Source organism: Antribacter gilvus, from assembly GCF_003946865.1.
In the GTDB taxonomy this organism is placed as follows: domain Bacteria; phylum Actinomycetota; class Actinomycetes; order Actinomycetales; family Cellulomonadaceae; genus Antribacter; species Antribacter gilvus.
On record NZ_QXTH01000003.1, the window covers coordinates 286,599 to 344,269 of the forward strand.

Annotated in this window: 47 protein-coding genes (2 of these 47 cut by a window edge); 34 read left to right on the forward strand and 13 right to left on the reverse strand. The window is 72.7% G+C overall.

Annotation, left to right across the window (positions count from 1 at the left end; translation table 11 throughout):
* On the forward strand, positions 1-367 hold the end of the coding sequence (gene dapF / locus D1350_RS07070; protein ID WP_125775266.1) for a diaminopimelate epimerase. Its footprint begins 611 nt before the window's first position; 367 of the gene's 978 nt are visible here — the last part of the coding sequence; its start codon lies beyond the left edge, outside the window; it ends in the stop codon at positions 365-367.
* Positions 368-374: 7 nt separating this feature from the next.
* Here the strand turns inward: dapF and D1350_RS07075 are convergent, their stop codons facing one another.
* Positions 375-788 carry a DUF4143 domain-containing protein gene (locus D1350_RS07075; RefSeq protein ID WP_240643935.1) on the reverse strand — a complete coding sequence of 138 codons (414 nt, stop codon included), beginning with the start codon at positions 786-788 and terminating at the stop codon, positions 375-377.
* Positions 789-889: 101 nt separating this feature from the next.
* Here D1350_RS07075 and D1350_RS07080 point away from each other — a divergent pair, with 101 nt between their 5' ends.
* Positions 890-1,711: a TMEM164 family acyltransferase gene (locus D1350_RS07080; protein WP_125775268.1), complete on the forward strand. Its 822-nt coding sequence runs from the start codon at positions 890-892 to the stop codon at positions 1,709-1,711.
* Here the strand turns inward: D1350_RS07080 and D1350_RS07085 are convergent.
* Positions 1,695-2,243, reverse strand: a complete 549-nt coding sequence (locus D1350_RS07085) for a class I SAM-dependent methyltransferase (RefSeq protein ID WP_240643951.1) — start codon at positions 2,241-2,243, stop codon at positions 1,695-1,697. The genes D1350_RS07080 and D1350_RS07085 overlap by 17 nt on opposite strands.
* A 220-nt stretch (positions 2,244-2,463) precedes the next feature.
* Here D1350_RS07085 and hflX point away from each other — a divergent pair, with 220 nt between their 5' ends.
* The 3 genes from hflX (at position 2,464) to D1350_RS07100 (ending at position 7,298) form a co-directional block, all read left to right on the forward strand.
* Positions 2,464-3,999 (forward strand): GTPase HflX, encoded by a 1,536-nt coding sequence (gene hflX, locus D1350_RS07090; protein WP_125775270.1) that lies wholly within the window; start codon positions 2,464-2,466, stop codon positions 3,997-3,999.
* A gap of 114 nt (positions 4,000-4,113) precedes the next feature.
* Positions 4,114-6,270 carry an ATP-dependent DNA helicase gene (locus D1350_RS07095; RefSeq protein WP_125775271.1) on the forward strand — a complete coding sequence of 719 codons (2,157 nt, stop codon included), beginning with the start codon at positions 4,114-4,116 and terminating at the stop codon, positions 6,268-6,270.
* Between the two features lie 47 nt (positions 6,271-6,317).
* Positions 6,318-7,298, forward strand: coding sequence for an L-lactate dehydrogenase (locus D1350_RS07100; RefSeq protein ID WP_125775272.1), 981 nt, complete (start codon positions 6,318-6,320; stop codon positions 7,296-7,298).
* Positions 7,299-7,354: 56 nt separating this feature from the next.
* Here D1350_RS07100 and lexA read toward each other — a convergent pair whose 3' ends face one another.
* On the reverse strand, positions 7,355-8,161 hold the full coding sequence (gene lexA, locus D1350_RS07105) for a transcriptional repressor LexA (protein WP_125775273.1): 807 nt from the start codon (positions 8,159-8,161) through the stop codon (positions 7,355-7,357).
* Between the two features lie 256 nt (positions 8,162-8,417).
* On the opposite strand from lexA, the gene D1350_RS07110 reads away from it, so the two are divergent.
* The 4 genes from D1350_RS07110 to D1350_RS07125 all read left to right on the forward strand — a co-directional run bounded on the left by D1350_RS07110 (position 8,418) and on the right by D1350_RS07125 (position 12,505).
* A complete protein-coding gene (locus D1350_RS07110) occupies positions 8,418-8,957 on the forward strand; it encodes a LysM peptidoglycan-binding domain-containing protein (RefSeq protein ID WP_125775274.1) in 540 nt (179 codons plus the stop codon).
* A gap of 127 nt (positions 8,958-9,084) precedes the next feature.
* Positions 9,085-9,588: a transcriptional regulator NrdR gene (nrdR, locus tag D1350_RS07115; protein ID WP_125775275.1), complete on the forward strand. Its 504-nt coding sequence runs from the start codon at positions 9,085-9,087 to the stop codon at positions 9,586-9,588.
* Positions 9,589-9,709: 121 nt separating this feature from the next.
* Entirely contained in the window at positions 9,710-9,952 is a 243-nt protein-coding gene (locus D1350_RS24825) for a DUF5302 family protein (protein ID WP_125775276.1), read from the forward strand.
* 213 nt (positions 9,953-10,165) lie between these two features.
* Positions 10,166-12,505 (forward strand): LPXTG cell wall anchor domain-containing protein, encoded by a 2,340-nt coding sequence (locus D1350_RS07125; protein WP_125775277.1) that lies wholly within the window; start codon positions 10,166-10,168, stop codon positions 12,503-12,505.
* Between the two features lie 106 nt (positions 12,506-12,611).
* Here the strand turns inward: D1350_RS07125 and serA are convergent, their stop codons facing one another.
* Complete coding sequence (gene serA / locus D1350_RS07130; protein ID WP_125775278.1) at positions 12,612-13,853, reverse strand: phosphoglycerate dehydrogenase; 1,242 nt, start codon at positions 13,851-13,853, stop codon at positions 12,612-12,614.
* Positions 13,854-13,930: 77 nt separating this feature from the next.
* Positions 13,931-16,252 carry a HelD family protein gene (locus D1350_RS07135; RefSeq protein ID WP_125775279.1) on the reverse strand — a complete coding sequence of 774 codons (2,322 nt, stop codon included), beginning with the start codon at positions 16,250-16,252 and terminating at the stop codon, positions 13,931-13,933.
* Between the two features lie 145 nt (positions 16,253-16,397).
* On the opposite strand from D1350_RS07135, the gene D1350_RS07140 reads away from it, so the two are divergent.
* The 5 genes from D1350_RS07140 to D1350_RS07160 all read left to right on the forward strand — a co-directional run bounded on the left by D1350_RS07140 (position 16,398) and on the right by D1350_RS07160 (position 21,466).
* Positions 16,398-17,756, forward strand: coding sequence for a PP2C family protein-serine/threonine phosphatase (locus tag D1350_RS07140; protein ID WP_240643936.1), 1,359 nt, complete (start codon positions 16,398-16,400; stop codon positions 17,754-17,756).
* Positions 17,753-19,453, forward strand: a complete 1,701-nt coding sequence (locus D1350_RS07145) for a sensor histidine kinase (RefSeq protein WP_240643937.1) — start codon at positions 17,753-17,755, stop codon at positions 19,451-19,453. The genes D1350_RS07140 and D1350_RS07145 overlap by 4 nt, the downstream gene beginning before the upstream one ends.
* A gap of 39 nt (positions 19,454-19,492) precedes the next feature.
* Positions 19,493-19,933, forward strand: a complete 441-nt coding sequence (locus tag D1350_RS07150) for a response regulator (RefSeq protein WP_125775280.1) — start codon at positions 19,493-19,495, stop codon at positions 19,931-19,933.
* A gap of 207 nt (positions 19,934-20,140) precedes the next feature.
* On the forward strand, positions 20,141-21,070 hold the full coding sequence (locus D1350_RS07155; RefSeq protein WP_125775281.1) for a PAC2 family protein: 930 nt from the start codon (positions 20,141-20,143) through the stop codon (positions 21,068-21,070).
* A gap of 192 nt (positions 21,071-21,262) precedes the next feature.
* The gene (locus tag D1350_RS07160) at positions 21,263-21,466 is read left to right on the forward strand and encodes a cold-shock protein (RefSeq protein WP_125775282.1); all 204 of its coding nucleotides are present in this window, start codon (positions 21,263-21,265) and stop codon (positions 21,464-21,466) included.
* A gap of 54 nt (positions 21,467-21,520) precedes the next feature.
* Here D1350_RS07160 and D1350_RS07165 read toward each other — a convergent pair whose 3' ends face one another.
* Positions 21,521-22,507, reverse strand: coding sequence for a spermidine synthase (locus D1350_RS07165; protein ID WP_125775283.1), 987 nt, complete (start codon positions 22,505-22,507; stop codon positions 21,521-21,523).
* A 90-nt stretch (positions 22,508-22,597) separates the two neighbouring features.
* On the opposite strand from D1350_RS07165, the gene D1350_RS07170 reads away from it, so the two are divergent.
* The 3 genes from D1350_RS07170 (at position 22,598) to D1350_RS07180 (ending at position 24,879) form a co-directional block, all read left to right on the forward strand.
* The gene (locus D1350_RS07170) at positions 22,598-23,080 is read left to right on the forward strand and encodes an SAV_6107 family HEPN domain-containing protein (RefSeq protein WP_164545060.1); all 483 of its coding nucleotides are present in this window, start codon (positions 22,598-22,600) and stop codon (positions 23,078-23,080) included.
* 7 nt (positions 23,081-23,087) lie between these two features.
* Positions 23,088-24,311 carry a DNA polymerase IV gene (dinB, locus tag D1350_RS07175; RefSeq protein WP_125775284.1) on the forward strand — a complete coding sequence of 408 codons (1,224 nt, stop codon included), beginning with the start codon at positions 23,088-23,090 and terminating at the stop codon, positions 24,309-24,311.
* A 139-nt stretch (positions 24,312-24,450) separates the two neighbouring features.
* Positions 24,451-24,879 carry a DUF3040 domain-containing protein gene (locus D1350_RS07180; RefSeq protein ID WP_125775285.1) on the forward strand — a complete coding sequence of 143 codons (429 nt, stop codon included), beginning with the start codon at positions 24,451-24,453 and terminating at the stop codon, positions 24,877-24,879.
* Positions 24,880-24,963: 84 nt separating this feature from the next.
* Here D1350_RS07180 and D1350_RS07185 read toward each other — a convergent pair whose 3' ends face one another.
* Genes D1350_RS07185 through D1350_RS07195 form a run of 3 tightly spaced genes read right to left on the reverse strand, consistent with a single transcriptional unit; the run spans position 24,964 to position 29,671 of the window.
* Entirely contained in the window at positions 24,964-27,285 is a 2,322-nt protein-coding gene (locus D1350_RS07185) for a transglutaminase TgpA family protein (RefSeq protein ID WP_125775286.1), read from the reverse strand.
* Positions 27,282-28,604 (reverse strand): DUF58 domain-containing protein, encoded by a 1,323-nt coding sequence (locus D1350_RS07190; RefSeq protein WP_125775287.1) that lies wholly within the window; start codon positions 28,602-28,604, stop codon positions 27,282-27,284. The genes D1350_RS07185 and D1350_RS07190 overlap by 4 nt, the downstream gene beginning before the upstream one ends.
* A 5-nt stretch (positions 28,605-28,609) precedes the next feature.
* Positions 28,610-29,671 (reverse strand): AAA family ATPase, encoded by a 1,062-nt coding sequence (locus D1350_RS07195; protein WP_125775288.1) that lies wholly within the window; start codon positions 29,669-29,671, stop codon positions 28,610-28,612.
* Between the two features lie 477 nt (positions 29,672-30,148).
* On the opposite strand from D1350_RS07195, the gene D1350_RS07200 reads away from it, so the two are divergent.
* The 6 genes from D1350_RS07200 to ftsL all read left to right on the forward strand — a co-directional run bounded on the left by D1350_RS07200 (position 30,149) and on the right by ftsL (position 36,542).
* Complete coding sequence (locus tag D1350_RS07200; protein WP_125775289.1) at positions 30,149-30,403, forward strand: hypothetical protein; 255 nt, start codon at positions 30,149-30,151, stop codon at positions 30,401-30,403.
* Positions 30,403-31,182: a TfoX/Sxy family protein gene (locus D1350_RS24340; RefSeq protein WP_240643939.1), complete on the forward strand. Its 780-nt coding sequence runs from the start codon at positions 30,403-30,405 to the stop codon at positions 31,180-31,182. The genes D1350_RS07200 and D1350_RS24340 overlap by 1 nt, the downstream gene beginning before the upstream one ends.
* A 155-nt stretch (positions 31,183-31,337) precedes the next feature.
* Positions 31,338-34,094, forward strand: a complete 2,757-nt coding sequence (locus D1350_RS07210) for a cellulose binding domain-containing protein (protein WP_125775290.1) — start codon at positions 31,338-31,340, stop codon at positions 34,092-34,094.
* Between the two features lie 430 nt (positions 34,095-34,524).
* Positions 34,525-34,959 (forward strand): division/cell wall cluster transcriptional repressor MraZ, encoded by a 435-nt coding sequence (gene mraZ / locus D1350_RS07215; RefSeq protein ID WP_125775410.1) that lies wholly within the window; start codon positions 34,525-34,527, stop codon positions 34,957-34,959.
* 144 nt (positions 34,960-35,103) lie between these two features.
* The gene (rsmH, locus tag D1350_RS07220) at positions 35,104-36,102 is read left to right on the forward strand and encodes a 16S rRNA (cytosine(1402)-N(4))-methyltransferase RsmH (RefSeq protein WP_125775291.1); all 999 of its coding nucleotides are present in this window, start codon (positions 35,104-35,106) and stop codon (positions 36,100-36,102) included.
* Positions 36,099-36,542, forward strand: coding sequence for a cell division protein FtsL (ftsL, locus tag D1350_RS07225; RefSeq protein WP_125775292.1), 444 nt, complete (start codon positions 36,099-36,101; stop codon positions 36,540-36,542). The genes rsmH and ftsL overlap by 4 nt, the downstream gene beginning before the upstream one ends.
* Before the next feature lie 22 nt (positions 36,543-36,564).
* Here ftsL and D1350_RS07230 read toward each other — a convergent pair whose 3' ends face one another.
* A complete protein-coding gene (locus tag D1350_RS07230; protein ID WP_125775293.1) occupies positions 36,565-36,933 on the reverse strand; it encodes a hypothetical protein in 369 nt (122 codons plus the stop codon).
* Between the two features lie 130 nt (positions 36,934-37,063).
* Here D1350_RS07230 and D1350_RS07235 point away from each other — a divergent pair, with 130 nt between their 5' ends.
* On the forward strand, positions 37,064-38,896 hold the full coding sequence (locus D1350_RS07235) for a peptidoglycan D,D-transpeptidase FtsI family protein (protein WP_125775294.1): 1,833 nt from the start codon (positions 37,064-37,066) through the stop codon (positions 38,894-38,896).
* 25 nt (positions 38,897-38,921) lie between these two features.
* Here the strand turns inward: D1350_RS07235 and D1350_RS07240 are convergent, their stop codons facing one another.
* On the reverse strand, positions 38,922-39,599 hold the full coding sequence (locus D1350_RS07240) for a TetR/AcrR family transcriptional regulator (protein ID WP_125775295.1): 678 nt from the start codon (positions 39,597-39,599) through the stop codon (positions 38,922-38,924).
* A gap of 98 nt (positions 39,600-39,697) precedes the next feature.
* Between D1350_RS07240 and D1350_RS07245 the strand changes: the two genes are divergently transcribed.
* From D1350_RS07245 to D1350_RS07270, 6 genes are all read left to right on the forward strand, one after another.
* A complete protein-coding gene (locus tag D1350_RS07245; protein WP_125775296.1) occupies positions 39,698-42,262 on the forward strand; it encodes a beta-d-glucosidase in 2,565 nt (854 codons plus the stop codon).
* A gap of 126 nt (positions 42,263-42,388) precedes the next feature.
* Positions 42,389-44,059, forward strand: a complete 1,671-nt coding sequence (locus tag D1350_RS07250) for an ABC transporter substrate-binding protein (protein WP_164545061.1) — start codon at positions 42,389-42,391, stop codon at positions 44,057-44,059.
* A gap of 4 nt (positions 44,060-44,063) precedes the next feature.
* Positions 44,064-45,248, forward strand: a complete 1,185-nt coding sequence (locus D1350_RS07255) for an ABC transporter ATP-binding protein (RefSeq protein ID WP_240643940.1) — start codon at positions 44,064-44,066, stop codon at positions 45,246-45,248.
* Positions 45,245-46,225: an ABC transporter permease gene (locus tag D1350_RS07260; RefSeq protein WP_125775297.1), complete on the forward strand. Its 981-nt coding sequence runs from the start codon at positions 45,245-45,247 to the stop codon at positions 46,223-46,225. The genes D1350_RS07255 and D1350_RS07260 overlap by 4 nt, the downstream gene beginning before the upstream one ends.
* Position 46,226: 1 nt before the next feature.
* Positions 46,227-47,282 carry an ABC transporter permease gene (locus D1350_RS07265; RefSeq protein ID WP_125775298.1) on the forward strand — a complete coding sequence of 352 codons (1,056 nt, stop codon included), beginning with the start codon at positions 46,227-46,229 and terminating at the stop codon, positions 47,280-47,282.
* Positions 47,279-48,358 carry an ABC transporter ATP-binding protein gene (locus D1350_RS07270; protein ID WP_206074450.1) on the forward strand — a complete coding sequence of 360 codons (1,080 nt, stop codon included), beginning with the start codon at positions 47,279-47,281 and terminating at the stop codon, positions 48,356-48,358. Before D1350_RS07265 ends, D1350_RS07270 begins: the two co-directional genes overlap by 4 nt.
* A 74-nt stretch (positions 48,359-48,432) precedes the next feature.
* Here the strand turns inward: D1350_RS07270 and D1350_RS07275 are convergent, their stop codons facing one another.
* Both D1350_RS07275 and D1350_RS07280 read right to left on the reverse strand, forming a co-directional pair.
* A complete protein-coding gene (locus D1350_RS07275; protein ID WP_125775299.1) occupies positions 48,433-49,641 on the reverse strand; it encodes a S8 family peptidase in 1,209 nt (402 codons plus the stop codon).
* 113 nt (positions 49,642-49,754) lie between these two features.
* Positions 49,755-52,010: a S8 family peptidase gene (locus tag D1350_RS07280; protein ID WP_240643941.1), complete on the reverse strand. Its 2,256-nt coding sequence runs from the start codon at positions 52,008-52,010 to the stop codon at positions 49,755-49,757.
* A 258-nt stretch (positions 52,011-52,268) separates the two neighbouring features.
* On the opposite strand from D1350_RS07280, the gene D1350_RS07285 reads away from it, so the two are divergent.
* The 4 genes in view from D1350_RS07285 to murD are tightly spaced (each overlapping or abutting the next) and all read left to right on the forward strand, a layout consistent with a single transcriptional unit that may run on beyond the window.
* The gene (locus D1350_RS07285; RefSeq protein WP_125775301.1) at positions 52,269-53,858 is read left to right on the forward strand and encodes a UDP-N-acetylmuramoyl-L-alanyl-D-glutamate--2,6-diaminopimelate ligase; all 1,590 of its coding nucleotides are present in this window, start codon (positions 52,269-52,271) and stop codon (positions 53,856-53,858) included.
* The gene (locus tag D1350_RS07290) at positions 53,855-55,327 is read left to right on the forward strand and encodes a UDP-N-acetylmuramoyl-tripeptide--D-alanyl-D-alanine ligase (RefSeq protein WP_125775302.1); all 1,473 of its coding nucleotides are present in this window, start codon (positions 53,855-53,857) and stop codon (positions 55,325-55,327) included. The genes D1350_RS07285 and D1350_RS07290 overlap by 4 nt, the downstream gene beginning before the upstream one ends.
* Positions 55,324-56,406, forward strand: a complete 1,083-nt coding sequence (gene mraY, locus D1350_RS07295; protein ID WP_125775303.1) for a phospho-N-acetylmuramoyl-pentapeptide-transferase — start codon at positions 55,324-55,326, stop codon at positions 56,404-56,406. The genes D1350_RS07290 and mraY overlap by 4 nt, the downstream gene beginning before the upstream one ends.
* Positions 56,403-57,671: the 5' portion of a UDP-N-acetylmuramoyl-L-alanine--D-glutamate ligase gene (gene murD, locus D1350_RS07300; RefSeq protein ID WP_125775304.1), read on the forward strand. The gene runs 198 nt beyond the window's last position; 1,269 of the gene's 1,467 nt are visible here — the first part of the coding sequence; its start codon is at positions 56,403-56,405; the stop codon falls past the right edge of the window. The genes mraY and murD overlap by 4 nt, the downstream gene beginning before the upstream one ends.

Below are 57,671 nucleotides of genomic sequence, written 5' to 3' on the forward strand. Positions count from 1 at the left end.
GAGCGTCGGCGAGCTCGAGGCCCTCGACCTCGGACGCGCGCCCGAGGTGGCGCCCGTGCCGCCCAACGGCACCAACGTCGAGCTCGTCGTCCCGCTCGGGGAGCAGCGACTGCCCGACGGCAGCACCGTGGGCCGCGTCCGCATGCGCGTGCACGAGCGCGGCGTCGGCGAGACCCCGTCGTGCGGCACGGGAGCGTGCGCGGCGGCGCTCGCGGTCCGGACGTGGCTGGCGGCGTCCGGCGAGGTGCCCGACACCTGGATCGTCGAGGTGCCGGGCGGGCAGGTGCGCGTGCGCCTCCTGCCGGGCGGCAACGTGGAGCTGGCCGGCCCGGCCGAGCTGGTCCACGCGGGCGAGATCTCCCTCTGACGGGGTCTCACGGCCCGAGCAGAGCCAGCGGGACGACTGCGACGCCGTCAGCTCGCCGGTAGGCGCGCTCGCCCGTGGTGACGATGACCTTGTCCGCGAGGTTCTCGCCGATCTGGTCCTGGAGCCAGTTGAGATGACTGGCGTCCTTGTCGCTCACTGAGCTCGCCAGCTTGATCTCTAGCGCGATGTCACGACGGTCCTCGCCCTCGACGATGAGGTCGATCTCGCGGGCTGTGTCCTGCAAGCGAAGGTGTCCGACGCGTGCGTCCGCGGCGTCGGCACAGACGCGCACGCTCTGCGCGACGAGCGACTCGAACAGTGCGCCGAGCCAGGTACCGTGCGAGGCGCGCGTACCGCCGCTGTTGAACATTTGCCGGGCATCGTACTGAACATCTCCCGGCATTTGTGTCGAGCGTTCCACCGAATACCGATCGAACATCCCAGCGGGGCCTCGCGCGGCGGGCAGTATGCTTCCGGCCGCCGGGTCTCACCGGTGCACCTGCGAGCCTCCTGCGAGCCCCCATGACCGCCTTGCTGACGACGACGTCCGCCAGTTTCCTTCCCGTCACGCCGTTGAACGGTGTGTGGACGGGGTTCGTCGTGGCGATGGTGCTGCTGGCCGTGATGCTGCACCTGCTGCTGCGGCACCGGCCCGCCGTCGTGCGACGACGTGCGCTGCTCGGGATGGCGCTCGCGAACGCCTGCTTCTCGCTGACGTTCCACGTGGCGTACCTGACCGACCCGGCCGTCCACTTCCCGCTGTTCCAGAACCTGCCGCTGCACCTGTGCACCATCGTGTCGGTGTTCCTGCTGCCCCTGGCCGTGCGGTTCGACTGGCGGCCCCTGCGGGCGGTCGTGTTCTTCCCGGGCGCGGTCGCGGGGGCCCTCGCGCTCATCTCCTGCGCGCCGATGTACTGGGGCCACCCGCTCCTGTCGCTGAAGACGTTCTTCTTCGTGGCGCACGCGCTCAACGCGGTGCTCCCTGCGCTGCTCGCCTCGCTCGGCCTCTACCGGCCCACGGTGCGCGACGCCGTCCTGTCGCTCGGCTACACGATCGTGCTCGCGCTGTGCGTGCTCCCCGTGACGATCGCGCTGCGCACCTGGGTGGACCCGGGCGCCAACTACTTCTACGTCTTCGATCCCGAGGGCGCGGCGATCCTCGTGCTGTTCCACGACCTCATCGGGATCCCCCTGGTCTACGAGCTGCCCGTGCTGCTGGTGGTGCTGCCCGTCCTCCTGCTCCAGGTGGCGGTCTACCGCGGCGGGCAGCGCCTGGCGGCGCGCCGGTACGCAACGGGACCAGCGGGCAGGGCGGACCTGCCGGGGCTCACGCGCCGCGCGTGACGCGCAGCACCCGGAACCCCTTCGACGACGCCTCGCGCTCGACCCGGAGGCCGAGCGTCTCGGTGATCCAGCGGGCCAGGGAGTCAGAGCCGAGGTTCTTCTGCACCACGAGCCAGCCCTCGGCGTCGTCGGCCAGACGGGGGAGCCAGCGCTCCAGGAGGGCGTGGAGCGCCTCCTTGCCGACGCGGATCGGGGGGTTGGACCAGAGGCCGGCGAACGTCACGTCGTCGGGCACGTCGTCCGGCAGGGCTGCGCGGACGTTGCTCACGCCGAGCCGCTCCGCGTTGCGTCGCACCAGGTCCAGGGCCCGCTCGTTGACGTCGACGGCCCAGACCGTGGCGCCCGGCGACTCGAGCGCCATCGTCAGCGCGAGCGGCCCCCAGCCGCAGCCGAGGTCCAGCAGGTCGCCGGTCCCGGGCGCGGCGGGCAGCTCCTCGAGCAGGACCCGCGTGCCCTTGTCGATCCCGCCGGGGGAGAACACGCCCGACGCCACCTCGACCTCCACGTCGCGACCGGCGAGGTGGACCTCCAGCGTGCGGAGCTCGGCCGCCGAGGCGGGCTGCGCGGTGAAGTAGTGGTCAGCGGTCTCTGGGCTTCCGCCGACCTCGGGCTGCCCGCTTCCTCGCGGAAGGCGATTGTCAGGTTCCGTCACCGGACGATCCTACGGCGGTCCGGGAAAGGCATGGCCCCGGGACTTCCTGCCGTGGGATCCTTGTTGTACGAAGCATTACCCCCTGGATGGAAGGCAGTACATGACCCACACCCCGACGAACCCCGGCGCGCCGCTCGGCGAAGAGCCGCACGACGACCTGCGCGACGCCCAGGCGATCGCCAACGACGTGGTGGCCCGGGTGCTCGCTCGGGCGGGGACGGCTCGGACGGACGGCGAGACCGTCCACATGGAGCACGACGGCGAGCAGCTGGACCTCGAGGAGCGCGTGGCCCTGCGCCGCGTGGCCGGCCTGTCGACCGAGCTCCAGGACGTCACCGAGGTCGAGTACCGCCAGCTGCGCCTCGAGCGCGTGGTGCTCGTCGGCGTCTACGCCGGCGGCGAGGCCTTCGCGCAGGACGCTGAGATCTCCCTCCGTGAGCTCGCGGCGCTCGCGGAGACCGCGGGCTCCCTGGTGCTCGACGGACTCCTGCAGCGCCGTCAGAAGCCCGATCCCAGCACCTACCTCGGCTCCGGCAAGGCGGCCGAGCTGGGTCAGCTGGTCCTCGCGGTCGGCGCCGACACCGTCGTGGTCGACGGCGAGCTCGCGCCCTCCCAGCGTCGCGCGCTGGAGGACGTGATCAAGGTCAAGGTCGTGGACCGCACGGCGCTGATCCTGGACATCTTCGCGCAGCACGCCAAGTCACGTGAGGGCAAGGCGCAGGTCGAGCTCGCCCAGCTCGAGTACCTGCTGCCGCGCCTCCGCGGCTGGGGCGAGTCCATGTCCCGCCAGGCCGGTGGCCAGGTGGGTGGCGCGGGCGCAGGTATGGGTTCGCGCGGACCTGGTGAGACCAAGATCGAGCTGGACCGCCGTCGTATCCGCAACCGCATGGCGAAGCTGCGCCGCGAGATCACCGCGATGAAGCCCGCGCGCGAGACCAAGCGGCTGTCCCGCAAGCGCAACGCGATCCCCGCCGTGACGATCGCCGGTTACACCAACGCCGGCAAGTCGTCGCTGCTCAACGCGCTGACGGACGCCGGGGTGCTCGTGGAGAACGCCCTGTTCGCCACGCTGGACCCCACCGTGCGACGCACCCAGACCGAGGACGGCCGGGTCTACACCCTGGCCGACACCGTCGGGTTCGTGCGGCACCTGCCGCACCAGCTCGTCGAGGCGTTCCGCTCCACGCTCGAGGAGGTCGGCGACGCCGACCTGCTCCTGCACGTGGTGGACGCCTCCCACCCGGACCCGGAGAGCCAGATCGCTGCCGTCCGGGAGGTCCTGTCGGAGATCCCGGGCATCGCTGACGTGACCGAGGTCATCGTCCTGAACAAGGCGGACGTGGCCGACCCTGCCGTCGTGGGGCGCATCCAGCGCCGCGAGAAGCGCACGGTCGTGGTCAGCGCACACACCGGGGAGGGCATCGCGGAGCTCCGCGGCGTCATCTCCGACGCGCTGCCCCGGCCGTCCGTCGACGTGGACGTCGTGGTGCCGTACTCGCGCGGCGACCTGGTGCACCGTGTGCACCAGTCGGGCGAGATCGACCACGAGGAGCACGTCTCCGCGGGCACCGTTCTGCGGGGCCGGGTGGACGCCCAGCTCGCCGCCGAGCTGGAGCGCGTAGCGGTTCGCGCCTGACCCTCCACGCTGTGGGTACGCAGATGGTCGTCTCTCCGCTCGGAGGGGCGACCATCTGCGTACCCACAGCAAGGGTCGGGGCGGGGTGTCGGTGGGCGACCGTAGGATCGACGAGTGACAAGCCTCGACGACCTCCAGGACTCTCCCGCCGCAGCGCCGGCCCCCGGCGCGGGCGACGTCCCGGACGTCGCGACGCTGCTCGGGCTGGCGGTCGGCGAGCTCGGCGGCAGCCTGCGTGACGGCCAGCGCGAGATGGCGGAGGCGGTGGGGGAGGCCGTCGACACGTCCACGCACCTGCTGGTCCAGGCGGGTACGGGCACCGGAAAGTCGCTCGGCTACCTCGTTCCCGCCGTGCGGCACGCCGTGGCCGCGGAGAGCCGCGTCATCGTGTCCACGGCCACGCTCGCCCTCCAGCGCCAGGTCATCACCCGAGACCTGCCGCTCGTCGCGCGGGCGGTCGCCCCACGCCTGCCGCGGGAGCCGCGCATCGCGCTCCTGAAGGGCTGGCACAACTACCTGTGCGTCCACAAGGTGGGCGGCGGCTATCCCGTGGACGAGCCCACGCTCTTCGACCTCCCGGGCGGCGAGGAGCACCCCCCGGTGCCCGAGACGGGAGGGGGCGGCGGCCCGGCGGGCTCGGGCGGTACCGGCGGCAAGCGCCGGGGCAAGCGGGACGACGGCGCCACGCTGGCCGACCACGTGCGTCGCCTCCACGAGTGGGCCGGCGAGTCCGACTCGGGCGACCGGGACGACCTCGTGCCGGGCGTCCCCGACCGTGCCTGGCGCCAGGTCTCGGTGACGGCGCTCGAGTGCCTGGGCCAGCGGTGCCCCATGCTCGCCGAGTGCTTCCCCGAGCGGGCGCGCGCCGCGGCCCGCGAGGCGGACGTGGTGGTGACGAACCACGCGATGCTCGGGATCGCGGTCTCGGGCAGCCCGAACGTGCTGCCGGAGCACGACGTCGTGATCGTGGACGAGGCCCACGAGCTGGTGGACCGGGTCACGGCCGCCGCCACCGTGGAGCTCTCCGTGGCGTCCGTGGAGCACGCCGCCCGCCTCGCGCGGCGGCACGGGGGAGCGGAGACGACAGCCCTCGACGCGGCGGCGCAGGCCCTCGGCACGCTCCTCGTGACGGCGCCCACGGAACGGTTCCCCGACGGTCTGCCCCAGGCCCTGCACGCCGCGGTGGCCGGGCTCCGGGACGCGGCCCGCGAGGTGCTGACCCGGCTCAAGCCCGAGGCGGCAGGCCCGGGGAAGGGGGGCGGGGCGTCGTCGGGCAACCAGGGCGACCCGGGGCTGAAGATGGCGCAGGGCGCCATGCTGGCGCTGTTCGAGACGGCGGAACGGATGGCCGCCGAGGACACGAGCCACGACGTGCTGTGGTGCTCCCGGCCCGATGCCGCGTGGGGCGGGTTCGCGGACGGCGTCACCCGGCTGCACGCGGCGCCCTTGCACGTCGCGGGGCTGATCCGCACCCACCTGCTGGGCGAGTCCACGGGGGTGTTCACGTCGGCCACGCTGGCGCTCGGCGGCACGTTCGAGCCGGTGGCCGGCTCCCTCGGCCTCGGCAAGGCCACCCTGGGCGACGGCGAGGCGCCGCCGGACGCGCCGAGGTGGAAGGGCCTGGACGTGGGGAGCCCGTTCGACTACCCGCGGCAGGGCATCCTCTACATCGCCCGGCACCTCCCCGCGCCGGGGCGCGAGCCCACCACCGAGGCGCAGCTCGACGAGATCGCCGAGCTGATCGGCGCCGCGGGCGGGCGCACGCTCGGCCTGTTCTCCTCCCGCCGGGCGGCGACGGCCGCCGCGGAGGCGATGCGCGAGCGGCTCGACGTGCCCGTGCTGTGCCAGGGCGACGACCAGCTGCCCACGCTCGTCCGCGAGTTCGCCGAGGACCCGGCCACGTGCCTGTTCGGGACGCTGTCCCTGTGGCAGGGGGTCGATGTCCCCGGGCCGTCGTGCCAGCTCGTGCTCATCGACCGCATCCCGTTCCCGAGGCCCGACGACCCGGTGAAGGCCGCCCGCGCACGGGCCGTCGAGCAGGCGGGCGGCAACGGGTTCATGGCGGTCTCCGCGGCGCATGCCGCGCTCCTCCTCGCGCAGGGTGCGGGGCGGCTCGTCCGCACCACCAGCGACCGCGGCGTGGTCGCCGTGCTGGACCCGCGGCTGGCGACCGCCCGGTACGCCTCGTTCCTCACCCGGTCCATGCCCGGGTTCTGGCCCACCAACGACCCTGCGCTGGTCCGCGCTGCACTCGCCCGGCTCGACACCTAGCCTGAACATGTCCGGGCTCGACGCCCGGCCCGTCGGAGGAGGAAACCTTGAACGCTGCCGTCCCAGGAACGACCGGATCCGGTCGCACCACCAAGCTGGCGGTCGTCGGGGCGGGTGCGGTGGGCTCCACGCTCGCGTACGCGGCGCTCGCCCGCGGGTCGGCGCGCACCATCGCGCTGCTGGACGTCAACAAGGCCAAGGTCGAGGCGGAGGTTCTCGACCTCCGGCAGGGCCTGATGTTCACCCCCCAGGCCGAGGTGATCGGGTCCGACGACGTGGCGGTGTGCGAGGGCGCCGACGTGGTGGTGGTGACCGCCGGGGCGAAGCAGAAGCCCGGCCAGACGCGGCTCGACCTGGCGGAGGCGACCATCGAGCTGACGGGCAAGATCCTGCCCGGGATCGTGGAGGTGGCCCCGGACGCCGTCTACCTGATGGTCACCAACCCGGTCGACGTGGTGACGTACGCGGCTCTCAAGATCTCCGGGCTGCCCCGCGACCGGGTCTTCGGCTCGGGGACGGTGCTCGACTCGTCACGGCTGCGAGTGGTCCTCGCCGAGCGCTGCGGCGTCGCCGTCGGGAACGTCCACGCCTACATCGCGGGCGAGCACGGCGACTCCGAGATCGCGCTCTGGAGCTCGGCGACCATCGCCGGCGTGCCGCTGCTGGAGTGGGCGCCCTTCTCGGGAGCGCCGCCCCTCGACGCTCAGGCGCGGGAGGACGTGCACAAGGACGTCGTCGACTCCGCCTACAAGATCATCGCGGGCAAGGGAGCCACCAACTACGCCGTCGGGCTCGCGGCCACCCGGATCATCGAGGCGGTGCTCAACGACGAGCACCGGGTGATGCCGGTGTCGTCGCTGCTGGACGACTACTACGGCATCAGCGACGTGTGCCTCTCGGTCCCGTCCCTCGTGGACCGGCGGGGCGTCACCGAGAACGTGCGGGTGCCGCTCTCGGACGAGGAGATCGCGGGGCTGCGGGCGTCGGCCGACAGCATGCGCGCGGTGCAGAAGCGGTTCGGGCTCTGACGCGAGAAGCGCCGAGACAGTGCGTCCGTCGCACTGGCTCGGCGCTCCTCGTCAGGTCAGAGGCTGCGCAGGACCGCCACGACGCGGCCCAGCACCTGGGCGTCGTCGCCCGCGATGGGGTTGTACGCCGCGTTGCGGGGCAGGAGCCACACGTGGCCGTCGGCCTTCTTGAACGTCTTCACGGTGGCCTCGCCGTCGATCATGGCGGCCACCACCTCGCCGTTCTCAGCCACCGGCTGACGCCGGACCACGACCCAGTCGCCGTCGCAGATGGCGGCCTCGATCATCGAGTCGCCCGCCACCTTCAGGAGGAACAGCTCGCCGTCGCCCACAAGCTGCCGGGGGAGCGGGAACACGTCCTCGACCAGCTGCTCGGCCAGGATGGGTCCACCGGCCGCGATCCGGCCGACGAGCGGCACGTAGGACGGGGACGGCAGACGCTCGTCGTCGCCCGTCGAGGCGGCACCCCAGTGCGGCTCCGCCGGCGCCGTCGGGCCGGCCGCTGTGGCAGAGGCTGAGCTGCCCGGCTCGACGACCTCCATCGCGCGCGGCCGGTTCGGGTCGCGGCGGAGGACGCCCTTGCGCTCGAGCGCCATGAGCTGGTGCTTGACGCTCGACGGGCTGGCCAGGCCCACGGCCTCGCCGATCTCGCGCATGGTGGGCGGGTAGCCCCGGGTCTCGACCGAGTGCCGGATGGTCTCGAGCACGCGCCGCTGTCGCGGCGTCAGCCGGTCGGCCGCCGAGCCGAGCTCGCGCACCTCGGCGAGCCCCTCCGCGGCAGAGGCCTTCCTGTCGAGCGTGGCGACACTGCTCAGGGCAGTGTCCACGGCCGTGCCGCCGTCGTTGCCGTCGCGTCCGGTCATGACTGAACCCCTCCTGCCCGCGCTGCGCCCGTGTGACGCCGCACCGAATGTGATGCCACAAGCCTGTGGTGCCACCTGCCGCAATCCGACATATGTCACCTCGTTGCGACTCCCACTCTAGGTCACACTCCCCAATCCATCAAACGAATGTTCGAGCGTGTCTCGACACCGGGTGGTCGTCGTGCTACACAATGGTACGAGCGTTCGACGAACAAGCGTTCTACGCACGTCAGTTCGATCCACGATGGAGGAAGTCATGGGGGCGACGACCATGAGCCCGGCCCGGAGCACCGCGAGGGTACGTCCGCACCGGACCGAGCGGCACCTGTACCTCGTCACGCCGGCACCGGAGGTGCGGCGGCACGTGCCCGCCCCGCCCGCCGCTGTGGCGGCGAGGCCTGTGGCTGCGCCGGCCGGTCGGGCTCCGGCCAGGCCTGCGCCTGCGCCGCCCGCAGCTGCCCCGCCCGCGCCCGCGCCGCAGGGCCTCGCGGCGCGACTCGGGCTCGACGGCCTGCGACTGACGCGCCGTGGCCGGGCCGTCCTCGTGGTCCTCGTGGCCCTGGTCCTGGCTCCGGCTGCCACCTGGGGTGCCACGGCCGTGGCCAGCTCCTCGGGACCCGGCGTCGAGGTGCGGGTGCACGTTGTCCAGCCCGGGGAGTCGCTCTGGGACTTCGCCACGCCGCTCACCGCTCCGGGGGAGGACGTCCGCTCGGCCGTCGCGCGGATCAAGGACCTGAACGACCTCGACGACGCCACGCTCCGCGTCGGCCAGGTGCTTCTCCTGCCCGTGGAATGAGTCACACGATCCGCGGCGACCAGCCGATATGTTGCGCCGATGTTGCACCGGGGTGGTTTGCCCGCTTACGGTCAAGGCGCGACCGAGGTGTTCCCGGTCGATGACCCGACCACGCAGGAGTGAAGCGATGCACTGTCCGTTCTGCCGCCATGCGGACTCCCGCGTGGTGGACTCGCGGACCGCGGACGACGGCGCGTCCATCCGCCGCCGGCGACAGTGCCCCAGCTGCAACCGCCGGTTCACCACCATCGAGACCGCCAGCCTGTCGGTGGTCAAGCGTTCAGGGGCGACAGAGCCCTTCAGCCGCGACAAGATCGTGGCGGGCGTGCGCAAGGCTTGCCAAGGCCGGCCGGTGAGCGAGGACGACCTCGCCCTGCTCGCCCAGCGGGTCGAGGAGACGCTGCGCAGCAACGGCAGCGCCGAGATCGACGCGTACGAGATCGGGCTGGCGATCCTGGGACCGCTGCGTGAGCTCGACGTCGTCGCATACCTGCGGTTCGCGAGCGTGTATCAGGCGTTCGACTCCCTGGAGGACTTCGAGAGCGCGATCACGTCGCTCCGCGCCGAGCGGGAGGCACGCACCGGCGAGTCCGGCGCCGCGCAGGAGAACGTGCCGGCGGGGACGGCCTGAGCATCGGATCGTAGCCGTGGAGGTCTCCTGATATTCGTTGGCGCGCACGCGCGCCGTGGGGCACGCTGGTCAGCGGACGGGCCCACGCCGAGGGACCCCCGGAGTTGAGGAGGTGTTCGGCATGACGTCAGTCGACGGAGCTGCCGGCGAGGACAGGGCGGCCGGTACGGCTGCCGAGGATGCGGCCGCGGAAGGCCGCCCCACCACGCCGAGCGAGGACATGAAGGCCAAGTTCAAGGCGGCACTCGACCGCAAGAACTCGGCGAGCCACCGCACGTCGGACGGCGACGCGAACACGGGATCCGTGCACGCGTCGGAGACGGCCGGCCCGGTGCAGAAGATGTTCCGCCGCAAGTCCGGCTGAGTCTTCGGTACGGAGGCCGCCGACCTGGTGAACGACCGGGTCGGCGGCCTTTGTCGTGCCGCCAGGAGGCTGTCGCGCACGGTCGGGGCCACCGCGGGTCGCCAGCGTCGGGCGCGGAGGAGAAACATCCACCTGGGGCGATCCTTGACCTTTCTGGGGCATTTAGGTGATTCTGGTGAGGTTTGCACCGCCGGTGGAGCAGGGGGAGCACGAATGGACAGGACTGGCCGGGACAGGTCGTTCGCGCGGAACCGCCGTCAGGAGCGGATCCGATGGCTGGTCGGCCTCGCCACGGGACTCGCGCTCACTGCCGTCGTGCTGCCGGTACCGCTGGACGAGGCGCAGGGCGCGCCACGCTTCAACGTGCAGTGCGACGACCTCATCGACGGGATCGAGGGCATCGCGGGGGACGACGAGCTGCCGGGCCACAAAGAGTTCCCGGCCAGCCAGAAGATCCCCGACTACGAGTACCAGAACGTGGCCGAGGACCTGCGCGAGACGAAGCTGCCCACGCAGGCGGAGCTCGACGCGCTGGAGGGCGACTACAAGCTGTTCACGCCGGGTACCGAGGACCACATGCTCCGCCGCTGGAAGGTCTACGAAGGCGACTGGGACTGGGACAGATGGCGCAACACGTACATCCCGAACATGTCCAACGACGCTCGGGGCGACGGTTTCCACCGCAACGTCGGCCGCAAGCTCAAGCTCGGCGGACCGGACTGGACGTGTGAGGACACCAAGCTCTGGGACGAGGAGAAGCTCGATACCGAGCGCCGCTACGACTCGGTGAACCGGAAGAAGAAGCTCGCCTTCGAGCTGAAGTCGGGCGGCTCGCCGCTCAAGCTCGAGCAGCTCCAGGCCGACCGGGCCCTGATGAGCTCGGGCAAGGGCTGGAAGGTGTACTACGTCTTCAGCCAGGCTCCTGCACCAGGGCAGGTCAGGCTGATGACCTCCTATGGCATCAAGTACGTCGTTCTGGAGTCCACGGCGGTGCTGAAGAACCCGCCGAAGGACCCGGACAACAAGTCGATGAGCCCCGACGCGAAGCGGCCCACGGGAGGATCGGCGAAGGACGTGGCGGCCCGTTCCGGCCGGTCCCCGGCAGAGGCGCGTGAGGCCCAGCGCCTGGCGGAGGACTTCGCCAGGGACCACCGCCGTCAGGGCTTCGGACCCCAACGACCCGGTGGCATCGACTGGACCTCGCTGGAGCTGCGGTACGTCTCCGACGACCCGCAGACCAAGGACTTCGGATACGCCTTCTCGGCCGCAGAGCTGCCCGACGAGGGTGAGGGCGAGCCGTCGTTCGGCGGCGAGGCGGCGCTCGACCTCTCCTCCGACGCGCTGTTCACCTGGTTGGCGCTGGACCCGAACCAGTTCTGGGTGAACCTCAACCCGGACACGCCGGAGACCATCATCGACGCGGAGCTCGCGACGACCGACGCGGGGCGGGTCCTGCTCGAGGCGGACCTGCGGTTCAAGGAGACGCAGAACCGCTACATGGACCCGGAGACGGAGCACGGACGGGCGTTCTGGGACGGGATGGAGCGCACGGACGAGGGCCTGCTCTGTCACGGGTCGTACCGGATGTGGGTCGAGCCCAAGCCGGCCACGGTCCGTGAGGACGGTGACCAGGTGTACATCCTGGACGCGCCGCTGGCAGCCAAGTACGAGCCGTTCGAGATCGACTGGCGCCCGCCGGGCGAAGACCTGTGCGCGAGCGCGCCCCAGGACATCGTGGACCGCAACACCCAGCGGATCGCCGACACGTTCGCGCCCCTGCTCGAGCAGGCGGTGAACACCGGTCCGGAGTACGCGGACCTGCGTCGCATCTACACCTCGCGGGTCGCTGCGCAGTGGCTCAGGGAGCGTGATGCTGAGCGGCCTGGTGCCTTCCACGACGTGATCGGCTCGGGAGACGTCTCGCGATGGCCTGCCCGGACGGCCTGGGACCCGCAGGACATCTTCGACACGTACCTGGAGCAGATGAGCACGCCGCTGTTCCGGTACGAGTGGACGCACGGGGAGATGGAGTACTGGCTGGACATCGTGGGAGGCATCACGCTCCCGGACACGCCGCGAGACCCGATGCCGCCGGAGCAGTTCGCCACCGAGCACCCGACGCTACCGGCGACCGTGCGGTCCTCGGTGCACGACGCCGTACGCGTGCCGCTGGCCGCTCAGACGGGTGACGCGATCGGCACGTTCGCCGAACCGGTTGAGAGCATGGCCTGGCTCGGCGGAGGTCCGGTCGTGCAGCTGCCCGATCCCGAGCCGACAGACCCGCCGGACCCTCAGCCCACCGACCCGCCCGGCCCGGAGCCGACGCCCCCGCCCCAGGGTCCGGGGCCGGGCGCCCCGCCCGGCGGCGACCAGCCGCGGCCGGCTGACGGTCCGCAGGCGCCGGCGGCAGACCGGCCGCGGGTGGTGGCAGCGTCGGGGCCACTTCCCGACACCGGGTTCTCCGACCAGTGGATCGCCCCCACCGCGCTGGCGCTCGTCCTGGCAGGCCTGGGCCTCATCGTGCTCCGGCACCGGTGGCCGCGGCGGGAGTGACCGCTGCCCCGTGACCGCCCCTGGGTCCCATCGCTGTGGGTACGTGAACGGCCGCCCCTCCGTCAGGAGAGGCGGCCGTTCGCGTACCCACAGCAAAGCGGAGGGGTCAGGCGGGGACCGCCGGGCCCTGCGGAAGCTCCTCGTGCTCGAGGTCGTCGAGCAGCCTCAGGCGGATGGTCGTCTCCATGCGGCCCAGCTTCTTGGACGCACCACGCTCCGTCACCGCGGAGATGTCCGTGACGACGTAGCCGATCTCGCCGCGCGTGGCGAGCAGCTGACCCTCGATGTTGGCGCCGTGGTCGGCGAGGATGCGGTTCACCTCGGCGAGCACCCCCGGCACGTTGCGGTGCAGGAGGGCGACGCGGCCCACGCCGGAGGGCGCGAGCTGCAGGTTCGGCACGTTGACGCTGAGCTCGGTGGAGCCGCTCGTCGTGTAGTCGCGCACCTTGCCCGCCACGAACCGGCCGATCGACTCCTGCGCCTCCTCGGTGGAGCCACCGATGTGCGGCGTGAGGATCACGTTCGGGAGGCCGCGCAGGTCGGACTCGAAGGCGTCGCCCTTGGTCTTGGGCTCGTGGGGGAACACGTCGACGGCTGCTCCGGCGATGTGGCCGCTGATGATCGACTCGCGCAGCGCCGCGTAGTCGACGACGAACCCGCGGGACAGGTTGAGGAAGATCGAGCCCTCGCGCATGCGGGCGAACTGCTTGGCGCCGAACATGCCGGCGTTGCCGGACCGGCCGTCCACGTGGAGCGTCACCACGTCGGCGGTCTCGAGCAGCTCCTCGAGCGTGTCCATGCGGTGGGCGTTGCTGAGCGCGAGCTTCTCGGCGGTGTCGTAGAAGACCACGCGCATGCCGAGGTTCTCCGCGACGATCGACAGCTGGGTGCCGATGTTGCCGTAGCCCACGATGCCCAGCGTGCGGCCGCGCACCTCGTGCGCGCCGTTCGCCGACTTGTCCCACACGCCATCGTGCAGCATGCGGTCCTTCTCGGTCATCCGTCGGGTCAGGGCGATGATCTCCGCGAGGGCGAGCTCGACGACCGACCGCGTGTTCTGGAACGGTGCGTTGAACACGACGACGCCTCGGGCCGCGGCGGCCTGCAGGTCGATCTGGTTCGTGCCGATGCAGAACGCGCCGATGGCCTCCAGCTGCGGAGCCGCCCGGAGGACACGCTCGGTGACGTTGGTCTTGGACCGGATGCCGAGGATGGACACGCCTTCCAGCGCCTCGATCAGCTCGGACTCGTCGAGAGCACCCTTGCGGGTCTCGACCTCGAACCCTGCGGACTGCAGGATCGAGACGGCGAGAGGATGGACGTTCTCGAGGAGGAGGGCGCGCTGCACGAGCACCATGGTGCGCCCCCGCCGGAGGATGTGACAAACGCGTTACGCCGTCCGTCCGCCTGCTGGGACGGCGGGGCTCACACTTCGGCCGAAAACCCCTCCGGCAGATCTCTCGCGTGCGTGACCACGAGCCGTTGCGTGGGCCTCGTCATCGCCACGTAGAGGTCGGACGTCCCGCCCGGCCCCTCGGCGATCTCAGCGGGCTCCACGAGGACGACGGCGTCGTACTCCAGGCCCTTGGTCTCCCGAGGGGTCACCACCGTGACCTGAGCGTCCTCGGGACGCTGGCGGGCGAGGCGGGCTGCCTCGTCGGCGCCGAGGGCGGCGGGCAGGGCCTCGGCGAGGGCGGCGGCCAGGCCGGCCGCCCGGTGCTCGACCGCGACGACGGCCACGCGTCCCGCCTCGGTGCCCACGAACTCCTTGGCGAGGCTGACCGCCTCGGTGACCACGGCGTCGTCGGGCACCGCGCGGAGGCCCTTGCGCCCCGAGCCGCCGGGGCCGGACGTCCCGCCCGGGCCGGACGTCCCGCCCGGACCGGACCGGACCACCGTGAGGGAACCCGGCACGTCGCGGGCCGCGCGCAGCCGCGACACCGGCAGTCCCGCTGCGGTCGCGACGCGCTGCGCCGTGTCGGCGATGGTCGCGGGCGTGCGGTACGAGATCGTGAGCTCGGCGAGACGCCAGCCGCCGCTGCGGAGGACCGGGTCGAGCTGGGCCGGCCACGAGCGGGCGCCCGCAGCCGACGACGTCTGCGCCACGTCGCCCACGATGGTGAGCGACCGCGTGGGTACGCGCCGCACGAGCATGTGCCAGGCCATCGGCGACAGCTCCTGCGCCTCGTCGACCACGACGTGGCCGTAGGTCCAGGCGCGGTCCGCCGCGGCGCGCTCGGCGGTGGTCAGGCTGGGGCCCGTCGCCGCGAAGCGGGAGGCGAGGGTCTCGGCGTCGACCAGGCCGCCGCCCGCCCCGCTGTTCTCCAGCACCGTCCGGGCGTAGTCGAGCTCCGCGGCGCGCTCGGCGTCCCGGGCGCGGGCCTCCGCCAGCGCGATCGAGTCGTCCTCGCCGAGGAGCTCGGCGGCCTCGTCGAGGATCGGGACGTCGGACTCCGTCCACGGCGACCCCGCCTCGCGGCGGAGCAGCTCGCGGTCGCGGCGGGACATCTCCGGCGCCGCCTCGGCGAGGCGGTGCGGCTTGGCGAACAGGTCGCCGACCAGCTTCTCGGGCGTGATCGGGAACCAGGCCAGGTTGAGGGCGACCCGGATGTCGCGGTGCGACCGGAGGTCCTCCATCACAGAGGCCCGGTCCTCCGCGGCCAGCTGCTCGCCCAGCATGTCGCGGTACTGGTTCGCGAGGCGGCCCAGCATGTCGCGCACGAAGGTGGCACGAGCCGCGTTGTGCGGCTTGTGGGCGCGGCGGGCGTGCCCGATGGCGTCGCGCACGTCACGCCGTCGGACCACGAAGTCGTGGCCCTCGACACGGACCGTGAGGTCCCGCTCCGGGACGCGCTCGCGGGCGCGGACGGCGCGGCGGACGATGTCGCGCCACACCAGCCGGCCCTTGATCTCCGCCACGCGTCCCTCGTCCACGCCGGTGGCGCGGATCCCGGGCAGCAGGTCGCCCACGGTGGAGGAGACCACCCCGGTCTCGCCGAGCGAGGGCAGCACCTGGTCGATGTACCGCAGGAACGAGCTGGACGGACCCACGAGCAGCACGCCGGAGCGCTCCAGCAGACGGCGGTGCGCGTACAGGAGATAGGCGGCGCGATGGAGGGCCACGGCGGTCTTGCCCGTGCCGGGGCCACCCTGGACGACGAGCGCGCCCGACAGCTCCGACCGGATGATGCGGTCCTGCTCCGCCTGGATGGTCGCCACGATGTCGGACATCCGGCCGGTGCGGCCCGTCGCCATCGCCGCCAGCAGCGCACCCTCGCCCGAGAGCGTGGTGGCGTCGACGTCGGCGGACAGGTCGAGGACCTCGTCCTCCACACCCGTGACGGAGCGACCCTTGGTGACCAGGTGACGCCGGCGGTGCACCCCGTGCGGGTGCAGCGCCGTTGCCCGGTAGAACGCCTCGGCCGCCGGTGCGCGCCAGTCCGTCAGAAGAGACCGGTGCTCCGCGTCGGTGAGACCGATACGGCCCACGTACCGGGTGCCGCCCTCCGCCAGGTCCAGGCGACCGAAGGCCAACCGGTCCTCCACGGCGTCCAGCTGAGCCGCCCGGTCCTCGTAGTGCGTCGCGAACGCGTCGCGCTCGCTGCGGTTCTGCGGCGTCCCCACGGCACCCGTGAGCCGGACCTCCCGAAGCCGTCCGCGTGTGGTGCCCCGTAGCTCGTCGAGGCGGGCGTAGAGCACGTCTACGACGGCCTGCTCGCGCTCCAGCTCGTCCCGAATGCTCGTCACGCGCACCTCCGTACTGTTCGACGATCGTCCCCTGGTGGCGACCATCGCTTCCGGCCTGACGACCGGCCGTCCATTATTGCCCATCGGCGCCGGACCGTGCGCCGACCGACCCACCGGCGCGGGCGCACTGACAGGTGGTCCGGTCGTGGATAGGATCGCCGCCATGGTGAGCGGCGGGGCAACCCCTGCGAGGTCCGACGACGGCCTCGGACCCACGCACGACGCGCCGCTCGGCGAGCCCCTGACGATCCTGCTCGTCGAGGACGACGACGCGGACGCGCTGCTTGTGGCAGAGCTGCTCAAGGACGCCGAGGTCGAGGCCGACCTGCACCGGGTACGCAGCCTCGACGAGGCGCTCGCGGTCCTGTCGCTCGTCCAGGTCGACTGCCTCCTGCTCGACCTCGGGCTCCCCGACGCCGAGGGCCTCGGCGCCGTCGAGCGGGTCGCCGCCCAGATCGAGACGCTCCACCTTCCGCCCGCGGTCGTGGTGCTCACCGGCCAGACCGGCGACCACCTCGGCGTGCGCGCCGTCGCAGCGGGCGCCGACGACTACCTGGTCAAGGCCGAGACGGACGGCCCGACGCTCGCGCGCTCACTGCGCTACGCGATCCTCCGGCGCCGCTCCGCCGCCCAGCAGCTCGCGCTGTACCGCAGCGAGGTGCGTGCGGCGGAGACCACCCGACTCGAGCGCGCGCTCCTGCCCAAGGAGCTGGTGCGCGACGAGAAGGTCTCCGTGCGGGTCGGCTACCTGCCAGGCGGCAACGGCCTGCTCGGCGGGGACTTCTTCGACACCGTCGAGCGGGAGGACGGCACCCTGTTCACGGTGATCGGCGACGTGGCCGGGCACGGGCCCGACGAGGCCGCGCTGGGCGCGGCCATGCGCACCGCCTGGCGCACGCTCGTCCTGTCCGGCACGGACCCGGACGACGTGCTGCCCCTGATGGAACGGGTCCTCCTGCCCGAGCGCGGCCGGCCGGAGGTCTTCGTCACCCTCTGCCAGGTGGTCGTCACGCCCGACCGCGGGGCGATGGACGTCTACCTCGCCGGCCACCTCCCGCCCCTCCTCGTCACCGGCACCGGCGAGGCCCTCCGGTGCGAGGAGGTGTCGCCGGCCGACCGCGGCCGAGCCCTCGGCATCCCCGTCCGGGGCTCCTGGCGCCCGCGCCGCGTCGACCTCACCGACCCCTGGACCGCCGTCCTGTACACCGACGGGCTCGTCGAGGCGTCCGTCGTGGACGGGACCGCCGTCGGGGGCGCAGGCGACGGGCTCCCTCGCAACCGCCGCCTCGGCGCGCCCGGGCTGCGTGCCGTCGTCACGGAGGAGCTGGCCCGGGGCACCGACGAGATCGTCAACCGGATCCTGCGCCGCGTCCGGAACATCCATGGTGGCCCCCTCGTCGACGACGCCGCGCTGCTGTTCGTCGGCTGGGCCGGGCACGGTGCCACTGCCCGTGGCGAACGGACGTCCACCCTTGCCGACTCCGTGGAGTGGTCGCGCCTATGACGGTGCTCTCCGAGTCCTGGGAGCGCACCGCCGACGGAGTCTCCATGCGGCGACGGCTCGCCCGCCTGCTCGGCGCGATCGCCGCGATGCTGGCCCTGGCGCTCACCGTGGCACTCCTCGCTCTGACCCAGTCGCGGAGCCTCGGCCACCGGGTGGAGGGCACCTTCTACGACGCGATCGTCCACGGGGACAACGCCACCATCGCCCTGCGGGACGCCGACGCCGCCGTCCGGTCCTACGTGGCGACGTGCGACCCCGCGGCGCTCGGCCAGTACGAGCGGGCGCTCGCGGGCGGGACCGGCTCGGGGGACGCCGGCCCTGCCGGTCTCGACCTCCTCGACGCCTCCACGCTCGCCGCTCTCGAGCGGGAGGAGAACCCGGAGATCTTCCTTCGCCACGGGTCCGCGGAGGCGAGCGTCGACCAGTGGGTGGCCGTCGTCGGCATGGCGTCCGTGGAGGCTGTCGACACCGCCCGGGAGGAAGCCCGGACGGGCGGGCCGACCTGTCCTGAGCGGGCGGCAGCGCTGGCGCCGTCGGCCGACCGTGCCGAGCTCTTCCTCCGGCAGGCCCAGCGCGACGTGGCTGAGTATCTGGACGAGGTGAAGGCTCAGCGCGAGGCGGCCCTCACGACGCAGGAGCACTGGAACCAGCTGCTCCTGGGCTCGGTGGTCACGCTGGTGCTCGTGGTGGTGCTCATGGGGGCGCTCATGTGGCTCGCGCTCGAGACCTGGGTGATCAAGCCTCTGCAGCTGCTCTCGGCGTCCGTACGGATCGTGAGCGGCGGCGTCCTCGAGCGAGAGATCCACCCTGACGTGGGGGTGGGCGAGGTCGCGGTGCTGGCCGCGCACGTCGAGACGATGCGGCGTGAGCTGGTGCACCAGGTGGACGAGATCCGCCTGTCGCACCAGGAGATCGAGGACGCGCACCGGCGGCTGAGCCTCCAGACGGAGGAGCTCGGGCGGTCGAACCGTGACCTGGAGCAGTTCGCCTACGTGGCGTCGCACGACCTCCAGGAGCCGCTGCGCAAGGTCGCCAGCTTCACGCAGCTGCTGCGCAAGCGGTACGGCGGGCAGCTCGACGAGACCGCGGACCTGTACATCGACTACGCGGTCGACGGCGCCAAGCGGATGCAGCAGCTCATCCAGGACCTGCTGGCGTTCTCGCGGGTGGGCCGTGTCACGGCCGCCCGGACCGACGTCCCGCTCGAGGAGCTGCTGGCGGCGTCGGTGGCGGACCTCGACGAGCTGATCCAGGAGAACGACGCGGTGGTGACCCACGGGCAGCTGCCGGTGGTCCACGGCGAGCGGGCGCTGCTGAGCCAGCTCGTCACGAACCTGGTCAGCAACGCCGTGAAGTTCCGCCACCCGGACCGCCGGCCCGAGGTGCACGTCGACGCGCGGGGGATGCGGGCCCACTGGGAGATCTCCGTGGTCGACAACGGCATCGGGATCGACCCGCGGTACACCGAGCGCGTGTTCGTGATCTTCCAGCGTCTCCACGGCCGTGAGGACTACCCCGGGACGGGGATCGGCCTCGCCCTCGTCAAGAGGATCGTGGAGCACCACGGCGGCAGGGTCTGGATCGAACCGACCCCGGGCGGCGGGACCACCGTGCGCTTCACGCTGGCGCGCACGCCGTCCACAGGGGCGGCGGGGCGTGCGTCGACCGAGCGGGCCCAGTCCACTACGCTCGGGTGACCCGGCCTGGTCAGGGCCGAAGCATCGGGGGGCAGGTTGATGGCGGAGGGCCAGAAGGTGGTCGAGATTCTCCTGGTCGAGGACGACCCGGGCGATGTGCTCATGACGCGCGAGGCGTTCGAGGACTACAAGATCGCCAACCGTCTCTCGGTCGTGACCGACGGCGTGAGCGCGCTGGAGTTCCTGCGCCGGCAGGGTGAGTACGCGGACGCGCCGGCTCCCGACCTCGTCCTCCTTGACCTCAACCTCCCGCGGATGGACGGCCTCGAGGTGCTCGCCGTGGTCAAGAACGACCCCGCGCTGCGGCACATCCCCGTGGTCGTGCTGACCACGTCGGACTCGGAGGAGGACATCATCGGGTCCTACTCGCTGCACGCGAACGCGTACGTGACCAAGCCGGTCGACTTCGAGCGGTTCATCGACGTGGTGCGGCAGATCGACGACTTCTTCGTCTCCGTGGTGCGGCTGCCCGGTCGCTGACGCGGGTCGCTGACGCCCGTCCGGTCGCCCGGACCCGGCGACGATGCCCGGTCCGCACGTGAACCTCCCGTCATGTCCTGTGACGACACGCCGGTAGGCTGCGCCGGTGGCGAGGGCGCGCACAAGTTGCCGGCAGCGGGAAGCATCCGAGCCTGCCTCGTTGTTAACTCCCTCGAAGGACGACGCACGTCAGGAGGATGAGGCCAGGTGCTGGACCCGCAGGGCATCTACGAGGTCGACGAGGCAGCGGTCGCCCGAACGCTGGGGGAGGGTTCTCCCGCAGGTACCGACGGCCCCGTGCTGGTGCACGCCGTCAAGGGCTTCGTCGACGCCGGGGCGGCCGGAGAGCTCGCCGTGGCGCACACGCGGTCGGAGCTGACGTGGGAACGTCTCGCGACGTTCGACATGGACCAGCTCCTCGACTACCGCTCCAAGCGCGCAACGTTCACGTTCGACACCGACCGCTGGGCCGACTACGAGGAGCCGTACCTCGTGCTGGACCACGTCACCGACGGCGAGGGCACCGGCTTCCTGCTGCTCCACGGGGTCGAGCCGGACCTGCAGTGGGAGCGAGTGGTCGGCGCGGTCCGCCAGCTGGTGGAGCGCTTCGGCGTGAGCCTGACGGTAGGCCTGCACGGCATCCCCATGGGCGTGCCGCACACCCGCCCCCTCTCGCTCACGGCGCACGCGACGCGCTCCGGCCTCGTTGACGACTACACGTCCTGGTTCGGCTCCGTGAAGGTGCCGGGATCGCTCGCCGCGCTGCTGGAGTACCGCCTCGGACAGGCGGGCCACGACGCGCTCGGCTTCACGGTCCACGTGCCGCACTACCTGGCGCAGTCGCAGTACCCGCCCGCGGCGGTCGTGGGGCTCCGCCACGTGGAGCGCGCCACCGGCCTCGACCTGCACCTGTCGGCGCTCGACGCCGCCGCGACGGACGCGACGCTCGAGGTGGAGAAGCAGGTGCAGGAGTCGAGCGAGGTGGCCGCCGTGGTGAAGGCGCTCGAGGAGCAGTACGACGCGTTCGCCCGCTCCGTGGGCCGGACCAACCTCCTCGCCGAGACCGCGCCGCTCCCCACCGCCGACGAGCTCGGCGCGGAGTTCGAGCGTTTCCTGGCCCAGCAGAACGGCGACTGACCCCGCGACACACGGTGTCAGGAATGTGCGTGTTCTGTGGCATCCGTAAGTGAGCCATGCCACACTGGCGCCGTTGCACGTGCGTACCAAGGCATGACCCGTCCGTTGGTCGTGAGCACGAGGGATGCATTGCGGCACGGCGGCGGGTATCGGGCCCGCCGGCGGATCCCGGACGGAAGGTCGAAGGACAGCATGGCGCAGGGTTCTGTGAAGTGGTTCAACGCGGAGAAGGGCTACGGGTTCATCGCCCAGGACGGCGGCGGCGCTGACGTCTTTGTCCACTACTCCGCCATCGAGACGAACGGGTACCGCACTCTCGAGGAGGCCCAGCGGGTCGAGTTCGAGATCACCCAGGGCCCCAAGGGCCCGCAGGCAGAGCAGGTCCGCCCGCTCTGACGGTACCGGCAGAGGCCGCGCCCCCTCGGGGACGCGGCCTCTGCCATGCCCGGGTCACGCCGCGGGCAGAGGGTCGGTCGGCAGCGGCGCCGCCGTCCCGGCGAAGCGCGTGGCCTCGTCACCCACGAGCAGGGTCGCGGGGACGGCGAGGGTCCGCAGTGCCCGCCCGAGGGCGGGTTCCCGAAGATCGAGGGCCGTCCCGGTCGCGTCGCCCGTGCCCCTCCGCTGCCCGACGGCGGCGCTCGTCCCGGGCGCGGCGGTCGTCGCCTCCTCGGGCTCGGGCAGGGCGCGGACGGCGGCGAGCACCACGTTGCCGTAGCGGCGTCCCTTGAGGACAGCCGGCTCGGCCACGGCTGCGAGCCGCCCTTGGCCTGCGGCGTCGGGCCCGAACACCGCGGCGAGCGTCGCCACCTCCCGGCGCGCGATGGTGAGGGGCGGCCGGTCCGCGCAGTTGACGAGCAGGACGCCCCCGGGCCGGAGCACGCGCCGGGCCTCCGCGGCGAAGCCGGAACCTACGAGGTGGCCGGGGGTGCTGTCCCCGGCGAAGACGTCGCGGACCACCACGTCGTAGGACTCGTCGGGCAGGGAGGCGAGCGCACGGCCGGCGTCGTCGGCCCGCAGCCGCAGCCGGGGGGCGCGGGGCAGGGCGAACCAGGCCCGGACCAGCTCGAGGAGCCGGGAGTCGAGGTCGACGCCGAGCTGCCGGGAGTCCGGGCGCTCGTGCTCCACGTGGCGCGCGAACGCGCTCCCGGCCGCCCCCAGGTGCAGCACGCGGAGCGGGCCGCCGGGGAGCAGTGCGACCACCGCGGCCATCTGCTGCATGTACTCGAAGTCGAGAAATCCCGGGTCGTCGAGGTCGAGGCTCGAGCTGGGCACGCCGTTGACGTGCAGCGTCACTCGCTCGGGGTGGTCAGGGTCGCGAACGACCTCGGCCGTGCCCGTGTCGATCGGGACCTGGCCCACGGGAAGGTCCGCCGGGAGTGTCAGAGGTCCGGAGGAAGATGTGGAGCGTCGGACGGAGCGGGCAGCGCGGCGGGCCATGGGCTCAGTCTCTCGCGCCCGGCCGGGCCGCTTGACAGAGTAGAACGCATGTTCGATAGTGAGGCGAGGATCGATCGAAGGAGGTCGGCGATGGGTGGGATGCAGGAGACGTCGGGGGCTCAGGCTCACGTGATGGTCCCTCGCATGACGCCGCGCGTGGTATCGCCCGCGGTCAAGGAGCTGCTCCGCCGCGCGGACGCCGAGCTCGCGGCGGCCGCGGCCGCTGACGACCCGGGGGACCGGTTCGTGCACGGCCACCTGGCGGCGATCCGCTCCGCGGCGGCGGTGGTGGCCCTGCGGGGCCGTCCCACGCGGCGTTCGGGTGCCCGCACGGTCTGGGAGATGCTCGCGCACGTCGAGCCCGACCTGGCCGCCTGGTCGGGCTACTTCGCCTCCGGCGCGCGACTGCGCGCAGCGGTGGACGCCGGTCGTTCGGGCGAGGTCGAGCCCGCGCGTGCCGACGAGCTGGTCGCCTGCGCGGAGGACTTCCGTGACGAGGTGGCGATGCTCGTCGACCCCGACGCCGGGTTCTCCCGGCAGCCCCGCCTCGCCCTCGTCCCGGCAGCCTCGTGAGCGCGCCGTGAGCAGGGGCCCGCGTGCCGTGGGCGCGCACCGTGACTGGGGCGACGACGAGTCGGGCTGCGCCGTGCTCCACATCGACATGGACGCCTTCTTCGCCTCCTGCGAGCTGGCGCGCCGGCCCGAGCTGCGGGGGCGGCCGGTCATCGTCGGCGGGCGCGACCGGGGCGTCGTGCTGGCGGCCACCTACGAGGCGCGGGCGTTCGGCGTGCGCTCCGCCATGCCGATGACGCGGGCGCGGGTGCTGTGCCCCCAGGCCGTGGTCGTCCCGCCCGACCACCATCTGTACCACGACGTCTCGCGGTCGGTCATGGAGCTCCTCGGGCAGGTCACGCCCATCGTGGAGCAGATCAGCGTGGACGAGGCCTTCCTCGACGTGAGCGGAGCCCGGCGCCGCCTGGGAGCGCCCACGGCCATCGGTGCCGCGCTGCGCGAGCGGATCCGCGCCGAGCACGGCGTCACCGCCTCGGTCGGTATCGCCAAGAACAAGTTCGTCGCCAAGCTGGCCTCCACGCACGCCAAGCCGGACGGGATGATGCTCGTCCCCGTGGCGGCCACCATCGACTTCCTCCACACGTTGCCCGTCGGCGCGTTGTGGGGCGTAGGCGAGCGCACCGAGGAGGCCCTCGCGCGGTGGGGCATCACCACCGTCGAACAGCTGGCCGGCACCGACCTGCTGAGCCTCCAGTCGGCCGTGGGATCCGTCACAGGGGCGCACCTCCACGATCTTGCGTGGGGCCGCGACCCCCGCCCCGTCGTCCCTGGCCGGGAGGAGCGGAGCATCGGCGCCGAGACCACGTTCGCCACGGACCAGCACGACGCCAGGGTGGTGGAGCGCCGCGTGCTCGAGCTCGCGGACCGCGTGGCGGCCCGGATGCGGCAGCAGGGCGTCGTGGCGCGCACCGTGGCGGTGAAGGTGCGCACCAGCGACTTCCGCACTCTCAGCAGGTCCCGCACCCTCAGCGCCCCCACCGACGTGGCCCGCGAGGTGTTCCTGGTGGCGCGCGAGCTGGTGGCGGGCGTGGACCTGCGGGGGCTGCCGGTGCGCCTCGTCGGGGTGCGCGGAGAGAACCTGCAGCGGCGGGAAGGGTCTGTCGGGCAGCTCACGCTCGAGGAGGCGAGCGACCCGCGCGGAGAGTCGCAGCGCGAGGCCGAGCTCGCGCTGGACGCGGTGCGCGAGCGGTTCGGCCGGGCGGCGATCGGTCTTGGGGCCCCGACGCGGTAAAGCGAGCGCTCCCAGCCCAGGTAGGATACTTAGACCTGGGAGAATGACCCTGATATGACCAGGATGTCGACTACCACGTACGGCCCGAGCGGCTTATCCTGAAGTAGACACTGTTCCTTTGCGAGATCCGGGGGTCTCGATGCCTCTGTCCGAGTACGAGCAGCGTGTGCTGGAGCAGATGGAGCGCGCACTGACCTCTGATGACCCGCGACTTGCCAACACGCTCCAGTCGACAGGTCGGCGCTCACCACTGCGCTTCGTCATGGCGGGGATCGGTGTCGTCGCCGGTCTCCTCCTCCTGGTCTTCGGCGCGGCCAGGGGCGAGACGTTCGGCACCATCGTGGGAGCCGTCGGGTTCATCCTGATGTTCACCGGCGTCACGTTCGCGATCACCGGCCCACGCAAGCCCAAGCAGGGCACGCTGGGGCTCGTGAACCCGGACGGGAGCGTCCGGTCCGGTCCGCAGGCACCGGCCAAGAGCAAGGGTGGTGGCGGCTACGCAGGCCTCCTCGCCCGTCTCGAGGAGCGGTGGGACAAGCGGCGTGGGGGTCAGGACGGTCGAGGCTGACCTCCTGACGGTGAATACCAGCACGGCCCCGCACCTGACAGGTGCGGGGCCGTTCCGTGTCCGGTGCGTTGGCCGAGCAGCACCTCAGGTCTTGCCGCTCAGCGCCCCTGTCAGTGCCGCAGTCAGCTCGCCCGTCAGGGCCTCCAGCTGTTCCGCCGACGGCGGCACGTAGTCCCGCGCGTACCGCTCCGACTCGGCGGCGTCCGCCAGCGCGACGAGCTGATCCGCCACGTCGGCGGCCAGCGGCTCGCCCGTCCGTGCCCGGACCTGGGCGTCGATCGCCTCGGGAGCCCGCCGCAGCGTCGTCGACGGCGGGAGCACCACGTCGCGCTCGGCGAGCACGGCGAGCACCCGTGACCAGGCGCGCTCCGGGTCGAGCACCTCCACCTCGGTCCGTCGGCGCAGCAGCCACACCACGACACCCGTGATCAGCAGCAGCCCGCCGATGCCGGTCGTCAGCCACACCCAGAACGGCATGGAGTTCTCGGCCGCGCCGCCGCCGGACCCGCTCCCGGCGCCGGCTGACGCGCTCGCCGTCGCGGACGGTGCGGCCTGGCTCGCCGTGGGCTCGGCGGACGGAACCTCCTGCGGTTCCTCGGGCTGCAGCGGCGCCGGAGCGACGAGGGCAGGGTCGGCATAGCGCGGCGGGGCCCCGGTCTGGACCGCCGGGGTGGGCTCGAAGCGGACCCACCCGGCGTCCGCGAAGTAGATCTCCGGCCACGCGTGCGACGCCTGCCCGGTCACGGACCAGGTGCCGTTGGCCGACCGCTCGCCGGGCAGGTAGCCCACCCCCAGCCGCGTGGGGATCCCGAGCGAGCGAGCCATGACCATCATCGTGCTCGCGAACTGGACGCAGTAGCCCTCGCGCTGCTCGAGGAAGTCCCAGACCGGGTCGTCGGAGTCGTCGTAGGTCGTGTCGGGCGTGTAGATGAAGCGGCCGCCGTCGCGCAGGTACGACTGCAACGCCATGGCCTGGTCGTACCGGGTGGGAGCCGACCCGGCGATCTCCTCGGCGAGGGCCGCGATCTCCGCGGAGTGCTCCGTGGTGGGCACGTCCGTGTAGCCCGACGACCCCGGGTCGGGTCCGACCGCGCCCCGCAGGCCCTCGGGGCTGAGCGCCCGGTCGAAGACCGACATCGTGTAGACGTCGCCGGTCCGGGTGTCCCGGTCCCCGCGGACCTCGTCGCGCGTGTTGTAGTACTCCCAGCTGTTGCCCTCGATCCCCACGGAACGCGGGTCCACGGGGATCGGCAGCTCGGGGCTGGAGAGTCCGCGGATCGTCATGGTGACGTCGCGGGAGCCCTCGCCGGCGGAGAACCCGCCGGGCCACAGCACGTCGCCGTCGTCGAAGTCGCGACCGCCGCCGTCGAGCACCGCCCGCTGCGACCGCGCGCCGTCGAACGCGGTGAGGGTGAACAGGCGGAGCGGTCCGACGTTCGCCTCGTCCGAGGTGCGGTACGTCAGGACCACCTCGTTCGACCGGGCGCCGAGGGGCTCCCGCAGGTCGAGCTCGTCGGACAGCTGAACGGTGCGCGCCTCGGTGGCGATCAGCTGGGAGAACCCTCGGGCGAAGGCCGGCAGGGCGTTCAGGCCGGAGCCGACGCCGTGGGCCAGGACCGCGACCAGCAACGACGAGACGGCAGTGATCCCGGCCCGGCGGCGCTGGGCGTGCCGCACCGCGGGGTCGCGGGGCTCGGACCGGCGTCCGGGCATGGCCCCCGCCGGGTCGACCGTGAGGAGCAGGAGCGCCACGCTGACCACGACGACGAAGACCCACGAGGGCACGTCGCCCATGAGCGTGAGCGCCGGGGCCCACAGCAGCAGCAGCGGCAGAGCCGCCAGGGCGGGCATCCTGGCCTCGGCGAGCGAGTCGGCCACGAGGAGGACGAGGAGCGTCCCTCCCACGGCGGCCACGCCGATGGCGAGCGAGTCGTCGACCGGCGCCACCTCGTCGCGCATGATCTCCCCGGCGGACCGCAACCGCTGCCCGAGGCGCTCGAAGGACTCCGCTCCGACGAAGAGCTCCGCCTGCTGCGTCGGGGCGCCGAAGCGGGCGAGGAGGAACCAGAGGCCAACGGCCGAACCGGCCACGGTGCTCCAGAAGGCGATGGCGCCGCTGGCCTGCCCGGGCGTACCTCGGCCCGACGACGCGCCGCGGCTCTTGCCCGCCGCCGCGCCGCCGGCCTCGCTCGCCTGGGCGGCGCGGGTGATGTCGGCGCGGATCATGAGGACCCGCACCACGTTCGTGGTGAGCGCGACGAGGAGGACCCCCTGGGCCCCCGCGACGGTCCAGGCGCCCGGCTCGATGACGGCGCCCAGCGTGAGCATGGAGACGAGGACGGCGACGGTGACGAGCGCGCCCGTGACGATCGTCCGGACGAAGGGTCCGCGGTATGCGGGGATCATGAGGCACGCTCCGAGAGTGCGGCCCAGGCGCGCTCCGGCTCGGTGCGCGACTCGGTGACCGCCACGTGCCAGCCGGTGGCGCGCAGCTCGACGGCGGTCTCCTCGACCTCGTGCCGGAAGCCGGTCTCGCGCGGCGCGACGAGGATCGCCCAGCAGGTGCCGTCGGCGGCCAGCGCGGCGACCTGGCCACGTACCGCGGGCGGGACGGGGCCGAGGACGGCCACGATGATCTCGCCGGCGGACCGGGCGAGACGCAGGGCATGGGCGGTGTTGGCCACGGCGCGCTCGGCCTCGGCGGCGCCGTGGTGGCCGTCGAGGTCCACCGTGGCGTCGAGGATCAGCGGCCGGCCCGCGCGCGTGGTCGCGAAGCGGGCCCCGTCCACCTGCGGCACCACCGCGGTGGACACGAGACGCGCCGGGTGCCCGGCCTCCAGGAAGGACACGGCGATGGACGCCGCCAGCTCGACGGCCCATTCGCCGTCGTCGATGGCGGCGGGGTTGCGCGGGGCGATGGCGGTCCCGGTGTCGTAGCGGTGCGGGAGGAGCGACCGGTCGACCAGCACCGTGACCGGACGCACGCCGGCGGCCTCGTCGGCACGGACCATGAGGTGCCCGCGCCGGGCGGCGCTGGCCCAGTGCACGCGGCGCGGGTCGTCACCGGCCACGTACTCGCGGAGCACGGAGTCGTCGGTGGACTGCAGGCGCGCGCCGGTGGACGAGCGGTCGACGTCACCGAGCGCCCGGGTCCGGACAGGCAGCTCGACGGTGCGCGGCCACACAGCCACCCCCGTCGCGTCGCCGAGCGGCTGGGTGGTGCGGACCAGACCGAACACGTCCGTGCGGGTCGTCAGCAGGGGGCCGAGCGGCCAGCGGCCACGGCGCGTGGGCGTGAGCTGGTAGCCGACGGCGATCCGGTCGGCCCGGGCTGACACCCGCGCGCGGATCCCCTCGTGCCCGGCGAGCTCGTGGGCCGCCTGCTCCGACAGGCGGAGGCGGGCCAGGCGCTCGTAGGCGGCGCCGGTCGGGGCCACCGCGGCGACCAGGAGCGACGCGTCGGCGGTGCGGCCCCGCACCACGGGGCTCGGGGTCACGTGGCGGACCACGCGCAGCGCGCCGGAGCCGGCGTCGAGACGCTGGCCGCCGGTCACGACCCAGGCCACGCCCACGGCGAGGAGACAGGCGGCGCCGAGTGCGACGACGTCGGACAGCGCGAGGACCAGGCCCGAGACCATCAGGATCCCGCCCGTGCAGACCGCGCCGACGCCGCGCGGCGTGAGCCGTACGCGGCTCGCGCGCGCCAGGAGCTCACGAACGTTCATCGTCGTCAGCGACTGTTCCGGTGCACGTGGCGGTCGGACGCGTCGAGCGCCGGGACGGGCGTCTGCTGGACGATCTGGTCCACGATCGCCTCGGACCCCACGCCGCCGAGGCGCGACTCGGTGGTCAGGATGAGCCGGTGCGAGATGACCGGGCGGGCGAGGCGCTGGACGTCGTCGGGCAGGACGTAGTCCCGGCCGGACATGGCCGCGAGAGCCTTGGCCGCGCGGAGGAGCTGGAGCGACGCACGGGGCGAGGCGCCGAGCTTCAGGCCCTGGTGCTCGCGGGTGGCCGTCACGAGGGCGATCACGTATCGCTTGACCGCGGGCGACGCGTAGACCGTCCGGACGAGCGCCGCGCACCGCAGGATCGTGGCCCCGTCCGTCACCGGTGAGAGGTGGGCCAGCGGGTTCTCCGCCTCCTGCCGCTCGAGCATGAGCATCTCGGCGTCGAGGTCGGGGTAGCCCACGGTGATGCGGGCCATGAAGCGGTCGCGCTGGGCCTCGGGGAGGGGGTACGTACCCTCCATCTCCACCGGGTTCTGCGTGGCGACCACCAGGAATGGCCGGGGGAGCATGTGGGTGGTGCCGTCGACGGTGGTCTGGCCCTCCTCCATGCACTCCAGCAGCGCGGACTGCGTCTTGGGGGAGGCGCGGTTGATCTCGTCGCCGATGACGATGTTGTTGAACACCGGACCCGGGCGGAACTCGAACTCGTGGCTGCCCGTGCGGAAGATGTTGACGCCCGTGAGGTCGCTCGGCAGCAGGTCCGGCGTGAACTGGATGCGGCCCACGTGGCAGTCGATGCTCTTCGCGAGGGCCTTGGCCAGCGTCGTCTTGCCGACGCCGGGCACGTCCTCGATGAGCAGGTGGCCCTCGGCGAGCAGCACCGCGACGGTGAGCTCTGCCAGCCCCGGCCGGCCCGACACGACGGTCTCGATGGCGGCCCGTACCCGCGACGTGACGGCGACCAGCTCCCCGAGGGGGTTCGACTGGGACGCCTGGGGGGCGCCGTAGCCTGCGGTGGCACGTGGCTCGACCAGGCCTGACGTCGGTGGATCGGGGAGCATAGGACCTCCGTCGGCGTCGGGACGCTGCTGTGTGCCCGGGTGTGGGCGCGGCACGGGCCGCGCCGCGGCCCGTGGAGGGAAGCCTAGTCGTTTCTGGGGTATGCACTGTTACCTGGGTCACGGTTCTCCGCTGCCCGACGGCGGCCCGGCCGACGCGGGTATCCGGCGCGCCACCGCGGCGGGGCGGGACCGGGGGTTGGCTGGTGAGGGCGGGATTTCACCCGCCTGGCTGGGGCTCCGGCGCTCGCGTGATCGGCAGCTTGATGCATGATCGGCAGTTCGAGCTGCCGATCACGCACCGAACTGCCGATCACATGAAGCGCAGTCGACGGAGTAGTTGCGGCTCTCGAGGAGCTGCGCCCTCGTTCGGAGGAGCTTGTCTGTGCGGTGGGGAGGCGGGATGCCGCTGGCTACCTTCGGATTCGGTCCGCCACGGATCCCGGGCGCTGGGCGGACGTGTCGACGTACGGGGTCCCTGTGTTCTGGCTCAGCGTGAACGGCGGATACGCCGCCTTCGAGGTCGATGACGACCCGTCCGACGACGAGGTGCGGCAGTACCTGGAGAAGGACGTCAGGCTCGGAGTGCACTACGTGCGGTCCGCGGCGACGCCCGAGCGTGAGGGGCGGCTGCGCCTGCCGGTCGTGCGGATCGCGACGGACGGCGACGAGGCTGTTCTGCGCCTGTCGGTCCCTGACACCCTGAGGTTTCTGCTCGGGCTGCGGAGGCTGTGATGACTCCGGAGGAGCGGGAGGCCACGCGCCTCGGCGCGGAGGCTCTCGATCGGGCGTTGGTCGCGCTCGGCCGGCGCCCCGCCGCCGAGAACCCCGACTTCCGCGCGGGGGAGCCACTTGCGGGGATCTTTCCCACCCTCCTGCTCGAGAAACCTGGGGTGGCGCCGTTGACCCTTGTTCTGGCGCCTTACCTCGACGTCTGGGTCGGGCCCTTCTCGGAGGTGGTGCTCATCGTGATCGAGGAGTCGTCGCCCGGCGAGGTGCAGGGGCTACTGGAGAAGGTTCTGCGGTCAGCGGTGACGTGCAGGAAGGGCAGATGGGCCACGACAGTCACCCTTCAGATCCCGGGCGAGGAGCCGTGGATCCGGCTCAAGGACCTCGGGACGCGGGGCAAGGCAAGCCTCGAAGGAGACTTCCTGCCGTACGTCGACGGCGCGCGTAGGGTCGGCGTCATGGCGTACGACGACGATGTTGCCGCTCAGATCCGGGATCAGCTCGCCGGTGTCCCCGAGGTGACCGAGCGCAAGATGTTCGGCGCCCTGGCCTTCCTGGTCGCGGGGAACATGGCGGTCGCGGCGAGCGGCCAGGGCGGGATCCTGGTGCGCGTCGGCGACGAGGCCGACGAGCTCATCGAGACCACGCCCGCGACACGGCCCGAGATGGGGACGCGAACCATGAAGGGCTGGGTCCACGTCGACACGGGCGACCTCGGCCCCGGGGACCTGTCGTCGTGGGTCGACCGCGGCGTGGCATACGCCCGCTCGCTGCCGCCCAAGTAGGTCGCTGGAAGCCTCGACGAAGCCCCCGCAACCGCCTAATCGATTAACCCACTCCAGATCGTCGAAGCGCTTCACTAAAGTTTCGGCGCCGGGCACGACGTCGTGCCCACGGGGCTCTCAGGGCTCCGACCGTCTGCACGAAGGAGTGACCACGGATGAGATTCCGTCCAGCGCTCGCGACCCTTGCCGGGTTCGGGCTCGTCGCCTCCGGGCTGGGAGTCGCCGCCGCCGTCGCGGCCACGCCCAGCGCCACGAGCACAGCCACAGCGGCAACGACCGACTACGAGTGGGGCAACGTCGAGATCGTCGGCGGCGGGTTCGTCCCCGGCCTCGTCTACAGCCAGGGCGAGTCGGGCCTCGTCTACGCCCGCACCGACGTCGGCGGCGCGTACCGCCTCGACCCCGCCACCCAGCGGTGGGTCCCGCTGCTCGACCACGTCGGCTGGGGCGACTGGGGCCACAGCGGCGTCCTCAGCATCGCCGCCGACCCGGTGAACACGAACAAGGTGTACGCCGCAGTCGGCTCGTACACGAACTCCTGGGACCCGAACAACGGCGCGATCCTTCGCAGCAGCGACCGCGGCGAGACCTGGCAGAAGACCGGCCTGCCCTTCAAGGTGGGCGGGAACATGCCGGGTCGCGGCATGGGCGAGCGCCTCATGGTCGACCCCAACGACAACCGCGTCGTCTACTTCGGCACGGAGGGCGGCAACGGCCTCTGGCGCAGCACCGACAGCGGCGTCACCTGGTCCAAGGTCGCGAGCTTCCCCAACCCGGGCAACTACGTGCAGGACCCCGCCGACCCCAACGGCTACCTCACCTCCAACCAGGGTGTGGTGTGGGTCGTCTTCGACCCGAGGACCGGTAGCGCCGGCTCGCGCACGCAGACGATCTACGTGGGCGTGGCCGACAAGGAGAACAACGTCTACCGCTCCACGAACGGCGGCGCCACGTGGCAGCGCGTCCCCGGCCAGCCGACGGGCTTCATCCCGCACAAGGCGGTCCTCGACGACGAGGGCGGCCAGCTCTACGTCGCGACGTCGGACACGGGCGGCCCGTACGACGGCGGCAAGGGTGACGTCTGGCGGCTCGACACCGCCACCGGCGTGTGGACGCAGATCAGCCCCGTGCCGTCGTCGTCCAGCGACGCCTACTTCGGCTACTCGGGCCTGACGATCGACCGCCAGGACCCCGACACGCTCATGGTCGTGAGCCAGATCTCCTGGTTCCCGGACATCCAGGTCTTCCGCAGCACCGACCGTGGCGCCACCTGGACCCAGATCTGGGACTGGGCCGGCTACCCGAGCCGCACGCTCCGCTACTCGCTGGACACCGCGGGCTCCCCGTGGCTCGACTTCGGCAAGCAGGCCACGCCGCCGGAGACCAGCCCCAAGCTCGGCTGGATGACCGAGGCGTTCGAGATCGACCCGTTCAACTCGAACAAGTTCATGTACGGCACGGGCGCGACCATCTACGGCGGGAGCAACCTCACCGCGTGGGACACCGGCGGCACCGTGAACATCTCGGTCAAGGCCCAGGGCCTCGAGGAGACGGCGGTGCAGGACCTCGCGGCGCCTCCCGGGGCGGTCGACCTGGTCTCCGGCATGTATGACATCGGCGGCTTCGTCCACGACGACATCAACACCGTGCCCAGCAAGTACCACTACTCCCAGCCGTACCACGGCGGGGTCCTCAGCGTGGACTTCGCCGAGCTCGCCCCCGCCACGATGGTGCGCGCGGGCAACGGCGGTGACACGGACTCCCACCTGGGTGTCTCCACCTCGAACGGCGGCTCGTGGTGGGCGGCCCAGCAGCCGGCCGGCGTCACGGGGGCCGGGACGGTCGCGGTCAACGCGGACGGGTCGCGCATCCTCTGGAGCCCCGAGGGCGCGGGCGTGCACGTCTCCACGACGCTCGGCTCCTCGTGGACCGCGTCGACGGGCGTGCCCGCCGGCGCCAAGGTCGAGGCCGACCGCCAGGACCCGCAGACCTTCTACGCGTTCCACCAGGGCACGTTCTACCGGTCCACGAACGGGGGTGCGTCGTTCACGGCGTCGTCCGCCGCGGGTCTTCCGGCGTCGGGCCCGGTGAAGTTCGCGGCGGTGCCCGGCCGTGCCGGCGACGTCTGGCTCGCCGGCGGCGAGACCGACGGCACCTACGGCATGTGGCGCTCGACCGACCGCGGGGCGACCTTCACGAAGTTCGCCGCGGTCCAGGAGGGCGACGTCGTCGGCTTCGGCAAGGCGGCCCCCGGCCGCACGTACCCGGCGGTGTACACGTCGTCGAAGATCGGCGGGGTCCGGGGCATCTTCCGGTCCGACGACGCCGGTGCCACCTGGGTCCGCATCAACGACGACGAGCACCAGTTCGCGTGGACCGGCAACGCCATCACGGGTGACCCGGACGTCTACGGGCGGGTGTACCTCGGGACCAACGGCCGCGGCATCGTGGTGGGCGACTTCACCGGGACGGCTCCTTCGCCGACGGCGAGCCCGATGCCGTCCGTGAGTCCGTCGCCCTCCGTGACGCCTACCCCGACGGACTACCCGTCGCTCCCGAACCCGACGGAGTCGCCCACGGCCGGCCCGACCCCGGCCCCGGTGATCTCCTGCACCGCGACGTTCAAGCAGACCGGCAGCTGGCCCGGCGGCTTCCAGGGCGAGGTGACCGTGAAGAACACGGGCACCACGGCCGTGCAGGCCTGGCGGCTGGCGTGGACCTTCGGCGCCGGCACGACGATCCAGAGCGCCTGGGGTGCGGACGTGACCCAGACGGGGACGTCGGTCCTGGCGAAGGCGCCGTCCTGGGCGCAGAACCTGGCTCCCGGCGCCTCGGCGACCATCGGGTTCGTCGGCGGGACCTCCGGGACCCCGGCCGCGAGCGGCTTCACGCTCAACGGGAAGGTGTGCTGACCCGCGGGACGTGAACGCGCCAGACTGCTTCCAGGATCGTCTACGAGTCGGTAGGCGGACCTGGGAGCAGTCTGGCGCGTTCGCCACGTGGGGCCCCGAGCGGCCTCCACATCCCTCCCCGGCGCCGGGTGAACCGGGCTGTGGCCTCCGTCACCTGCGTGTCGCAGCGCGCCGCGCCGCGGCCCCGCCACGGCCGCGACCCGAATCGGTAGGCACCCGCACGAAACGGCCAAGGCGACGCGCCGGTGCCCAGGATTCCTCCACCGCTTCTTTGCCTGAATGACCTGCATCTTGACCGGAACCACGCGCGCGTCCCAGTCGTTTTCCCAGGAGAAGTGGAGGGAAGTGGAGTAGCGTGGAGCGCGCGGGAGCCCGAGGGGAGGTGCGAGCCGTGGACACAACGACATCAGGGGTGTTCGCCGGCTCGGGCCTGCTGCTCGGCACGTACACCCCGAAGCTCGACGAGAAGGGTCGGTTGATCCTTCCCGCCAAGTTCCGGGGTCGTCTTGCGTCCGGGCTCGTCATGACCCGAGGGCAGGAGCGGTGTCTGTTCCTGCTGCCGATGGACCAGTTCCAGCGGATGTACGAGCAGATCAGTCAGGCGCCGGTCACCAACCGGCAGGCGCGTGACTACCTGCGGATGTTCCTGTCGGGCGCCAGCGACGAGGTGCCCGACAAGCAGGGCCGGATCGGTATCCCGGCCCCGCTGCGGGAGTACGCAGGGCTGGAGCGCGATGTCGCCGTGATCGGGGTCGGCACCCGGGTGGAGGTCTGGGACGCGGACGCCTGGACCACCTACCAGCAGGAGAAGGAGTCCGACTACGCCGAGACCGCGGAGGAGATGTTTCCCGGGATCGGATTCTGACGAGCAGCCGCCGGGTCCGCCCGGTGAGGCCTCCTCCCGCAAGGGTCCGGCACACTTCCCCGGTGCCGGAAAGGAGCGGAGGGAGACCTGACCGGACGGGCCGGCAGGCCGGGAACCACGACGACGCACAGGAAGGAGGGGCACATGGACGAGACGCCGGACCGTGACACGCGCGACCGTCACCTGCCCGTCCTCCTGCAGCGCTGCGTCGACCTCCTGGCGCCGGGCCTCTCCGAGCCGGGCTCCGTGCTGGTGGACTGCACGCTCGGGATGGGCGGCCACACCGAGGCCGTGCTCGAGCAGCTCCCGCACGCCCGTGTCCTCGGCATCGACCGCGACCCGCAGGCGCTGCGGCTCGCGGGCGCACGCCTGGAGCGTTTCGGCGACCGGTTCACCCCGGTCCACGCGGTGTACGACGAGATCGGCGCCGTCGTGGCCGAGCACGCGAGCGGCAGCGTCCAGGGCGTCCTCATGGACCTGGGCGTGAGCTCGCTGCAGCTCGACGAGACGGAGCGCGGCTTCGCGTACGCGCAGGACGCGCCGCTCGACATGCGGATGGACCCGACCCGCGGCCTCACGGCGGCGGACGTGCTCAACACGTACGACGTGCGCGACCTGGCCCGGATCCTGCGCGAGTACGGCGAGGAGCGGTTCGCGCCGAAGATCGCGCGAGCCATCGTCCGGCGACGCGAGGAGCGGCCGTGGGTGCGGAGCGGCGAGCTCGTCGACCTGCTGCGCGCGACGATCCCCGCGGCCACGCGCAAGACCGGCGGCCACCCCGGCAAGCGCACCTTCCAGGCGCTGCGCATCGAGGTGAACGGCGAGCTGGAGGTCCTGGAACGCGCGGTCCCCGCGGCGATCGAGGCGCTCGCCGTGGGCGGCCGGATCGTCGTGGAGTCCTACCACTCGCTGGAGGACCGCATCGTGAAGCGCGCGATCGCGCGCGGGATCGTGTCGAGCGCCCCGCCGGGCCTGCCGGTGGAGCCGGAGACGCACAAGCCGTACCTCGAGGCCCTGACCCGTGGCGCCGAGGAGGCGGACGCAGAAGAGCTGGGACGCAACCCGCGCTCGGCGTCGGTCCGCCTGCGTGCGGCCCGCCGGGTACGACCTACACCTGACCACATGAGGGAGGACCGACGATGAGCGCAGAGCGCGCCCAGGCGCCCCTCCGGGCACCGCACAGGGCGGACCGCCCGGCCGAGGCACCCCGTAGCCGCCGGCCTGGCCTCACCGCGATCACCGGCGGCGCGTCGTACCGGCGCGGCCGCTTCGACGCGGTGCGTGCCCCGCTGCACGCCACGTCACGCGTGCCGTTCGTCGTGCTCTGCGCGACGCTCCTCCTGGGTTCCCTGATCGCCGTGCTGATCCTGAACACCACGCTCGCCCGCGGCTCGTACGAGATGTCGCGGCTGCAGCGGGACGTGGGCCAGACGGCCCAGGACGTCCAGGGCCTCCAGGAGTCGCTGCGCCAGGCGGAGTCCACGCTGGACGACCGCGCCCGTGCGCTCGGCATGGTCCCGGCGGAGAACCCCACCATGGTCAGCGTCGAGACGGGCGAGGTGGTGACGGGGGCCACCCCGTGACGGGCACCGAGCCTCGTCGCGGTCAGGGTCGTCCCGCACCGGACGGTCCGACGTCGGCACGCGCCTCGGGCGGCCGCCCCACCCCGGGAACGGGGCGGGGCGGCCGGCCCGCGCCCGCGCCCGCGAAGAAGGTACCGGCGAAGAAAGCGCCCGCGAACGGTGCTCCGGCGAGGAAGGCTCCGGCCCGCGACGCCCCGCAGCAGGGTGCGCCCGCGAAGCGCGCCCCGGCGCAGGGGGCGCCGCGTTCGGGGGCCTCCAGGACCCCCACCACGAAGGGCACCCCGAGGGCCGCGGGCGCACAGCCGCGCAGCTCGTCCGCCGCGAGCCCCGGGACGAGCCGCACCCGGGTGACGAGGACGCCCGAGCCGGCCGACCGGCGCCCTTCCCCCACGAAGCGTCCTCGCTCCGCTGCGGGTCTTCGCGGGGACCCCGAAGGGCGTCGGACCTCCGCGACCGGCAAGGCCGCACCCGCGCGAGGTCAGGCCCGCGCCACCGGTCGCACCGCGCAGCCTGCCGCCCGGATGGGGCTCCAGGCCCCGCCGCGCCGGCCCGCGCCGTCGCGCCGCCGGGTCGCCCGGCCGACGCCGCGGCTGCGCCGTCCCGGGAACCCCGACGTGCGCCAGCGCTGGCTCATCGGGCTGGCGGCGCTGGTGGTGCTGCTGTTCGTCGGCCGGCTGGTGCAGGTGCAGGTCTTCCTGGGGCCGGCGCTCGCGCAGGACGCCCAGGAGAAGCGACTCGCGACGACGGTGACACCCGCGCACCGCGGCGACATCACCGACGTGAACGGCGTGGTGCTCGCCACCTCGGTGGACCGCTACACCGTGGTGGCCGACCAGAGGTCGATCCAGAGCTTCAGCGGCCACAACCGTGTCGACGCCGACGGGCAGCCCGTCCAGGACGGTGCCCTGGGCATCGCGCAGCTGCTCGGGCCCGTGCTCGGGACCCCCAAGGCGGAGCTCGCCGCCAAGCTCAGCGGCGACTCCGGCTACGTGGTGCTCGCCCCGAGGGTGGTGCCCGAGGTCCAGCGCGCCATCGCCGACCTGCGGATCCGTGCCTACGTGCGCACGGACCTCGTGTCGCAGCGGGCGTACCCGTCGGGCACGGTGGCCGGCTCGCTCGTGGGCTACATCGACGCCGAGACCCAGTCGGGCCAGGGCGGCGTCGAGAAGGCGTACGACGACGTGCTCGCCGGAGAGGCGGGGTCCGTGACGTTCGAGCAGAGCCGCGACGGCCAGCAGATCCCGACCGGCGACCAGGAGACCGTGCTCGCGGTGCCGGGGCAGGACGTGCGCCTCACGCTGGTGCACGACGTCCAGTGGAAGGCCCAGGACTCCATCGACCAGGCGGTGTCCGCGACGGGCGCCGAGTACGGCGTCGTCGTGGTGCAGGACGTGCGGACGGGCGAGATGGTGGCGCTCGCGGACTCCGGGTCCGTGGACCCGAACGACCGCACCACCGACCGCGTGGCCGAGGGGTCGCGCGCGGTGAAGGACCTGTTCGAGCCGGGGTCGACGGGCAAGGTCATCACCATGGCCGCCGCGCTCGAACGGGGGTACTGGACGCCCGAGAGCCAGTTCACCGTGCCCGACAGGTACACGGCGTCCAGCGGGCAGACGTTCCGCGACTCGCACGACCACCCCGTCCAGCAGCTGACGCTCACGGGCATCCTGGCGGAGTCGTCGAACACCGGCACCGTGATGGTGGGGGAGAAGATCCCGGTGCAGGTGCGGTACGACTACCTGCGCAAGTTCGGGTTCGGCGAGGTGTCCGGGCTCGGGCTGCCGGGAGAGTCGAAGGGCCTCCTGAGCCCCGCGGAGTCGTGGGACGCCCGCACCAAGGACGTCGTGCTCTTCGGGCAGGGCGTGTCCGTCAACGCGATCCAGGCCACCTCCGTGTTCTCCACCGTGGCCAACGGCGGCGTGCGGATGGCGCCCACGCTGCTCGAGGGCACGGTCGCCGCGGACGGCACGCTGGTCCCGGCCGAGCGCCCGTCCGGGAAGCGGGTGGTCTCCGAGGAGACCGCCGGCACGCTGCTGCACATGATGGAGTCCGTGGTCGACGGCGGCACGGGGAGCGACGCGGCGGTCCCCGGGTACCGGGTGGCCGGCAAGACCGGGACCGCGCAGCTGTGGCTGGACAACGGCGGCGTCACGTTCGTGTCGTCGTTCATCGGCGTGGCCCCGGCCGAGGACCCGAGGTACACGGTGTCCGTGTTCCTCAAGAGCCCGCGCACGTCGATCTTCGGTGGCGAGGTGGCGGCCCCGGTGTTCCGGGACGTCATGGGCTTCACGCTGCAGAAGATGGACGTGCCGCCGTCGAGGGAGCCGTACACCCCGCTGCCGACGACCTGGTGACTTCACCCCGCGCGGCCGCCCGCCGTCAGGCCAGCGGCCTCGCCCGCTGCGCCCCCGCAAGCGTCGCTGCCAGGATCGCCTCGATCGCGAACGCGGTCGTGTCGGCGAGGTCCACGGCCTCGGGGTCGAGCAGCCACTGCACCTGGAGGCCGTCCATCACGCCGATGACGGCGCTCGCGGCCCGGTCGAGGTCGGCGTCGGGGATCTCGAAGCCGTCCTCGCCCCCGGCGGCGACGCGCTCGTCCACGACCTCCCGCAGCGCCTGCGCGATGTCTGCCCGCAGCCCGGTGAAGCGCTGGGTCACCCAGGGGGCCGCGGGGTGCCCGTCGGTCACGGACTCCCCGGTCAGGACGGAGTAGGCCTGCACGATGCCGCGCCGGTCGGCGTTGATGCGCGCGGTCTTGACGAGGTGCCGGAACAGGTCGAGCCCGCCGGGGATGTGCTTGCCCTCGAGGTGCTCCACGTCCACCCGGTCGCGGTACTCCAGCACCTCCCACAGCAGCTTGTCCTTGCTGCCGAAGTGGTGGAGCACGCCCGCGTGGGTGATTCCCACCTGCTCGGCGACGTCCACGAGCGAGCCCGCGTGGTACCCCTTCGAGCCGAACACGCGCGTGGCCGCACGCAGGATCTCCTCCCTGCGCTGCGCCCGCGCGGGGCGCGCGGGACGCGTACGAGGGGGTGCCGGTGTCGTCGCGTCTGCCATGTGGCTACGATACTGCCCCGACGGGACTTACTAACTGGTAAGTAAGTGTGGTTCAATCGTGCCTGCCACACCGTCCGTAGTCGAACGGAGTTCATCGCGTGTCATCGCAGACCGCCACAGCGGAGCCCCAGCTGCTCCACCTGCTCGACCAGCTCACCGTCGAGGAGAAGGCCGCCCTCGTCGTGGGGGCCGGCCTGTGGAGCACCGCTCCCGTCGAGCGCATCGGCCTCGAGCCGGTCGTCCTGTCCGACGGTCCCGTCGGGGTGCGCGGCACGGAAGGCGGCACGTCCGCGATGCTCCCTGCCCCGTCCGCAGTCTCCGCGACGTGGGACCTGACCCTGGCCGCCACGGCGGGCGAGCTCTTCGCCGCCGAGGCCCGGCGGCACGGCGTGGACGTGGTCCTCGCCCCGCAGGTCAACCTGCAGCGCACCCCCGTGGGCGGCCGGCACTTCGAGTGCTACTCCGAGGACCCGCACCTCACGTCCGAGGTCGCGGTGGCCCTGGTCACCGCCGCGCAGGCGCACGGCGTCGGCATGTGCGTGAAGCACTACGTCGCCAACGACTCGGAGACCGAGCGCACCCGTTACCTCTCTCGCGTCGACGCCCGCACCCTCCGCGAGGTATACCTCCAGCCGTTCGAGCGCCTCGTCCAGGCGGGCGCCTGGAGCATCATGGGCGCCTACAGCGGCGTGGACGACGGCGAGGTCGCCGCCCCGATGCTCGAGCACGGCCCGCTCGTCAACGGCGTCCTCAAGGAGGAGTGGGGTTTCGACGGCCTCGTCGTCAGCGACTGGGTCGGCACGCAGTCGGTGGCCCCGGCCGTCCGCGGCGGCCTGGACCTGCAGATGCCCGGCCCGGACGGCCCGTGGGGCGACGGCCTGCTCGACGCCGTCCGCTCCGGCGAGGTCGCCGAGCACGAGCTGGACGACAAGGTGCTGCGCCTCCTGCGGCTCGCGGCCCGGGTGGGCAGGCTCTCGCTGCCCGACGGCGTCGCGGGCGCGCCTCCCAGCACCACGTCACCGCTCGCGGTCGAGTGGACCCGCGACGCGTCGGCCGCCTTCCTGCGGGAGCTCACCGCCCGCTCGATCGTGGTCCTCAAGGACACGGCGGGCCTCGTCCCGCTGACGGCCCCGGGCGAGGCGGCCGCGGAGGGCGACCGGACGTCGTCGGGCACCGCGCTGCGCGTCGCCCTGCTGGGGTCCGCCGCCGTGGCGCCCTTCTTCCAGGGCGGCGGCTCGTCGTTCGTGGTGCCCGACCGCCTCAGCCACCCCGCCGACGCGCTGCGCGAGGCGTTGCCGGAGGGCTCCGAGGTCGTGCTGCACGCCGGGTCCCGCGCGCTGCGCAACCCGCCGCTGCTGGACGTCGCGCGGTGCACCGACCCGGTGTCGGGCGAGCCGGGGCTCCGCCTCGACCTGCTCGCCGGCGACGGCACCGTGCTGGAGACCCAGACCCTCGCCACCTGGGACGGCTGGCTCCAGGACGTGCGGCCCGACGCTGACGCCGTCCGCCTCCGGGCCACCGTCCGCGTCGACGAGCCCGGCGAGCACGAGCTCGGCGTCGGCACGGTCGGAGTGCACGAGGTGCGCGTCGACGGGGACGTCGTCGCGACCGGCAGCACCGTCGTGGCCGAGGACGTGGTGCTGGCCTCCGGCCACAACCACCCCGTCGCGGTGGTCCGGCCCCTGACCGGCGGCGGGACCGCCGACCTCGACGCCACGCTCCAGGTGGTGCACCCCGTCGGGTACGACGACTTCGTCCGCGCGGCGCTCGTGCACCGGCTGCCCGGCCCGTCGCCCGAGGACGAGCTCGCCGAGGCGGTCGCCGCGGCAGCCGCCTCCGACGTCGCGATCGTCGTCGTCGGCACCACCGAGGAGGTGGAGTCCGAGGGGTACGACCGCACGGACCTCGACCTGCCCGGCAACCAGGACGAGCTGGTCCGGCGCGTGCTCGCCGCCAACCCGCGCACGATCGTGGTCATCAACGCCGGCGCCCCCGTGGTGCTGCCCTGGCTCGACGACGCCCCGGCCGTCCTGTGGGGCTGGCTGCCCGGCCAGGAGGCCGGGACGGCGCTCGCCGACGTGCTGACCGGGGCCACCGAGCCGTCGGGCCGCCTGCCGTGGACCCTGCCCGCCCGCTACGAGGACGTGCCGGTGCCGCACGCCGTCCCGGTCGACCGGGTCGTCGACTACGCCGAAGGCCTCGACGTGGGCTACCGCGCGTGGGAGCGACGGGCAGCGACCGGCGCGGCCCCCGCCGCGCCCTTCGGGCACGGCCTGGGCTGGACCACCTGGTCCTACGAGTCCGTCGCTGTGGGTACGGAAGCCACAGCGGACGGCGGCCTGGAGGTGACGGTCAGCCTCCGGAACACCGGGCCGCGCGACGGCCGCGAGGTGGTGCAGGTCTACGTCGAGCCGCCGGCGGAGGACGCGGAGCGCGACCCCCGCCGCCCCGTGCGCTGGCTCGGCGGGTTCGCGGTCGTGGACGTCCCCGCCGGGGACAGCACGACCGTCACGGTGCGGGTCCCGGCCCGCGCCCTCCAGACGTGGGACGACGGCACGGCCGCCTGGCGCACCCCGCCCGGCGAGTACCGACTCCGTGCCGGCCGTTCCGTGCGGGACCTGCGGCTCACCGCCGTGGTGCCCGTCGGGGACATCCCCCGGTAGTCCCCGCTCGACCAGCTGTCACCGAGAGCAGTACCGGAAGTACCCGCCCGCGAGGACAGTCCGTCGGGCGGTCACTGTCACAGAAGACGTCCCGCCCTGCGCGGGACCGTGCAAGGAGGCACACACGTGAGGATCCGCAAGCACATCGCCGCGGTGGCTGGCGCCGCCGTGGTCGCGCTGCTGGCCGCAGCCTGCAGCGGCGCCGGCGGCCAGACCGCCACCGGCGGAGACGAGGGCGCCACGCTCACCGTGGGCATGCCGAACGGCGTGCAGACCGAGAACCAGAGCCCGTTCGCGACCGGTTCGTCGGCGCTCTCGCTCGGCTACGCGTTCGTCATCTACGAGCCGCTCATGATGGTCAACGACGCCCGCCCGTCGGAGGAGCCGCAGTCCTGGCTCGCCGACAGCATCGAGTGGAACGAGGACTTCACCGAGGCCGTCATCACGCCCCGCGAGGGCGTGACGTGGTCCGACGGCGAGGAGTTCACGGCCGACGACATCGCGTTCTCGATCCAGCTCCGCAAGGACTTCGAGGCCCTCAACACGACGGCCCTCCCGTACGGCGAGATCACGAACGACGGCAGCACCGTGACCGTCGGGTTCGAGGCGTCGCAGTTCGTGAACCAGTCCAAGCTCTACAAGCTGCTCGTCATCCCGGAGCACATCTGGAAGGACGTGGAGGACCCCACCACGTTTACCAACACCGAGCCAGTGGGCACCGGCCCGTACACGCTCGACTCCTGGACGCCGCAGGCCGCCACCGTCGTGGCGCGCGACGACTACTGGGGCGGCGAGCCGCAGGTTCCCGCGATCCGCTACTCGTCGTACAACGACAACAACGCCCTGACGACGGCCCTCACCACCGGTGAGGTGCAGTGGGGCTGGACCTTCATCGCCGACTACGAAGAGGTCTACATCGCCCAGGACGCGGAGCACTACAACCAGTACGCCGCTGCCGGCCTCGGCATCGACGTCCTCTACGTGAACAACGAGACCAAGCCGTTCGACAACAAGGTCTTCCGGCAGGCGCTCAACATGGTCGTCGACCGCCAGGAGCTCGTGGACATCGCGACCTCGGGCGTCAACCCGGCGCTCACGAGCGTCACCGGCATGCCGCTGCCCGCCGGTGAGGAGTTCCTCTCCGCCGACTACGCGGACGCCGAGTACGAGGTCGACGTCGAGGGCGCCCGCGCGCTCCTCGAGGGCGCCGGCTACACCTGGGACGGCGAGGCCCTCGTTGACCCCGACGGCGAGCCCGTCACCTTCGAGCTGACCAACCCGGCCGGCTGGAACGACTACCTCACCGCGCTCGACCTCATCAAGAACGCGGCGTCGGAGCTCGGCGCGGCCGCCACCGTCAACCCCGTGAACGCCGACGGCTGGTTCGCCGACGTCATCCCCCCGGGCGAGTTCCAGGCCACCCTGCACTGGACCGACGGCGGCGCCACCCCGTGGGACATGTACTCCAACATCATGGACGGCGCGCAGTACAAGCCCCTCGGCGAGGCAGCCAACTGGAACTTCGGCCGCTTCCAGAACGAGGAGGTCACGACGGCGCTCGCCGCCTACGCCAGCGCCACGGACGACGCGGCCCGCAGGACCGCGATGGACACCGTGCAGAAGGTGTTCGTCGAGGAGGTGCCCGCCATCGCGATCTGGTCCCGCCCGGCGACCGCCCAGTACTCCACCCAGAGCTACGTGGGCTGGCCGTCCGAGGATGACCCGTACAACCAGCCGCAGCCCACGGGGCCGCAGGCAGTCCAGATCGTCATGAACCTCGAGCCCGCGAACGGGTGATCAGGTGACCGACGCTCGACACGCTCCCGAGGTGCCGGCGGAGCTCGCTCCGGCCGGCGCCTCGGGGGCGCCCCCCGAAACCCGCGCCGCGGCCCAGGACGGGCCCCCCGTCCTCGCGGCCCGCGGCCTCACGAAGCACTTCGCGGTCGGCGGACTCAGCAAGCAGAGCGCCGGAGGTGGCGTCCGCACCCGCAAGGTGGTGCACGCTCTTGACGGTGTGGACCTCGACCTGCACCGCGGCAGCGTCCTCGCCGTGGTGGGCGAGTCCGGCTCCGGCAAGTCCACGATCGCGCGGCTGCTCGCCGGTCTCGTACCGGTCACGTCCGGGTCGATCATGCTCGACGGCACCGAGGTGCGCGTGCGCGGTCGCCGGGCGTTCCGCCGCTACGTCCGCCGGGTCCAGATGATCTTCCAGGACCCGTTCGGCTCCCTGAACCCCGTGCACCCGATCCGGTACACGCTCACCCGCAGCGTGCGGATCCACCGCGGCCGGCTGACGGGCGCCGCGCTCGAGGCGGCTCTCGCGGAGCTGCTCGAGCGGGTGCACCTCACCCCGGCCGAGCGCTACATCGACGCCTACCCGCACGAGCTGTCGGGCGGCCAGCGCCAGCGCGTGGCGATCGCCCGCGCGCTCGCAGCAGACCCCGAGGTGCTCCTGGCGGACGAGCCCATCTCGATGCTCGACGTCTCGATCCGCCTCGGGATCCTCAACCTGCTCAAGGACCTCCGCGACCGCCTCGGCATCGCGATCCTGTACATCACGCACGACATCGCGTCGGCTCGCTACTTCGCCGACCGGACGATCGTGCTGTACGCGGGCCGGGTCATGGAGGCGGGCGACAGCGAGTCGGTCACCCAGGACCCGAAGCACCCGTACACGCGGCTGCTCGTCGCGTCGGCGCCGGACCCGGACGACCTGTCCGGGGGAGACGGCGACCTGAGCGCCCGGCAGGTTCCCGGCGAGCCGCCCAGTCTCATCGACCCGCCGTCGGGCTGCCGGTTCAACCCGCGCTGCCCGTTCGCGACCGACCTGTGCCGCACCGAGGTGCCCGACCTGTTCGACGTGGCCCCCGGCCGCTCCGCGGCGTGCTGGGCCTACTCGGACCGGCCCGGCAAGCCGGTGCTCGACCTCGCGACCGCCGGCCACCGCACCGGGGACGCCGCCACCGGGAAGGGGGCCCCCTCGTGACGTTCCTCCTCCGGAGGATCGCGTTCTACGCGCTGACCGCGTGGGCCGCGATCACCCTCAACTTCATCGTGCCCCGCCTGCTCCCGGGCGACCCGGTGACGGCCCTCATGGGCCGCATGCAGGGCCGCATCGACTCCAACGCGGAGCAGTCGCTCCGCGTCCTGTTCGGCCTGGACCAGGACCTGAGCCTCTGGCAGCAGTACACCGCCTACTGGGCGATGCTCTTCCGCGGCGACCTGGGCCTGTCGTTCACGCACTTCCCCACCCCGGTGGCGGACATCGTGGGCCAGGCCCTCCCGTGGACCGTCGGCCTCGTGGGCGTCGCGACGATCATCGCGTTCGTGCTCGGCACGCTCGTGGGCATCGCCATCGGCTGGCGCCGTGGCACGTGGGCCGACGGCATCCTGCCCGTCTCCACCTTCTTCTCGGCCGTGCCGTACTTCTGGGTGGGGCTCATCACCATCACGGTGTTCGCCGTCAACCTGCGGTGGTTCCCGTCCAACGGCAGCTACGACCGCGGTCTCGTGCCGGCGTTCACCGGGGAGTTCGTCGGCTCGGTGATCTACTACGGCTTCCTGCCCGCGCTCACCGTGGTGCTGTCGTCCGTGGCGGGCTGGATCCTCGGGATGCGCAACATGATGGTCACCGTGTCCTCGGAGGACTACGTGACGGTGGCCCACGCCAAGGGCCTCCCCGGCCACCAGGTGGTGCTCGGCTACGCCGCGCGCAACGCGATCCTGCCGCAGGTCTCCAGCTTCGCGCTGTCCCTCGGCTTCGTGGTGGGCGGCACGCTGATCATGGAGATGGTCTTCTCCTACCAGGGCATCGGCTACACGCTCTACCAGGCGGTCTCCACGCACGACTACCCGCTGATGCAGGGCTGCTTCCTCGTCATCACGCTGTCCGTGCTGGTCGCCAACATCATCGCCGACTTCGCCTACGTGGCGCTGGACCCGCGCACCCGGAAGGAGGACTGACATGGCGACCACGACCACCCTCTCCACGGGAGAGGTGACGCCCCCGCCCGAGGTGCGTGCCGCCGCCCTCACCCCACGAAGCGTCCTCGCTTCGCTGCGGCGCTTCGCGAGGACCCCGAGGGTCGGGCAGCGACAGCGCAAGCCGCAGCGGCTGCTGTTCCTGCGCAACACCAAAGCCCTGACCGGCCTGGGGATCCTCGTGTTCTTCGCGCTGCTCGCGGTGGTGGGGCCCTGGGTGGCCCCGTACGACCCCAACCAGGTGAGCCCCGACCTGCTGCAGGCGCCGTCGCTGGCGCACTGGCTCGGCACCGACCACACGGGGCGCGACATCATGTCGCAGATCATCGTCGGCACGCGCGGCGTGATGATCGTCGGCCTGGTGGCCGGCGTGAGCGCCACGGTGGTGGGCGTCCTGGTGGGCGTCACCGCGGGCTTCGTGGGCGGGGTGGGCGACGAGACGCTGTCGGCCCTGTCGAACGTGTTCCTCGTGATCCCGCAGCTGCCCCTCATCATCATCATCGCGGCGCAGCTGCCGAGCGCGGGCGGCATGACCGTGGCCCTCGTCATCGGCGCCACGGGCTGGGCCTGGGGCGCGCGCGTCCTGCGGGCGCAGACCCTCTCGCTCCGGAAGCGCGACTTCGTCGAGGCCGCCCGGGCGAACGGCGAGCGCACCTGGCGACTCGTCCTGGCCGAGGTGCTGCCGAACCTGTCGGCGGTCATCGCGTCCGGGTTCGTCGGCACGGTGACGTTCGCGGTGCTGTCCCAGGTGACGCTGTCGTTCATCGGCATCACGCCGGTGAGCGAGTGGAACTGGGGCACCATCCTGTTCTGGGCGCAGAACAACATGGCGCTGCAGCGCGGCGCGTGGTGGTGGTTCGTCCCCGCCGGCGCGTGCATCGCCCTGCTCGGCATGGCGCTCGCGCTGGTCAACTTCGGCATCGACGAGTTCGTCAACCCCCGCCTGCGGTCGACCGGCCTGCACGCGCGGTCCCTGCGCCGCCGGGGCATCCGCCCGCGGGTGGGCTTCACGCCGGTCGCGCGGGAGGGCAGGCCATGAGCGCCATGAGCGCCAAGACGACGACGGCGGAGCCGGTGCTCGAGATCCGGGACCTGTCCGTGGACTACGGCTACGGCGACGACCCCACGCACGTGCTGCGGAACGTGTCGCTCACGCTGAACCGGGGCGAGGTGCTCGGGCTCGCCGGGGAGTCGGGCTGCGGCAAGTCGACGCTCGCCTACGCGGCGACGCGGCTGCTGGCCCCGCCCGGCATCATCACGAGCGGCGAGGTGCTGCTCACCGGCCGAGACGGCAGGCGCGCCGACCTGCTCGGCCTCACCGACGGGCAGCTGCGCAGCACCCGCTGGCAGGACGTCGCGATCGTGTTCCAGGGCGCCATGAGCTCGCTCAACCCCGTGTACCGGGTGGGGCGGCAGCTCGTCGACGGCATCCTGGCGCACCGCAAGGGCATGCCCAGGGTGCAGGCGGAGGAGCGGGCCGCGGAGCTCCTGAGCATGGTCGGCATCCCGGCGGACCGGCTGCGGTCGTACCCGCACCAGCTCTCCGGCGGGATGCGCCAGCGCGTCATGATCGCGATGGCGCTCGCGCTGGAGCCGCAGGTGCTCATCATGGACGAGCCCACGACGGCGCTCGACGTGGTGATGCAGCGCCAGATCCTCGAGCAGGTGATGGAGCTGCGGGACCGGCTCGGCTTCTCGGTCATCTTCATCACGCACGACGTGTCGCTGCTCGTGGAGGTCGCCGACCGGATCGCCATCATGTACGCGGGCGAGATCGTGGAGCAGGCGGCGGCGGGCGACGTGTACCGGCGCCCGCGGCACCCCTACTCCCACGGGCTGCTCGGGTCGTTCCCGCCCCTGCACGGCCCGCGGCGGGAGCTGTCGGGCATCCCCGGCTCGCCGCCGGACCTGAGGCGCCTGGCGCCCGGCTGTCCGTTCGCGGCCCGCTGCCCGCACGTCATGGACGTGTGCCGCACGGACCGTCCGGTGCTCGGGCCGACGGCGTTCGCCAGCACGGGGCCGGGTGTCGCCACGGCGGCCGAGGACGGACGCCTGGTGGCGTGCCACCTGCACGCGCAGGGCTCGGGCCCGGTGCCGAAGGCGCTGGCACGGTAGCCGCACGCACACGCCGAGGTAGTCAGGTCGTCGGACGACCTGACTACCTCGGCGCTCGTGCAGGCGTCAGCGGGTCAGAGCGCGCCCACGTACAGCAGCTTGTTGGGCGAGTTGCGGCCCGGGTTCGTGACCACGCCGTTCGTGGCGGTCGAGGCCAGGACGGAGGTCACCTGGGCCGGGGTGTGGGCCGGGTGAGCGGCGAGCACGAGGGCGGCGGCGCCGGCGACGTGCGGAGACGCCATCGAGGTGCCCGAGATGGTGTTCGTCGCCGACGTCGAGGTGTGCCAGGCGGAAGCGATCGCCGAGCCCGGCGCGAAGATGTCCACGCAGCTGCCGTAGTTGGAGTAGGACGCGCGGGCGTCCGAGCTGTCGGTGGCACCCACGGTGATGGCCGTGGCCTCAGAGGCCGGCGACTTGCGGCAGGCGTCGGTCCTCTCGTTGCCGGCCGCGACGACGAACGTGACGCCGTCGGACACGGCGCGCGCGACCGCCGCGTTCAGCGCGGTGGACTTGCTCCCGCCGAGCGACATGTTCGCGACGGCGGCCTCGCCGGCGGAGTGGTCGGAGGCGACCCAGTCGATGCCCGCGATGACGCCGGCGTTGGTGCCCGAGCCGGCGCAGTCGAGCACGCGCACGGCCACCAGGGTGACGCCCTTGGCGACGCCGAACCGGGTGCCGCCCACGGTGCCCGCCACGTGCGTCCCGTGACCGTTGCAGTCGGTCGCGGCTCCGCCGTCGACGGCGTCATAACCGGAGACCGCGCGGCCGCCGAAGTCGGTGTGCGTGGTGAGGATGCCCGTGTCGACGACGTAGGCGGTGACGCCGGCCCCGGTGCTGGGATAGGTGTACGAGCTGTCCAGCGGCAGGTTGCGCTGGTCGATGCGGTCCAGGCCCCACGACGGCGTGGGCGTCTGGGTGGCCGCGAGGCTCACGGTGGCGTTCTGCTCGACGTACGCGACGGCGGGGTCGGCGGCCAGCTTCTTGGCCTGCCCCTCCGACAGGGTCACCTCGAAGCCCCGGACGGCGCTGCCCCAGGTCTGGACGACCTTGCCGCCGTGGGCCTTGGCGAGGCCGGCGGCCTTGCCCTTGACGTCGGCCGTGGTGAAGCCGTCCTCGAGCACGACGATGTAGGAGTCCTTGATCGCACCGGGAGCGCCGGCACCGAGGATCGTCGCGTCGGGCCCGGCGGCCGCGGCCGCCGGGGCGAGCGCGAGCGGGGTGAGCAGCAGGGCGGCGACGGCCAGGGCGGCCGACGTCCGGCGGCGCAGGATGTGCTGGTTCAACGTGTCCTCCAGGGAGACGGGAAGAGGGTGAGGAAGGCGCACGGGGTGCGCCGGGTGTGCCGAGGTAGTGACTCCGTCCGACGGAGTCACTACCTCGGCGCAGGTGGTGGTCGTCAGAGGGTGAGCGACCAGTTGGTCAGCGTGCCGACGTCGCCGCCCGCGGCGTCCTGGACCCGGAGGTTCCAGGTGCCGTTCGCGGTCTCGTTGGACAGCGTGACCGTGAAGGCCTGGTCCACGTTGTCCGCCGACCCGCCGTTGCGGTTGAGCAGCGTGTAGACGGTGCCGTCGGGCGCCACGAGGCTCACGACGAGGTCGCCCCGGTACGTGTGCGTGATGTCCACGTCGACGACGGCGGACGTCTTGGTGCCGGCGCAGCCCGCGATCGTGATCGGGCTGTTGATCGTCGTGTTGTCGGAGATGGCCGCGTCGGTCCCGTTGGCGCCCGAGCAGCTGCCCGGCGGGGGCGTGGTGCCGCCCGCGGTGAGGTTGAGCGACCAGTTCGTCAGGGTGCCCGTGTCACCGCCCGCCGTGTCGGCGACGCGCAGCCTCCAGGTGCCGTTGGCCACCTCGGAGAGCGCCACGGTGAAGGCCTGGTCGACGTTGTCGGCCGAGCCGCCCGCGTTGTTCAGCAGGACGTACAACGAGCCGTCCGGCGCGACGAGCGTCACGTCGAGGTCGCCGCGGTAGGTGTGGGTGATGTCGACGTCCACGACGGCCTGGGTGGCCGTCCCGGCGCAGCCCGAGATCGTGACCGGCGACTCGATGGTGGAGTTGTCGTTGATCGCGTAGTCGGTGCCCGCGACCTGGCTGCAGCCCGGGGCGCCGTTGACGGTCAGCGCGTACGACGTGGTGTTCGTCGTGACGCCGCCCGCGCCCCGCACGGTCACCGCGGTGGTGCCCGCGGTGGCCGACGACGACGCGGTGAGCGTCATCGTCGACGTTCCGCCCGAGGTGACGGTGGCGGGGGAGAAGGTTGCCGTGACCCCGGCCGGCAGGCCGGTCGCGGACAGGGCGACGGACTGCGCCGCGCCGGCCGTGGTCGCGGTGGAGACGGTCGCGGTGACGGACGAGCCCGGGTTCACGGCGCCCGAGGCGGGCGACACCGAGATCGAGAAGTCCTGCGTGGGCGGCGTGATGCTGCCGACGTAGAGCAGGCGGTTGGGCGAGCCTGTCCCGGGGCTGGTGACGACGTTCGGCGTCGCGTCGGCCACGAGCTTGTCGCGCACCTGGGCCGGCGTGTAGCTCGGGTAGGCGTTGAGCACGAGGGCGGCGGCGCCGGCGACGTGCGGAGACGCCATCGAGGTGCCCGAGATGGTGTTCGTCGCCGACGTCGAGGTGTGCCAGGCGGACGTGATGGACGAGCCCGGCGCGAAGATGTCGAGGCAGGTGCCGTAGTTCGAGTACGACGCCTTGGCGTCGTTCGACTGCGTGGCGCCCACGGTGATCGCGTTCGGGGTGGACGCGGGCGACTTGGTGCACGCGTCGGTGGTCTCGTTGCCGGCTGCGACGACGAAGGTGACGCCGTCGGCGATCGCGTTCGTCACGGCGGTGTTGATGGAGGAGTTCGCGCTGCCGCCCAGCGACATGTTCGCGACGGCCTTCTCGCCCGCGTCGTGGTCGGCGGCGACCCAGTTGATGCCGGAGACCACCCCGGCGTTCGTGCCGGAGCCGGCGCAGTCCAGCACCCGCACGCCGACGAGGGTGACGCCCTTGGCCACGCCGTAGGCGGAGCCGCCCACGGTTCCGGCCACGTGCGTGCCGTGGCCGTTGCAGTCGGTGGCGTTCGAGTCGCCGTCGACGGTGTCGGTGCCGTGGACCGCGCGGCCGCCGAAGTCGCTGTGGGTGGTCAGGATGCCGGTGTCGACGATGTACGCCGTGATGCCGGCCCCGTTGTTCGGGTAGGTGTACGAGCTGTCGGCGGTGGCCGTGCGCTGGTCGATGCGGTCCAGGCCCCACGACGGTGTGGGCGACTGGGTGGCGTCGAGCGTCACGGTGGCGTTCTGCTCCACGTAGGCCACGGCGGGGTCGGCGGCGAGCTTCGCGGCGTCCTCGGCGCTGAGCTCGGCCTCGAAGCCGCGCAGGGCGTGGCCCCAGGTCTGCTTGACCTTGCCCTTGTGCTCCTTGGCCAGGCCGTTGGCCTTGCCCCGGACCTGGGAGGCGCTGACCTCCGAGTCCTTCAGGACGACGATGTACGATCCCTCGATCGCGTTCGGGGCGTCTGTGCCCAGGATCGCGACGTCGGGCTGAGGCGCTGCTGCTGCGGCGGTGCCGAGAGCAGCTGCCTGGGTGAGGGTCAGGGCCAGGGTGAGGGCCGTGGCGAGGCCGGTGGCGGTGGCCGCCCGGCGTCGGTAATCGGTGCGGTGAGTCAACTCTGCCTCCGAGAGCTTGCGCCCCGCCCAGCATCGATGACCAAACCCTGATGCTGCACAGAACGGACCAATGGACAGGCGGAGTCTAGGTGGCAATAGGACCAATGGGTAGGAAAACTTCCTGGAACGGACCATATGAATTGGTCATCACGGCGTGATATGGCCACGGCGTGAGGCCCTCGTGAAGACCGTCCGGACGGCCCACGGCCTGATCTCCCGGGCGCGGCGGGCCATCCCGCAGACGGTAGGTTCTACTCCGTGACATCCCCGCTCGACCGGATCCGTCCGGCTGCCGTGACACCACGGAGGGTCACCGACCTCGCCCTGGCGTTCGGCCTGGTGGTCCCCGAATCGGACGCCCTCGTCAGCTGCGTGGCGTCCGACAACCGTGTCGTCGTCGACGGCGACCTCTTCGTCGCCCTCCCCGGGGCCCGCGCGCACGGCGCGCAGTACGCCGCCGACGCCGTCGCCCGGGGCGCCGCCGCGATCCTCACGGACGCCCGGGGCGCCGAGATCGCCGCCGCCGGCGTGCCCGTGCTGGTCGCCGACGACCCCCGGGCGATCCTCGGGCGGGTCGCGGCCTGGGTGCTGGGCGACCCGGCCGGCCGGCTCCTGACGTTCGGCGTGACCGGTACCAACGGCAAGACGACCACCACCTACCAGCTCGACCACGTGGTGCGGGCCCTCGGCTGGAAGGGTGGCCTCGTCGGCACCGTCGAGACGCGGTCCGGCGACCGCGTGCTGCCCAGCCGGCTCACCACGCCCGAGGCCGCAGACCTCCAGGCCCTCCTCGCCGCCATGCGCGAGGACGAGGTCCGCGCGCTCGCCATGGAGGTCTCCTCGCACGCGCTGGCCCAGCACCGGGTCGACGGCGTCGTGTTCGACGTGGCCGGCTTCACCAACCTGAGCCAGGACCACCTCGACTTCCACGGCGACCTCGAGTCGTACTTCGCCACCAAGGCGCGGCTCTTCACCCCCGAGCACTCCCGCCGCGGCGTCGTCACCGTCGACGACGCCTGGGGCGAGCGCCTCGCCGAGGCGGCGTCCGTGCCCGTGGTGACCCTGGCGACGTCGGGCGGCCCGGCCGACTGGGTCGTGACCGACGTGGCGCCCGCCGGCACCGGCTCCGCCTTCACCGTGACGCACCGCGACGGGCGGTCCGTGCGGACCGCGACGTCGCTGCCCGGCGCGTACAACGTCGCGAACGCGGCGCTCGCGCTCGTGATGGTGGTCGAGAGCGGCGTCGCCGTGGACGAGGTCGTGGCGGCGCTCGACGCCGCCGGCGGCCTCAGCGCCACCGTGCCGGGCCGCATGGAGGTGCTCTCCACGGCGCCGCGCGTCGTCGTGGACTTCGCCCACAACACGGAGGCCCTCACGCTCGCGATGGACGCCCTGCGCCCGACGGCGTCCGGCCGGCTCGCCGTGGTCTTCGGCGCCACCGGCGACCGTGACCCGGGCAAGCGGCCCCTCATGGGCGCGGCCGCCGTGGCGGGGGCCGACGTGGTCTACGTGACCGACGACGACCCCCACGACGAGGACGCCGCCGCCGTGCGCGCGGCCGTCCTGGCCGGGGCCCGCGCGGAGCTCGACCGGACCGGCCGCGACGTGGAGCTGCTCGAGGTGGCGCCCCGGGCGGACGCGATCCGGCAGGCAGTCCGCGACGCGCGGCCGCAGGACACCGTCCTCGTCGCGGGCCGGGGCCACGAGACGGTCCAGGAGGTCGCCGGCGTGGACCTCGAGCTCGACGACCGGGTCGAGGCGCGCGCCGCTCTGGCCGAGCGCACCGACCAGGTCGGCCTTCCCACCAACCCCGCGACCACAGCGCAGCACGAGAGGACGACGGCATGATCGAGCTCACCGCCCAGGAGGTGGCGGAAGCGACCGGCGGACGGCTCCACGGCGCCGACCCGGCGACCGCCGTCACCGGACCCGTGGTGGTGGACTCCCGCCTCGTCGAGCCGGGGTCTCTCTTCGTCGCCCTCCCGGGTGAGCACGTGGACGGCCACGACTACGCCGCCGGGGCGGTCGAGGCGGGCGCGGCGCTCGTCCTCGCCGCCCGCGAGCTCGACGTCCCGTGCGTGGTCGTGGACGACCCGCAGGCCGCCCTCGGCGAGCTGGCCCGCCACGTGCTCGCGCGGGTGCGTGCGGACGGCGACCTCCGCGTCGTGGCCGTCACCGGCTCGGTCGGCAAGACCACGACGAAGGACCTGGTGGGCCGCCTGCTGTCCCCGGAGGGTGAGACGGTGGTGCCGAAGGGCTCGTTCAACAACGAGGTGGGCCTGCCGCTGACCGTCCTGCGGGTCACGCGCGGCACCCGGTTCCTGGTCCTCGAGATGGGCGCCGACCGGGAGGGCAACATCGCGTACCTCACCGGCATCGCGCCGCCCGAGGTGGGGATCGTCCTCGCGGTCGGCTCCGCGCACCTGGGCGTGTTCGGCGACGTCGACGCCATCGCGCGGACCAAGGGCGAGATGGTCTCCGGCGTGCTGCCCGGCGGCGCCGCGGTGCTCAACGTGGACGACATGCGCGTGACCGCGATGGCGGCCCGCGCGGCGCAGGACGTCGAGGTGGTCGGCTTCGGCACGATCACGTCGGCCGCCGTGCGCGCGGAGGACATCACGATGGACCGGGCGGGGCGGGCGTCGTTCACGCTGTGTGCCGGCCGCGGGATCGTCGGCCGCGCCGGGCTCGACGAGGAGCGGGCGCCGGTCTCCCTGCGCCTCGTGGGCGAGCACCACGTCACCAACGCGCTCGCCGCGGCCACCGCGGCGCTGTGCCTCGGCGTCCCGCTGGCCGACGTCGCCGCCCGCCTGAACGCGGCCGGCGCCGACAGCCCGCACCGCATGGCCGTGACCGAGCGGCCCGACGGCGTCACGCTCGTCGACGACTCCTACAACGCCAACCCCGACTCCATGCGCGCAGCCCTCAAGACGCTCGCCGTGATGGCGGGGCGCGACCGCCGGTCGGTCGCGGTGCTGGGCGAGATGCTCGAGCTCGGCGACGAGAGCCGCACGGCGCACGACGCGATCGGCCGCCTGGCCGTCCGGCTGAACATCAAGCTGCTCGTCGTCGTGGGCGACGGGGCGTACCACATCCACGAGGGAGCGACCCAGGAAGGTTCCTGGGGGGAGGAGACGGTGTTCGTGCCCGACGTCGAGTCGGCCCGCCACTACCTGGACGAGGCGCTGCGGCCCGGCGACGTGGTGCTGGTCAAGGCCTCCAACGGCTCGGGCCTCTGGCGCCTGGGCGACGAGCTCGCCGCCGCGGGCTCGGCCGCCGCCGGTACTGTCGCGCCCGCCGTGGAGGTCGCCCGGTGATCGCGATCCTCGTCGGGGCCGGCGTCGCGCTGCTCACGGCCCTGTTCGGTACACCGCTGTTCATCCGCTTCCTGATCCGCAAGAACTACGGTCAGTTCGTCCGCGAGGACGGCCCCACGGCGCACTTCTCCAAGCGCGGCACGCCGACCATGGGCGGCGTCATCATCATCGCCGCGACCCTCATCGGGTACGGCGTCTCGCTGCTGGTCTCGCAGCGCGTCCCCAGCGTGTCGGCGCTGCTGTGCCTGTTCCTCATGACGGGCCTCGGCCTGGTGGGGTTCCTGGACGACTTCACCAAGATCCGCAAGCAGCGGTCGCTCGGCCTGACGGCCCGCGCCAAGCTCGTGGGGCAGGGCGTCGTCGGCGTCACGTTCGCCGCGCTCGCGCTGCAGTTCCCCAACGAGAACTCGCGCACCCCGGCGTCGACCAAGATCTCCTTCCTGCGCGACACCGAGATCGACCTCGCGTTCGCGGGCGCCACCGTGGGCCTCATCCTCTTCGTGATCTGGGCGAACCTGCTCGTCGCGGCCTGGTCCAACGCCGTGAACATCACGGACGGCCTCGACGGCCTCGCCACCGGCGTCTCGCTGATCACGTTCGGCGCCTACGTGCTGGTGGGCATCTGGCAGCTCAACCAGTCGTGCCAGTACCTCGCCGCCGCCGGGCCCAGCTGCTACGAGGTGCGCGACCCGGGCGACCTCGCCATCGTGGCCGCGGCCGTCATGGGCTCCTGCTTCGGCTTCCTGTGGTGGAACGCCAACCCGGCGAAGATCTTCATGGGCGACACGGGCTCGCTCGCCCTCGGCGGCGCGCTCGCCGGCCTGTCGATCCTGACGCGCACCGAGCTCCTCGCGGTCGTCATCGGCGGCATGTTCGTGCTCATCGTGTCGTCGGTCGTGATCCAGATCAGCTCCTTCAAGATGACCGGCAAGCGCGTGTTCAAGATGGCGCCCCTGCAGCACCACTTCGAGCTCATGGGCTGGGCCGAGATCACGATCGTCATCCGGTTCTGGCTCGTCGCGGGCCTGTTCGCGGCGCTGGGGATGGGGCTCTTCTACGCGGAGTGGGTCGTCTCGTGACGCACGGCGTCGTCGAGCCGCGCGTCCCCCTCGCCGACGCCCGTGTCGTGGTGGCGGGCCTGGGCGTCTCCGGCCGTGCGGTCGTCGCCGCCCTCGCGGGCCGGGTCGCGTCGCTCGTCACAGTGGACGCGAACACGCCGGACGCGGACGTCACCGAGGTGTCCGACGACGTCTCGCGCGGCCTGATCGGCCGGTGCGACCTGGTCGTGGCCTCGCCCGGGTGGGCGCCGTCGTCCCCCCTGCTGGCCGCCGCGCTCGCCGCGGGCGTGCCGGTGTGGAGCGAGGTCGAGCTCGCCTGGCGCCTGCGCGTGGACCGCGCGCCGGGGGAGCGGGGGCTCGGTCTCGGACCGGCGCCCTGGCTGGCGGTCACGGGCACCAACGGCAAGACCACGACGGTCGAGATGCTCGACACGATCCTGCGGACCGCGGGCCTGCGGTCCGCCGCCGTCGGCAACGTGGGGCGGCCCGTCGTGGAGGCCGCCCTGGACCCGGCGCTCGACGTCCTCGCGGTGGAGCTGTCGAGCTTCCAGCTGCACTTCACGCACACCATGTCGGTCCAGGCGGGTGCGGTGCTCAACGTCGCGCCCGACCACCTGGACTGGCACGGCTCGCTGGACGCGTACGCGGCCGACAAGGGCCGCATCTTCGAGCGGGCCCAGGTGGCCTGCGTCTACAACGCGGCGGACAGGCGCACCGAGGCGCTCGTCCTCGAGGCCGACGTGGTCGAGGGCGCGCGGGCCGTCGGGTTCGCCGTCGGCGCGCCGGGTCCCGGCGACCTCGGCCTGATCGAGGACGTGCTCGTGGACCGCGCGTTCCACGCCCCGGCCGGCGACCCCTCGCGCCGGTCGCACGCGGCGGAGCTCGCCACCCTCGCCGACCTGCAGCACCTCGCGGGGGCCGACGGCGTGGTCCCGGGTCACGTCGTCGCGAACGCGCTCGCCGCCGCCGCCCTCGCCCGAGCCCACGGCGTGAGCGCCCGCGCGGTGCGCGACGGCCTGCGCGCGTTCCGGCCGGGGGAGCACCGGATCCAGCTGGTCCGCGTGCTCGACGAGGTCGCCTATGTCAACGACTCGAAGGCGACGAACGCGCACGCCGCGGCGGCCTCGCTCGCCGGGTTCGCGCACGGCACCGTCGTCTGGGTCGCGGGCGGCCTCGCCAAGGGCGCCGTCTACGACGACCTGGTGCGCCTCCGGGCGGACCGCCTGCGCGCCGTCGTCCTGATCGGCGCGGACCAGGCGCCGCTCGCCGACACGCTGGCGCGACAC

Coding starts and splice junctions, on each gene's coding strand:
- D1350_RS07265 (WP_125775298.1), top strand. CDS start 46,227: ATGGCGACCACGACCACCCTCTCCACGGGAGAGGTGACGCCCCCGCCC.
- D1350_RS07150 (WP_125775280.1), top strand. CDS start 19,493: ATGGCGGAGGGCCAGAAGGTGGTCGAGATTCTCCTGGTCGAGGACGAC.
- D1350_RS07180 (WP_125775285.1), top strand. CDS start 24,451: ATGCCTCTGTCCGAGTACGAGCAGCGTGTGCTGGAGCAGATGGAGCGC.
- rsmH (WP_125775291.1), top strand. CDS start 35,104: ATGGACGAGACGCCGGACCGTGACACGCGCGACCGTCACCTGCCCGTC.
- ftsL (WP_125775292.1), top strand. CDS start 36,099: ATGAGCGCAGAGCGCGCCCAGGCGCCCCTCCGGGCACCGCACAGGGCG.
- D1350_RS07190 (WP_125775287.1), bottom strand. CDS start 28,604: ATGAACGTTCGTGAGCTCCTGGCGCGCGCGAGCCGCGTACGGCTCACG.
- D1350_RS07290 (WP_125775302.1), top strand. CDS start 53,855: ATGATCGAGCTCACCGCCCAGGAGGTGGCGGAAGCGACCGGCGGACGG.
- lexA (WP_125775273.1), bottom strand. CDS start 8,161: ATGACCGGACGCGACGGCAACGACGGCGGCACGGCCGTGGACACTGCC.
- D1350_RS07170 (WP_164545060.1), top strand. CDS start 22,598: ATGGGTGGGATGCAGGAGACGTCGGGGGCTCAGGCTCACGTGATGGTC.
- D1350_RS07235 (WP_125775294.1), top strand. CDS start 37,064: ATGGGGCTCCAGGCCCCGCCGCGCCGGCCCGCGCCGTCGCGCCGCCGG.
- D1350_RS07080 (WP_125775268.1), top strand. CDS start 890: ATGACCGCCTTGCTGACGACGACGTCCGCCAGTTTCCTTCCCGTCACG.
- D1350_RS24340 (WP_240643939.1), top strand. CDS start 30,403: ATGACTCCGGAGGAGCGGGAGGCCACGCGCCTCGGCGCGGAGGCTCTC.
- D1350_RS07270 (WP_206074450.1), top strand. CDS start 47,279: ATGAGCGCCATGAGCGCCAAGACGACGACGGCGGAGCCGGTGCTCGAG.
- D1350_RS07145 (WP_240643937.1), top strand. CDS start 17,753: ATGACGGTGCTCTCCGAGTCCTGGGAGCGCACCGCCGACGGAGTCTCC.
- nrdR (WP_125775275.1), top strand. CDS start 9,085: ATGCACTGTCCGTTCTGCCGCCATGCGGACTCCCGCGTGGTGGACTCG.
- D1350_RS07210 (WP_125775290.1), top strand. CDS start 31,338: ATGAGATTCCGTCCAGCGCTCGCGACCCTTGCCGGGTTCGGGCTCGTC.
- D1350_RS07240 (WP_125775295.1), bottom strand. CDS start 39,599: ATGGCAGACGCGACGACACCGGCACCCCCTCGTACGCGTCCCGCGCGC.
- D1350_RS07195 (WP_125775288.1), bottom strand. CDS start 29,671: ATGCTCCCCGATCCACCGACGTCAGGCCTGGTCGAGCCACGTGCCACC.
- D1350_RS07165 (WP_125775283.1), bottom strand. CDS start 22,507: ATGGCCCGCCGCGCTGCCCGCTCCGTCCGACGCTCCACATCTTCCTCC.
- D1350_RS07110 (WP_125775274.1), top strand. CDS start 8,418: ATGGGGGCGACGACCATGAGCCCGGCCCGGAGCACCGCGAGGGTACGT.
- D1350_RS07160 (WP_125775282.1), top strand. CDS start 21,263: ATGGCGCAGGGTTCTGTGAAGTGGTTCAACGCGGAGAAGGGCTACGGG.
- D1350_RS07125 (WP_125775277.1), top strand. CDS start 10,166: ATGGACAGGACTGGCCGGGACAGGTCGTTCGCGCGGAACCGCCGTCAG.
- hflX (WP_125775270.1), top strand. CDS start 2,464: ATGACCCACACCCCGACGAACCCCGGCGCGCCGCTCGGCGAAGAGCCG.
- D1350_RS24825 (WP_125775276.1), top strand. CDS start 9,710: ATGACGTCAGTCGACGGAGCTGCCGGCGAGGACAGGGCGGCCGGTACG.
- D1350_RS07185 (WP_125775286.1), bottom strand. CDS start 27,285: ATGATCCCCGCATACCGCGGACCCTTCGTCCGGACGATCGTCACGGGC.